This window comes from Pseudanabaena sp. BC1403 (assembly GCF_002914585.1).
In the GTDB taxonomy this organism is placed as follows: domain Bacteria; phylum Cyanobacteriota; class Cyanobacteriia; order Pseudanabaenales; family Pseudanabaenaceae; genus Pseudanabaena.
Genome location: NZ_PDDM01000010.1, coordinates 115,343 through 167,035 on the forward strand (window position 1 = coordinate 115,343; position 51,693 = coordinate 167,035).

At 41.2% G+C, this 51,693-nt stretch carries 44 protein-coding genes and 2 pseudogenes (1 of these 46 running past the window's edge); 20 read left to right on the plus strand and 26 right to left on the minus strand.

Going from position 1 to position 51,693, the window contains the following annotated elements:
- The 5 genes from gatB to CQ839_RS11150 all read right to left on the minus strand — a co-directional run.
- Positions 1-352 carry the 5' end (the start) of an Asp-tRNA(Asn)/Glu-tRNA(Gln) amidotransferase subunit GatB gene (gene gatB, locus CQ839_RS11130; protein ID WP_103668351.1) on the minus strand. The gene continues 1,121 nt to the left of window position 1, outside the view, so 352 of the gene's 1,473 nt are visible here — the first part of the coding sequence; its start codon is at positions 350-352; its stop codon lies beyond the left edge, outside the window.
- A 110-nt stretch (positions 353-462) separates the two neighbouring features.
- Entirely contained in the window at positions 463-1,113 is a 651-nt protein-coding gene (locus CQ839_RS11135) for a hypothetical protein (protein ID WP_103668352.1), read from the minus strand.
- A gap of 20 nt (positions 1,114-1,133) precedes the next feature.
- Positions 1,134-2,036, minus strand: coding sequence for a class II fructose-bisphosphate aldolase (locus tag CQ839_RS11140; protein WP_103668353.1), 903 nt, complete (start codon positions 2,034-2,036; stop codon positions 1,134-1,136).
- Positions 2,037-2,359: 323 nt separating this feature from the next.
- On the minus strand, positions 2,360-3,964 hold the full coding sequence (locus CQ839_RS11145) for an ATP-binding protein (RefSeq protein WP_103668354.1): 1,605 nt from the start codon (positions 3,962-3,964) through the stop codon (positions 2,360-2,362).
- A 235-nt stretch (positions 3,965-4,199) separates the two neighbouring features.
- Positions 4,200-4,523 carry a co-chaperone YbbN gene (locus CQ839_RS11150; RefSeq protein WP_103668355.1) on the minus strand — a complete coding sequence of 108 codons (324 nt, stop codon included), beginning with the start codon at positions 4,521-4,523 and terminating at the stop codon, positions 4,200-4,202.
- A gap of 207 nt (positions 4,524-4,730) precedes the next feature.
- Between CQ839_RS11150 and CQ839_RS11155 the strand changes: the two genes are divergently transcribed.
- Positions 4,731-4,949: a hypothetical protein gene (locus CQ839_RS11155; RefSeq protein ID WP_103668356.1), complete on the plus strand. Its 219-nt coding sequence runs from the start codon at positions 4,731-4,733 to the stop codon at positions 4,947-4,949.
- 19 nt (positions 4,950-4,968) lie between these two features.
- Here CQ839_RS11155 and CQ839_RS11160 read toward each other — a convergent pair whose 3' ends face one another.
- Together CQ839_RS11160 and CQ839_RS11165 are read right to left on the minus strand one after the other, a co-directional pair.
- Positions 4,969-6,801, minus strand: a complete 1,833-nt coding sequence (locus tag CQ839_RS11160) for an NFACT family protein (protein ID WP_103668397.1) — start codon at positions 6,799-6,801, stop codon at positions 4,969-4,971.
- Positions 6,802-6,899: 98 nt separating this feature from the next.
- A complete protein-coding gene (locus tag CQ839_RS11165) occupies positions 6,900-7,214 on the minus strand; it encodes a DUF6679 family protein (RefSeq protein ID WP_103668357.1) in 315 nt (104 codons plus the stop codon).
- Positions 7,215-7,429: 215 nt separating this feature from the next.
- On the opposite strand from CQ839_RS11165, the gene CQ839_RS11170 reads away from it, so the two are divergent.
- A complete protein-coding gene (locus tag CQ839_RS11170) occupies positions 7,430-7,978 on the plus strand; it encodes an RNA 2'-phosphotransferase (RefSeq protein ID WP_103668358.1) in 549 nt (182 codons plus the stop codon).
- Positions 7,979-8,016: 38 nt separating this feature from the next.
- Here CQ839_RS11170 and CQ839_RS11175 read toward each other — a convergent pair whose 3' ends face one another.
- From CQ839_RS11175 to CQ839_RS11210, 8 genes are all read right to left on the minus strand, one after another.
- The gene (locus CQ839_RS11175; RefSeq protein ID WP_103668359.1) at positions 8,017-10,440 is read right to left on the minus strand and encodes an OmpA family protein; all 2,424 of its coding nucleotides are present in this window, start codon (positions 10,438-10,440) and stop codon (positions 8,017-8,019) included.
- Positions 10,441-10,547: 107 nt separating this feature from the next.
- Positions 10,548-11,555, minus strand: coding sequence for a VWA domain-containing protein (locus tag CQ839_RS11180; RefSeq protein WP_103668360.1), 1,008 nt, complete (start codon positions 11,553-11,555; stop codon positions 10,548-10,550).
- A gap of 217 nt (positions 11,556-11,772) precedes the next feature.
- Complete coding sequence (locus tag CQ839_RS11185; protein ID WP_103668361.1) at positions 11,773-12,303, minus strand: GNAT family N-acetyltransferase; 531 nt, start codon at positions 12,301-12,303, stop codon at positions 11,773-11,775.
- A 3-nt stretch (positions 12,304-12,306) separates the two neighbouring features.
- Positions 12,307-12,696 carry a tautomerase family protein gene (locus tag CQ839_RS11190; protein ID WP_103668362.1) on the minus strand — a complete coding sequence of 130 codons (390 nt, stop codon included), beginning with the start codon at positions 12,694-12,696 and terminating at the stop codon, positions 12,307-12,309.
- 225 nt (positions 12,697-12,921) lie between these two features.
- Positions 12,922-14,211 carry an adenosylhomocysteinase gene (gene ahcY / locus CQ839_RS11195; protein WP_103668363.1) on the minus strand — a complete coding sequence of 430 codons (1,290 nt, stop codon included), beginning with the start codon at positions 14,209-14,211 and terminating at the stop codon, positions 12,922-12,924.
- Between the two features lie 440 nt (positions 14,212-14,651).
- Positions 14,652-15,860 carry a 4-hydroxy-3-methylbut-2-enyl diphosphate reductase gene (locus CQ839_RS11200; protein ID WP_103668364.1) on the minus strand — a complete coding sequence of 403 codons (1,209 nt, stop codon included), beginning with the start codon at positions 15,858-15,860 and terminating at the stop codon, positions 14,652-14,654.
- Between the two features lie 133 nt (positions 15,861-15,993).
- Complete coding sequence (locus tag CQ839_RS11205) at positions 15,994-16,410, minus strand: hypothetical protein (RefSeq protein ID WP_103668365.1); 417 nt, start codon at positions 16,408-16,410, stop codon at positions 15,994-15,996.
- A gap of 56 nt (positions 16,411-16,466) precedes the next feature.
- Entirely contained in the window at positions 16,467-17,261 is a 795-nt protein-coding gene (locus CQ839_RS11210; RefSeq protein ID WP_103668366.1) for a TetR/AcrR family transcriptional regulator, read from the minus strand.
- A gap of 65 nt (positions 17,262-17,326) precedes the next feature.
- On the opposite strand from CQ839_RS11210, the gene CQ839_RS11215 reads away from it, so the two are divergent.
- Together CQ839_RS11215 and CQ839_RS11220 are read left to right on the plus strand one after the other, a co-directional pair.
- On the plus strand, positions 17,327-18,319 hold the full coding sequence (locus CQ839_RS11215) for a Rieske 2Fe-2S domain-containing protein (RefSeq protein ID WP_103668367.1): 993 nt from the start codon (positions 17,327-17,329) through the stop codon (positions 18,317-18,319).
- A gap of 281 nt (positions 18,320-18,600) precedes the next feature.
- A complete protein-coding gene (locus CQ839_RS11220; RefSeq protein ID WP_103668368.1) occupies positions 18,601-18,960 on the plus strand; it encodes a nuclear transport factor 2 family protein in 360 nt (119 codons plus the stop codon).
- An 85-nt stretch (positions 18,961-19,045) separates the two neighbouring features.
- Here CQ839_RS11220 and CQ839_RS11225 read toward each other — a convergent pair whose 3' ends face one another.
- Both CQ839_RS11225 and CQ839_RS11230 read right to left on the minus strand, forming a co-directional pair.
- Complete coding sequence (locus tag CQ839_RS11225) at positions 19,046-19,996, minus strand: class I SAM-dependent methyltransferase (protein WP_103668369.1); 951 nt, start codon at positions 19,994-19,996, stop codon at positions 19,046-19,048.
- A gap of 53 nt (positions 19,997-20,049) precedes the next feature.
- Positions 20,050-20,595, minus strand: coding sequence for a WcaF family extracellular polysaccharide biosynthesis acetyltransferase (locus tag CQ839_RS11230; RefSeq protein ID WP_103668370.1), 546 nt, complete (start codon positions 20,593-20,595; stop codon positions 20,050-20,052).
- Between the two features lie 256 nt (positions 20,596-20,851).
- Between CQ839_RS11230 and CQ839_RS11235 the strand changes: the two genes are divergently transcribed.
- The 5 genes from CQ839_RS11235 (at position 20,852) to argJ (ending at position 25,678) form a co-directional block, all read left to right on the plus strand.
- Positions 20,852-21,604 carry a hypothetical protein gene (locus tag CQ839_RS11235; RefSeq protein ID WP_103668371.1) on the plus strand — a complete coding sequence of 251 codons (753 nt, stop codon included), beginning with the start codon at positions 20,852-20,854 and terminating at the stop codon, positions 21,602-21,604.
- Between the two features lie 41 nt (positions 21,605-21,645).
- Entirely contained in the window at positions 21,646-22,911 is a 1,266-nt protein-coding gene (locus tag CQ839_RS11240) for a hypothetical protein (RefSeq protein ID WP_181016176.1), read from the plus strand.
- A 568-nt stretch (positions 22,912-23,479) separates the two neighbouring features.
- On the plus strand, positions 23,480-23,857 hold the full coding sequence (locus CQ839_RS11245; RefSeq protein WP_103668373.1) for a DUF3110 domain-containing protein: 378 nt from the start codon (positions 23,480-23,482) through the stop codon (positions 23,855-23,857).
- A gap of 31 nt (positions 23,858-23,888) precedes the next feature.
- Positions 23,889-24,371, plus strand: coding sequence for a thioesterase family protein (locus CQ839_RS11250; RefSeq protein ID WP_103668374.1), 483 nt, complete (start codon positions 23,889-23,891; stop codon positions 24,369-24,371).
- Positions 24,372-24,466: 95 nt separating this feature from the next.
- Positions 24,467-25,678 (plus strand): bifunctional ornithine acetyltransferase/N-acetylglutamate synthase, encoded by a 1,212-nt coding sequence (gene argJ / locus CQ839_RS11255; RefSeq protein WP_103668398.1) that lies wholly within the window; start codon positions 24,467-24,469, stop codon positions 25,676-25,678.
- A 339-nt stretch (positions 25,679-26,017) separates the two neighbouring features.
- On the opposite strand, the gene CQ839_RS25690 is transcribed toward argJ, so the two are convergent.
- On the minus strand, positions 26,018-27,199 hold the full coding sequence (locus CQ839_RS25690) for a rhodanese-related sulfurtransferase (RefSeq protein WP_103668375.1): 1,182 nt from the start codon (positions 27,197-27,199) through the stop codon (positions 26,018-26,020).
- Positions 27,200-27,378: 179 nt separating this feature from the next.
- Positions 27,379-28,809, minus strand: coding sequence for a tRNA uridine-5-carboxymethylaminomethyl(34) synthesis GTPase MnmE (mnmE, locus tag CQ839_RS11265; RefSeq protein WP_103668376.1), 1,431 nt, complete (start codon positions 28,807-28,809; stop codon positions 27,379-27,381).
- Between the two features lie 318 nt (positions 28,810-29,127).
- Here mnmE and CQ839_RS11270 point away from each other — a divergent pair, with 318 nt between their 5' ends.
- The 3 genes from CQ839_RS11270 (at position 29,128) to CQ839_RS11280 (ending at position 34,270) form a co-directional block, all read left to right on the plus strand.
- Complete coding sequence (locus CQ839_RS11270; protein ID WP_103668377.1) at positions 29,128-32,301, plus strand: PAS domain S-box protein; 3,174 nt, start codon at positions 29,128-29,130, stop codon at positions 32,299-32,301.
- 53 nt (positions 32,302-32,354) lie between these two features.
- Positions 32,355-33,392 (plus strand): PleD family two-component system response regulator, encoded by a 1,038-nt coding sequence (locus tag CQ839_RS11275; protein ID WP_103668378.1) that lies wholly within the window; start codon positions 32,355-32,357, stop codon positions 33,390-33,392.
- Positions 33,393-33,655: 263 nt separating this feature from the next.
- A complete protein-coding gene (locus CQ839_RS11280; protein ID WP_103668379.1) occupies positions 33,656-34,270 on the plus strand; it encodes a precorrin-8X methylmutase in 615 nt (204 codons plus the stop codon).
- Between the two features lie 32 nt (positions 34,271-34,302).
- Here the strand turns inward: CQ839_RS11280 and CQ839_RS11285 are convergent, their stop codons facing one another.
- Positions 34,303-35,034, minus strand: coding sequence for a pentapeptide repeat-containing protein (locus CQ839_RS11285; RefSeq protein WP_103668380.1), 732 nt, complete (start codon positions 35,032-35,034; stop codon positions 34,303-34,305).
- Positions 35,035-35,286: 252 nt separating this feature from the next.
- Positions 35,287-35,514 carry a gas vesicle protein GvpG gene (locus CQ839_RS11290; protein WP_103668381.1) on the minus strand — a complete coding sequence of 76 codons (228 nt, stop codon included), beginning with the start codon at positions 35,512-35,514 and terminating at the stop codon, positions 35,287-35,289.
- A 176-nt stretch (positions 35,515-35,690) separates the two neighbouring features.
- Here CQ839_RS11290 and CQ839_RS11295 point away from each other — a divergent pair, with 176 nt between their 5' ends.
- Positions 35,691-36,803, plus strand: coding sequence for a quinone-dependent dihydroorotate dehydrogenase (locus tag CQ839_RS11295; RefSeq protein ID WP_103668382.1), 1,113 nt, complete (start codon positions 35,691-35,693; stop codon positions 36,801-36,803).
- Between the two features lie 45 nt (positions 36,804-36,848).
- Here the strand turns inward: CQ839_RS11295 and CQ839_RS11300 are convergent, their stop codons facing one another.
- On the minus strand, positions 36,849-37,796 hold the full coding sequence (locus CQ839_RS11300; RefSeq protein ID WP_103668383.1) for a F0F1 ATP synthase subunit gamma: 948 nt from the start codon (positions 37,794-37,796) through the stop codon (positions 36,849-36,851).
- A gap of 268 nt (positions 37,797-38,064) precedes the next feature.
- Between CQ839_RS11300 and CQ839_RS11305 the strand changes: the two are divergent.
- Positions 38,065-38,865, plus strand: a pseudogene (locus tag CQ839_RS11305) (thiazole synthase); the annotation flags it as partial.
- Between the two features lie 112 nt (positions 38,866-38,977).
- Here CQ839_RS11305 and CQ839_RS11310 read toward each other — a convergent pair.
- Positions 38,978-39,997, minus strand: coding sequence for a glycosyltransferase (locus tag CQ839_RS11310; RefSeq protein WP_103668384.1), 1,020 nt, complete (start codon positions 39,995-39,997; stop codon positions 38,978-38,980).
- Between the two features lie 93 nt (positions 39,998-40,090).
- On the opposite strand from CQ839_RS11310, the gene CQ839_RS11315 reads away from it, so the two are divergent.
- The 4 genes from CQ839_RS11315 (at position 40,091) to CQ839_RS11330 (ending at position 46,768) form a co-directional block, all read left to right on the plus strand.
- Complete coding sequence (locus CQ839_RS11315) at positions 40,091-40,606, plus strand: hypothetical protein (protein WP_146048728.1); 516 nt, start codon at positions 40,091-40,093, stop codon at positions 40,604-40,606.
- Positions 40,607-40,758: 152 nt separating this feature from the next.
- A complete protein-coding gene (locus CQ839_RS11320) occupies positions 40,759-42,705 on the plus strand; it encodes an ABC-F family ATP-binding cassette domain-containing protein (RefSeq protein WP_103668386.1) in 1,947 nt (648 codons plus the stop codon).
- A 704-nt stretch (positions 42,706-43,409) separates the two neighbouring features.
- Positions 43,410-45,905 carry an MASE1 domain-containing protein gene (locus CQ839_RS11325; RefSeq protein WP_258040700.1) on the plus strand — a complete coding sequence of 832 codons (2,496 nt, stop codon included), beginning with the start codon at positions 43,410-43,412 and terminating at the stop codon, positions 45,903-45,905.
- 32 nt (positions 45,906-45,937) lie between these two features.
- Entirely contained in the window at positions 45,938-46,768 is an 831-nt protein-coding gene (locus CQ839_RS11330; protein ID WP_103668388.1) for a response regulator, read from the plus strand.
- Between the two features lie 44 nt (positions 46,769-46,812).
- On the opposite strand, the pseudogene tnpA reads toward CQ839_RS11330, so the two are convergent.
- From tnpA to CQ839_RS11345, 3 genes and pseudogenes are all read right to left on the minus strand, one after another.
- Positions 46,813-47,247: pseudogene (gene tnpA, locus CQ839_RS11335) on the minus strand (IS200/IS605 family transposase).
- 85 nt (positions 47,248-47,332) lie between these two features.
- A complete protein-coding gene (locus CQ839_RS11340) occupies positions 47,333-48,388 on the minus strand; it encodes a thiamine phosphate synthase (RefSeq protein WP_103668389.1) in 1,056 nt (351 codons plus the stop codon).
- Positions 48,389-48,494: 106 nt separating this feature from the next.
- On the minus strand, positions 48,495-50,177 hold the full coding sequence (locus CQ839_RS11345; RefSeq protein WP_103668390.1) for a DUF6930 domain-containing protein: 1,683 nt from the start codon (positions 50,175-50,177) through the stop codon (positions 48,495-48,497).
- A 292-nt stretch (positions 50,178-50,469) separates the two neighbouring features.
- On the opposite strand from CQ839_RS11345, the gene CQ839_RS11350 reads away from it, so the two are divergent.
- Positions 50,470-50,676, plus strand: a complete 207-nt coding sequence (locus CQ839_RS11350) for a hypothetical protein (RefSeq protein WP_181016177.1) — start codon at positions 50,470-50,472, stop codon at positions 50,674-50,676.
- Between the two features lie 125 nt (positions 50,677-50,801).
- Positions 50,802-51,455 (plus strand): glycerol-3-phosphate 1-O-acyltransferase PlsY, encoded by a 654-nt coding sequence (plsY, locus tag CQ839_RS11355; RefSeq protein WP_181016178.1) that lies wholly within the window; start codon positions 50,802-50,804, stop codon positions 51,453-51,455.
- Positions 51,456-51,693: the final 238 nt, after the last annotated feature.

Below are 51,693 nucleotides of genomic sequence, written 5' to 3' on the forward strand. Positions count from 1 at the left end.
CTAGTTGGATTTCTAGCCAACCATGCTCTGCGATCGGCAGATCGTATTGTGAAACTTGATAGTTTTTGGGAAGGTCGGGATAAAAATATTGTTTGCGATCGAATTTACTGTGGGGAGCAATTTGGCAATTGAGGGCTAGCCCAGCTTTGACTGCATATTCCAACACTTTTTCGTTAAGAACAGGTAATACCCCTGGCATACCCAGACAGACAGGACAAACATTCGTATTTGGTGGCGCACCAAACTGGGTTGAACAGTTGCAAAAGATTTTTGAGTTTGTGGTCAACTGGCAGTGGGTTTCTAAACCAATTACGGCTTCGTATTGTGTCTTAGTAGGGGCGGTTGCAGTCATAACGTATGCGTTTAGGCGAAGTATTTGGAGAGATAAATAGCGACCTAGCTTGCTAAGTCACTATTTATCAAATCTATTATAAATCCTAGCATTACGATTTGGCATTTAATCTATCTTCCTGATAAAAACAGATAAAGAATTAGTGTAGCTAAAGCCAAAAAGAAGTAAATTAATGTTAGAACTACAGCAACTGTTACGAACAGAAGAAAAAGTGGATTCGTCAGAGACATGGCTTGAAATGTCAACGCTAAAAGTTCTTTAGAGTTATTCATTAGAGACTTTGCCTCTTGCAACTTCTTGGCTAGGACAAACCAATCTTTTAACCTCTTGCCGATCGCAAATATAAATCGTGTCTTCTGCCTAGGCAAAGATTTGCTTGAATCCTTTCCTGATCTGTCTTGAGAGTGGGCTAACACTTTATCATGAGCTTCGCCTAGTTCTGAGAAAGTGTTTTTACTTGTTTGGAAAAAATTATTGATTTTTTCAGGTAAGCCGATAACTTCCTTCAGAGTTAAGTACAGATTTCTAAGGACGTAAGAAGGTAAGCAAATAAATAGTGTAACGGTAATATTCCATGCGATATTGACATTAAATCTCTGCCAGAGAAAGAAAGCTAGCCAAGCAGCAGATCCAATATTAATCATCAATAAGACAACAATACTATTGATGGATTGAGCGGCAATTTTTACAGGAAGGTGAAGAGATTCGAGCAATATGTCTTTAAACTTGTTCAGTTGTAATTTCTTATCTGGTTGGTTCATTTATTTACTTATGAATTTACTTATTTAGTGTTGTAGGCTTGGCTAGACAGCATTTCGGCATAGGGCGTTTCATGTAAATGGGCCTTGCCGACGGAGCCAAAGAGATTGAGTTTCTCGATGATCACTTCTTGCATCGCTGCGATCGCCTCACCCGCAATCTCCAGTAAATCCTTAGGACTATCGCCACATATTTCTAACTTTAGTGCTTGCATATAAGCTTGACGCACTTCTGTATTTACATTAAATTTACAGACTCCCAATTGAATTGATTGCTGGATCATTTCTGCTGGTAAACCTGATGCACCATGTAAAACCAAAGGAATATCAACAAGGCTCCGAATTTTTTCGAGACGCGCAAAATCTAGGCGGGGTGGGCTTTTATATTCACCATGTACATTGCCGATCGTGACTGCGATCGCATCAACTTTGGTTAAATTCACAAACTCAAAGGCTTGAATCGGATCGGTCATTTTCGTTTCTTTCTCTGCGATCGTTAGACCATCTTCAGTTCCACTAATTCTACCAATTTCTGCTTCCACAACTGCATGGAACTTATGGGAGAGGGTCGTCATATCTCTTGTAAATTCCAAATTCTTGTCATAAGGCATGGGAGAGCCATCTGCCATGATCGATCGCACTCCTGCATCTAGGGCTAAGCGAATATCACTAGTGGAAGTACTGTGATCAAGATGAATAGAGATTGGGACATTCGCCGATTTTGCGGCTTCGATACACATTTTCACTAGAGGGAGTTTGCCATAGATGAGAGCGCTAGGATGTAATTGCAGCATCGCAGGACTACGACTGACTTCGGCAGCATTTACTACGGCTTTTACGCCTTCTAAGTTATAGATATTAAACGCGCCGATCGCATAGGCATTACGTCGTGCGGTTTCTAGAAGTTCCTTAGTCGAACTCAACATGGTGACATTTGATGAAAAATTTATGCAATACAATCATATACATTTTGGGTATATAGCAATGCAAATTTTGCTTACAGTCCTTTGCCCTGAAACCCGAACCAATAAAATTGTTAAAAGTGTTGCAAAGCAACACTTTTAACAATTTTATTGGTTCGGGTTTGTTTGATTGGAAATTGCTGTAGATTTCCAAATGATTCATGTCGATTAGATGGGGCTTTGACTTCACGCAGCTAGCACATATGGCTATAGCCAGATAAATTAGAACAAAAAAACAAAACCAAAAGAGAGTTGTGGCGCTCCGCGCCACAACTCTCTTTTGGTTTTCACCTGCCTACAGGCAACTCAACCGTAAAACAACTACCTAATCCGACCTTGCTATTGACGCTCACCTTCCCACCGTGAGATTCGACAATTTGTTTAACGATTGCTAGCCCCAATCCAGCTCCTTCATATTGGCGATTGAGATTACCGTCGAGTTGAACAAATGGCAGAAATAGTTTGTCAAGACTTTCTGGAGCAATGCCAATACCTGTATCCCACACTGAAATCCGAACCCAAGATTTATTGGGAGCATTTGCGGTCAAGGCAATTTGACCAGATTTAGGCGTAAATTTGATGGCGTTATTAAGTAGATGAATTAGTACTTGACGCATCCGCCTTTCGTCTAGAAATATTTCTGGCAAATTATCATTAATATTCAGCTTAAGTTGAATATTCTTATTCAAAGCTTGGTATTTAACAAAATCTAGACTAGCTTGACAAAGCTTTGCAATCGAAGTTGATGTCTGATGCAATTCTAAATTGCCAACTTCGATCTTAGAGAAATCAAGAATATTCTCAATCAACTCTAATAGATGTTCTCCACTACTCTCAATAATTTTTAAAGCTTGCATCTGTTCATCATTAAGAATCCCATATCCACATATAGGTTCTTGTAAAATTTCTGTCAATCCTAAGATGGCATTGAGAGGTGTGCGGAGCTCATGACTGATAGTAGAGAGAAATTCATCTTTGAGTCTGATCGCTTTAAGCAAATCTTGATTAACAACTGATAAGATGTCATTTGACTCATTGAGCTTTGATTCTGCTTGCTTGCGATGTCTAATTGCGTCGGCAAGAGCAATGCGATCGCTGATATCTCGTGAAATCCCCTGTACTGAGACTGCTTTTCCTAGGGAATTGCGTCGTGGAGTCATATTACAAGACATCCAGACATAGCTGCCATCTTTTTGGAGATGACGAAATTCAACAGGTAAATCCCCTTTTATATTTGATTTCAATGTCTGCTCAATACTATCTTTAAAACGCTGTAGATCAGCAGCATGAACAAGCTTGACCATACTTTCCCCCAGCCATTCAGTATGTTCCCAGCCAAATAGCTCTTTAAATTGAGGAGATAGATAGGTGAGTTTGCCTTCTAAGTCAATTGACCAAATTAAATCATCTGAGCATTCTACTAAAAGATGGAAATTTTCTTTGCTCTCTAATATTAATTGTTCAGAATAATTTTGTAGGTTAAGAGAATCAGAGGATGAGTTAATTAGCTGCTCTCGCTGCAATAGATGATCAAGCGATCGCATCAACCTTTTAGGAGTTAAGAATTCTTTAACAAGATAATCTTGGATACCACTTTTAGTTGCTTGATCTGCAATACTTTCTTCTGCTTGTTTAACTAGCAAAAGTATGGGCAACAATGTCATTTGTTCCTGTTGCTTTATCCAATTGAGAAATTCTAATCCACTGTCATCAGTGAGTGGTAAACCGAGCAAAATGATTTGTGGTTTTATCTCTTCACATAGCTCTTTTGCCTTTTCTATAGTGTTTGCTTCTATGCTTCTATAGCTATTAGAGATATCACTAGTTAGAAAATCAATATATCTAGTACGATGTATTTCCGAATCATCAATTATCAAAATTGTTGTGCTCATAAAATTTAGATAATGAGGCTTAGATAGAATTTATTGAACAGAATTTGAAGGTGGACACAGAAATACATCTCAAACTCTGGTGAAGTTTTTAAGGATTACTTAAAAACGACTTTATAAACTTATCTTACCCTAGAGCACTTAAATAGTTGTCCTAGGGTAAAATATCGGATTCAAGTCGTTTTTGCATAAGTTCAAAATGATTTGGGCTTAAAAAACCACAAAGTTATTCGTTCTATTACAAATATTTCTCTAGGCTATCTCTGTAATTTTCATAGGTTTTGACACCAACTAGAGTCTCTACTATTTCACCATCTTTAAAAAATAGAACAGCAGGAATGCTCTTCAACCCAAATTGTTTTGCTAAGGGTTTATGAGCATCAATATCTAGTTTCATGATCTTGGCGCGATCGCTATAATTTTCAGACAACTGATCAATGAATGGAGCGATTACTTTGCAAGGCCCACACCAAGTTGCAGTGCAGTCCACAACTAAAAAAGATGTGCTTGTGCGAAGATCTTCAAATTCAGCTTGATCTTGAATAAAAGCGGCAGTATTCATGTTTACTCTAATTAAAAGATAAATGTACTAGGGTGAATAGTTATTATCACAGAAACTGGTGTAAAGTCTGCACAATGAGAAGTTATATCAATTTTTACAACAATATCAGAATTGCTTGGTTTACAGTAAAATAAGCAAATGGGTTAATTGATAAGAAGGATAATCTAATGCTTCTATTCTGCCTATCCAATCGAGATTAATTTGACCATGCAATTCGATACTCCTCTCGATTTTGCCATAAAAACTAGTTCTCAATCAAAATCTTTGCCAACCAGAACTATTAGTCAATCTCACAGCCAATGCTCATTGCTATATCGCGCTTATACAACGGTTAAATATCTATTGGATGATCTAGGTTTATCTAAGGAAGAACAGCGATCGCATCTCAAATCAGTTCTTGAAGATCTTCAGGCTTTCTGGAATTGAACTTTGCGAAAATGCTTGTTCATCCCATTCTTAAATTAGTTGGTTGTCCCCAAAGAATTTTTTCATGGGTATAGACAACCATTCCTGGCTTTGCTCCTTTAGGCTTGAACACATATTTAGGAATCGTACAGACAACAGGAACCTGATCGCTTTGCCTAGCTCGACTGTAATAGGCGGCATAATTGGCGGCAACTTGAAGATCTTGTTCGTCTGCGATCGCACCCGCAGGTAGACGCAACAACACATGACTGCCAGAAATTTCTTGCGCGTGAAGCCAGAGATCATATTCTCCAGCGATACGAAAGGAAATCAGATCGTTTTGATAATTATTTCTACCAACCCAGACCTCAAACCCATTGGGAGTTGTGAAGCGATGACAGTCGGGGATTTCTTCTTGCTTGGTTCTATTGCTCTTGTTTTTGCCGCCTTTATTATTGGTCTTAGTCCTCGGTGCATATTCGGCGGTTACTTTGAGATAACTTTGCTGAGCTAGTTCTGCCCTAATTTCTCTTAAAGCAGGAAGTTCGCTTTGCTCTAATAAACTAACTGCGGTAGAAACCTGTTCGAGATAAGTGATTTCCTGCTGCACTGATTCAAGTAATGGGGCGATCGCAAGAGCTGCTCGTTTTTGTTTTTGATGTTTTTTATAAAAGGATTGTGCATTCTGGGCAGCATTGAGAGTGGGATCGAGAGGAATAATCACTGGTGCTTCTGAATGAAAATCAGTAAGTTTAATCTCTTTCATGCCGATTTCCCAGAGATGCAAATGCGCCATTAACAAATCTGCTTTATCTTTAAAATCATCGGCTTGAGTCGAGAGTTTGAGTCGATCAAGAAATTCATTCTCTTTAATAGTTAACTTGGTTAACTGATTTTGAATCGCTTGGCTAATCTGTTGGTGCAACTGCTGAAAGGCAACTTGTCCTGTTTGCTGGGAATAGTAGCGATCGCAGAATTCGTTAACTGATAGCAAGGGTTTTAGATCCCCCCCCCTTAACAAGGGGGGAGACTTATCTTCTTCCCCCTTGTTAAGGGGGATTGAGGGGGATCTGTCGTGACTTAGGCTAGGGGTGAGGGAATATCCCTTGCCTTCTAAGTGTGGATAGAACTGCTTTTGCTCAATAGAAGTCAGCCACATTAGCCAAGCTTGATATAGTGCCTCCCATTCAGAGCGAGTTAAATCAGCAACATTTTTATCGCCATCTAAATCTGCGATCGCTATTAGCGATCGCACTAACGAAGAACTAACACCACGATAATTGCTTAATAAATTGCGCTTAATTTCCTTTGGAATCAAGATTAAGCGATCGCGCCATGAGTCAAAAGATTCACTCAAACTGGGAATAGCTTCGAGTAATGCTGGTGGTAATTCATAGCGATCGCCTGTTTGGATCGGGCGAACTCGCGATTGTTTCTGACTAACTTGGTGCGCAGCAGTGACAATTTCACCATTGGCATTTACTAAAATTGCATTGCTGTACTTGCCCATTACCTCTAAATACAGATGCCATTGCACTTCGTCATCGGGACGTTTCGCAAATTGCAAATCAATTACACGCTCCCAAGGGCTAGTAAGTTTTACTGAGACAAGGGCAAATCCTGCAACTTGATGCAAAATTTGTTGGCTAAAAGTGAAAGTATCAGGCTGTTTTGATGGTGGCGCACTGAGATGCAATCTAGCTGCTTGCGGATGCCAAGATAACAAGAGCCATTGTTTTTTCTCTAAAGTTCGTAACTGTAAATGAATCGTGTGGCGATCGCTTTGATGTACCTGCTCTAACCTCGCAGGCACACAAGCTATGTTTAGCTCATGGGTCAAAGCTACAAGTGTTGTTAGATCGGCAGGTTGCATCGTTGTAATCTCATGTATGCATAAAAAAGAGTGGGCGCTTTGCGTCCACTCTTTGCTCATAACAAAGGGGGCGCTTTGCGTCCCTTTTGTTGATGTGATTATTTGTCAGGATCAATACGGGGGCGGATTTGTTCGGCTTCAGGGCAATCATCAGACACCAACAGATCGTGCGATGCTATTCCTGTTTTGGTGAACGAAGATAGTCTTTGCGTTACAGCACCAATGCTCTCTAATCTGACCATTTCTTCCCAAGAGCAAACCTCGTCTTCATCTTCAGTCTCGTAACGAATTGTTACCACGTCTCCTTCAATATCCAATATCTTGGCTCTTTCTAGCCAACGTCCCTGATCCCTCAGGTAAATCCAAACATCGCTCTTGGCTTCACAAAGTTGATATATTTTGCGATGTAGCATTCGCTTATGTCCTCAGGGTTACATAATTTTTAAGGTTAGAGCATACCTCAATAAGGTAAAAAACTAACCATTATCATTGTAAACGACTACATAAGCATTTGAATCTTTTTAAACTACAATTAATCGCTTCCAACTGAAAGAATAGGTATTGTAAAGTGAATAATTAGTGGTGTAAGACTTCGCGCACACCACTAATTATTCACTGGGAAGGAAATATGAATAAAAATTTAGTTAAACTCAGCAAATTTGTTAGCCTTGTCTTACGACATCAGCCTGAGGTAATTGGTCTAAAACTTGATGAAAATGGTTGGGCAGATGTCGATCGCTTCATTGAACTAGCAAAAAAAAATGGCACAGATATCTCTAAAAGTGTTTTAGAGGAAATAGTTGAAACAAATAATAAAAAACGATTTTCGTTTAATGCTGAAAAGTCTAAGATTCGAGCTAATCAAGGACATTCTATTGATATTGAGTTAGGTTTAACGCCAAAGCAACCTCCTGAAAAGCTATTTCACGGTACGGCAACAAGATTTATTGAGTCAATAAGGCAACAAGGGTTGGTCGCAGGAAACCGACAACATGTGCATATGTCAAGTGATGAAACTACTGCTTTTAATGTCGGTCAGAGACATGGAAAACCAGTAGTTTTAAAAATTGATACATCGACAATGCTGCAAGATGGATTTGTATTCTTTTGCTCAGAAAATTTAGTATGGCTAACGGATTTTGTCCCACCACAATATCTTGAATTTCCCATTGAATAATTGTAGTGAGTGGCTTTGCCGCTCACTACAATTATTGCTTAACGCTGCTCTTTGAATTGAATAACCACACGACGATTAAACGCATTATCCTTTGCCGTAATTTCTTTCCGTAGGGGTTGCAGCCACGATAAAGCTTCAAACGTAACTTTGTAATTACCATCCAAGCCGCGATCGCGCAGTAATCTCACTACCTCATTTGCTCTTGCTTGTGAGAGGTCAAGATTATAGTCATAGTCTCCCATCTTGTCTGTGTGACCAATGACTTGAATGATTCCTCTTTTCCCTTGGATTTTTGTCCAGAAATTCTCAATTTTGGTTTCTTCGCCAGATATAAGTTGCGATTCATCAGATGGGAAAAAAACTACTATTTCTGCGTCTGGATTCGTAATTGGCAAAATTGATTTATTAATACTGCGATCGCTAGTTTTATTCAGGGTCGAGGAATTTGGATCGTTTGTAAGTGCTATGTTGCGATCGGATTTCGCAGTATTTTGGGAATTATTTAAATCGTCAGCACCAGCATTTTTAGGAGGCTTATCTTTATTTGTTTTTGTCGAGGTGTTGATAGAACTATAGTCCTGAACGTCTGTCTGAGTAACAGATGAGGCTTGCGTATCCACTTTTGGTCTGGGAACAATACCGTACTTCACTAGAGTCGCAAGAGCCATATCTCCAGTTAGTTTTTGAGGATTAGCGATCGCAATTATGTTGGATTTATTTGCAGACGCATTGCTGGAAATATCTCCAGCTAATTTCTTAGGAGTATCGCCAGAGACTTTGCCAGCAATACTCCCATGCTTCTGAGGATTGTTACTAGATGACTTATCCAGTGATTTGTCGGAATTATTGACTGATGGCTTGTCAGCAATATCATTCAGCTTATTATTAGTTTCATCCTTGGCTGCTGGATTGTTTTTTAGATTGGTGGCTGGATTGCTCGCTGCGCGAGAATTCTGGGGATTAGATTGAGTCGAACTATCTAGTAAGTTATTGTTGGCTTTATTTGTTGAATCTGTCTTCGACTCAATTACGGATTCTTCAATCACCCTAGGTACTGCTTGATTTTGCAATTTCCTATTATCTGATCGCTGGATTAAAATGCCAAAGGCGATCGCTGTCCCAATAAAAGCCGCTCCGATCAACAAAGCCGCTAATATTTTCCAAAGGCTGCTTGGTTGGTTCATCTGATTGCTAGCGATTTCCTGATCTACCTGCTCCTCCACTATGGCAACAGCCTGATCGCTTTCCTGAGCCTGAGTCTCAAAATCGAATAGTTTTTTCTTGGCTAAAGGGGCGATCGCCATAGCAGTACCTAAAATCACAGCTTGACGAATGCGTTGATTGCCTACCTCTAACTCAAACCATTGCGAATCATCGCGCATTAAAAAATCAACTTTGGCAGGTAAACCATTGGTATAGGATTTGACGCAATTTCCTTGATCATCGTAAATAGCGCCGCTATCAGCAATAACTTGATGTTCATTAACCACTTCCGCAAAAATTTGCGAGAGACTAGTCATTTCATTCGCTATTTTGTAATCCCAAATATCAATATCTAAGCCAGTCTCAAAATCATCTAGCTCCTGCAACTGATAGCGATCGACATCATTACCAATCCCAATCAAAACCAATTTCAAATAGTTTCTTTTACCGACGGCAATCTCTAACGCTAGCTCTCTGGTATAGCTCTTGACCTGAGCTAAGTCATCAATTCTGCCATCGGTCAAAAATATATAAATTCCTTGTGGAGCTTGATTATATTGGTTTACGAAATGGGCGATCGCAGGTAATAGCTTGGTTGTTTTACCGAGTTGGAAAGTTGCGGGCCCTGCGATCGCTAGCTGCTGACAACTAACATGATCAAATTCACCCAATACTTGAATCTCATCGCCATTACCACAGCCCCAATAAATTAACGAGGTCTTGCCAGTCCCGTCTAAACTGCCAGCTAGATAAGCTGTAAAATCTTGAACTAATGGCTGCAAGATGTTTGCAGTATAGTTAATCTCATAGCCGCGCTCTTGGATTTCCGCAAACGCCGCCCGCTCAATCTTCCGAATCGGTTCTCCGTCCTCTAAATAAGAACGTAATCGACCTTCCTTAATATAATCAACCAACAGTTTGGGATCGACCCTTGCCTCTACTTTGCGCCCATAGGATCGTTTCATCGAGGCGCTAGCATCTAGGGCAATCCCAGTCCGCCAACCTTCAGCAAATTTTCCCTGTGGCTCCATTGCGATCGAGAATTCCACTCGACAATCGGCAATTCCAGAATTTATCCCTGACATATTCCGCCAAACATTCACCTCGCCAAACTCTGCTGCCACTAGATTAGCTGGCATTTGGTAGCTTTTTGATTCAATTTCTAATTCGTTCTTACCTTCATTTTTTATTTTATTTTTTATTTCACCATTGTCTGCACGTTCTAATTCAATAGGCTCGGAATTATTTTCATGTAGCATGGCATTCTATTTCTATTGCTGTTTAATTACCAATTCTCTCAACCCAAATAATAGTTGTCAAACCATACAAAGCAAGGTTTGACAACTATTATTTGGGATTCACTTATTTATACGAAGTCTACAACATCTTTCCATTGTTCAGATTCCGTAATCAGAGGTGCATCTAATGGGGTAGGCAAAGCTTCCGAAATGTCTTGCGTCACGTTGCCACCCGAAAACTCTAGGGTAAAAGCCGTTGAACCCGCAGGTAACTTAAAACGCATTAGTGCAGGGACACCGAAGTTATACTCTTCACAAACCGTTCCTGACTGATTGAGAATGCGTCCATAATGCGTAACAATTGTTTCTGCTGACACAAATTCCTTGAAAATCTGTTCCAAAATCTGAATATCATCAGCAACTTGATAATCCCATAGGTCAATCTCACGACCTGCGGCATCCTTCACAAAGCTGCCTTCAAACATATTGTCTAGTTCTTCTAATTGTTTTTCATCAATCTCTTTACCAACGCCGATTAACAAAAGTTTGATAAATGGTTTGGTTTGATCCGCAATCTCTAGAGCATATTTAAAGCAATATTCTTTCACATCTTCAAGATCTTCGATGGTGCCATCGGTGATGATCAGACAAATTGCCGCAGGTTGCTTGACCCCGATCGCAGGAGCATCTTGATATTTATTAATAAAATATTTTAGGGGTGGCAAGAGTTTTGTCCCAGTTCCCCAAGGAATTTTTGGACCTTTGATCGCAATTTGCTCGATCTCTTCACCGCTATAGCTGCCCAAATCTTCGATCAGTTCACCTGCTGCACCGCAAGCCCAATTGATCAAGTCAACTTTACCTGTAGCTGCAAAATTGGCAAGATACTTAACCATCACCCTTGTTACTGGTTCAACGACGTTGTGAGTAACGGCGGCACTGGCAAAAAAACTGCTGACGACACCACTGATGCCATACATCTTTTTCATCGAGGCAGAACCATCTAGGGCTAAGCCAACTCTTGCGCCTTCAATGTCTGGAACCATCAGAATAGTTGCAACGATGTCAATATCTCCATTGTTTTGGGGATAAACATTGACTTCACCAAAGGGCTGAACGACACTTTTTAACTGCATACTCGGACTCTCTGATATTTCACATCAAAATATTAACGTATATGGCTTTAACTAAGTAGGTAGACACAATTAAATATAAAATCTTAAAGCTTGCGATGCCCGCGCAGCGATTGGCAAGGGAGAGGAATCTGCATTTTAATTGAGCCGAGCCACTTAGTGATGATTTTTATACAGTAATCCTAAATAGTTTGCAAGTGAATGGTCACTCTCTTGCAAACTATTTAGGATTACTGTCAGGTGCAAAAGCTTCGATCCTCTGGTCAGTATCCGATGTCGGCACACGATGGATTTCGCTGTCAATATGTTTGACCATTAAGTGACGTTTTTCGCGGCGGAAACCTAGTTTAGTATAGAGAGCTTCGGCTGGCTCATTCCAGAAGTCTACAACTAGAGACAGCGATCGCATATTTTGAGTTTGTAGATATTCCTCGATTAGCTTAAATACTTTTTTGCCAATACCCCGACCCCGATAGTCTTCACGGATATATAACTCATCAACAAGCCCACAGCGTCCGTGATATTCCATACTAAAAAAGAATGTCAGCGCCACATATCCAATGGGGCGATCGCGATCGCAAATTAGCCAAATCACACCAAATTGTTCATCACTCAGCAAAGCAATAAATGCTTTGACTACACCTTCATCAAAAGCGATACTCTCAAATTGATAGAACTCCTGCACAAGTTCCATCAGTGGATCGATATCAATAAATTGTGCTAGGCGAAAATCAAGATTAAGTTCACTCATAGACTAGACGTTTACCTTATAGTTCAAGTTCAACTCATCCCCAGACATCCCTCGGATGCCCCAATTATAGCTTGGTGTCTCAATTAAAATGATTTCAATATCTAATGGAGCAATATCCAATTTTTCTTTTAGACGCTCAAATAATAAGCGATAGAGATTTTTCTTTGCTTCTACAGTACGTCCTGCAAACAGCAGGATCTCGATGATGATATATTTTTCAGTGCGATCGCTAGGATACTCAAAGTCTTCAGCTTGCAATGGGAAGAATCTCTGAAACTTTTTTTCTGGAGGATAGTTAAGCGCATCAACTACACAGGAATGAATGGTAGTTGATAGAGGTTCACGATTTTGCTGAATAAAATCAGCGTTTCCATAGATTTTTGTTTGGGGCATAACTTATAAAATGATATTAATTACTGATGTTACGTGGAAGTTTCTAAAACCTCACCCCTAGCCCCTCTCCTTGCAAAGGAGAGGGGAACAAGAAAAAGCTCTGGCTCCCCTTCTCCTTGCAAGGAGAAGGGGTTGGGGGATGTGGTGCATTTTTCTTTCCACGTAACATCACTTAATTACAAAAAAAGAGGGAGCGCATTGCGCTCCCTCTTTTTTTAAGAAAGCTTATGTTCCTTCTGTCCAAGAATTGAGGTAATGAACTTGCTCAGGAGTTAGAGTGTCAATGGTGATGCCCATTGCTTGTAACTTCAAGCGAGCGATTTCTTGATCGATATCCTTAGGAATTGGCACAACACCCGCAGGTAAATTGCCCTTGTTCTTAACTAAGAATTCGCAAGCAAGAGCTTGGTTAGCGAAACTCATATCCATAACGCTAGCAGGATGCCCTTCAGCAGCGGCAAGGTTCACTAGACGACCTTCCCCGATGACGATGATCGATTTGCCAGTTTTGAGTTGGTACTCTTGAGTGAAGTTGCGAACGAAGCTTGCAGATTCGCTGAGATCGTTAAGGGAAACAAGGTCAATTTCCAAATCAAAGTGACCAGAGTTAGCGACGATCGCACCATCTTTCATGGTTTCAAAATGTTCGCGACGGATGACGTGCTTATTGCCAGTAACGGTGATAAAGATATCGCCGATTTTAGCTGCTTCGTCCATGGTCATGACTCTGAATCCATCCATTGCAGCTTCGATCGCAGCTACAGGATTGATTTCAGTGACGACAACATTTGCGCCCATACCGCGTGCGCGAAGGGCAACACCCTTGCCACACCAGCCATAGCCTGCAACAACGATCACTTTGCCAGCCAACAAGATATTGGTAGCGCGGATGATACCGTCGAGGGTAGATTGGCCAGTACCGTAGCGGTTATCAAAGAAATGCTTGGTTTCTGCATCATTAACTGCGATCGCAGGGAAAGTCAGTTTGCCATCACGGAACATGGCATTGAGGCGAACTAGTCCTGTGGTGGTTTCTTCAGTAGTACCAATGATTTCAGGGATTTGATCAGCGTGATGCAATACCAAAGTGGTGGTTACGTCGCTACCGTCATCAACAATGATGTGGGGCCGGTGAGCTAGAGCCATTTCAACGTGGCGATGGTATGTAGCGTTATCTTCGCCCTTGATTGCAAATACCGAAATCCCGTGATCATAAACCAAGGATGCGGCAACATCGTCTTGCGTTGAGAGTGGGTTACTGGCGATCAAAACTGCATCTGCTCCAGCAGCTTTGAGGGCGATCGCGAGGTTAGCAGTTTCAGTGGTGACGTGGCAGCAAGCAGCGATGCGGATACCAGCAAGTGGTTTCTCAGCAGCAAAGCGATCGCGGATTTGACGCAATACGGGCATTTCGCGGCTAGCCCATTCAATGCGTTGTTTGCCTAGTGGTGCAAGGGTGATGTCCTTAATCTCGTGCTTAACGGTCACGGTTTCGGGCGCAATAGTAGTGGACATGTATGGTTGAAATTTTTACAAAATTTAACCTCATTATATGCCAAGTAAACTAAATTGTTCGTCCCATCTCGTAACTTCCAGCAATTCTCATTTTAAAAATCGGTTGTTTGAAAGCCCGCCGTTGGCGGGCTTTCAAACAACCGATTTTGGTGTTTCCAGCGCCGAAGGCGCTGGAAACGCCAAAATCGGTTTCATAATGAGAATTGTTGCGTAACTTCCAGTTATTCTCACTTTAAAAATCGGTTTTGATGAAAGTCCGCCTTTGGCGGACTTTCATCAAAACCGATTTTAGATTTTTCAGCGCCTACGGCGCTGAAAAATCTAAAATCGGTTCCATAATGAAAATTGCTAGTAACTTCAATTTATTCTCATGCCACTTCGCAAATAGATAAATCTTGATAGACAAGGTACTTATGCACCTTATCTATCAAAATTTGGCATTAACTTTTTAAGGCAAAAATTCTGTTGATGACATCTTCGACAACGCGATCTGGGGTTGATGCACCTGAAGTTACACCGACCTTAATTTTGCCTTTAGGTAACCAATTTGTGGCTTGCTCGATCGCCTTACCTAGAGGCTTATGCTCGATCGCCTCGGCAGAGAGAATTCGATGCACATCATCAATGTGATATGACTGAAGATTGCGCTCGATCGCAATTTCTTGTAAATGGGTTGTATTCGATGAATTGTAACCACCAATGACAATCATCAAATCGAGATCCTCTTCGACAATCTCAAACATTGCATCTTGCCGTTCTTGAGTCGCGTCGCAAATTGTATTAAAAGCAAGAAAATGCTCATTAAGATTTTCCACGCCATATTTTTGCATCATTGTCTTTTCAAACAATTTGCCAATCGCTTCGGTTTCTCCTTTGAGCATGGTGGTTTGATTGGCAACACCAATTCTTACCAAATCGAGGTCGGGATCGAATCCTTCTGACATTGCCTTACTGAACTTGGTTAGGAAATCTTGGCGATTGCCACCATTGAGCATGTAATTAGCAACATACTCAGCTTCTTTCATGTTCAATACGACTAGATATCGCTTGGCATAGGAACTGGTAGCGATCGTCTCTTCATGGTTGTACTTACCGTGAACAATGGAAGTAAAGTCTGCTTTTTTATGCTTCTCAACCCGATTCCATACTTTTGATACCCAAGGACAAGTCGTATCGACAATCTTGCTACCAAGGCGATCAAACAACTGAGTTTCCTGAACACTCGCTCCAAAGGCTGGCAAAATTACGACATCACCCTGACCAATGCCTGAAAAATCTTTAGTCCCATCTTCCGAAACAGGCACAAATTGAACTTCCATCTCCTTCAGCTTAGTATTAACAGAAGGATTATGAATGATTTCGTTAGTGATCCAAATTCTCTCATTAGGAAACTGCGTGCGCGTTTCGTATGCCATCGCTACGGCTCTTTCTACACCCCAACAAAAACCAAAGGATTTGGCTAAATAGATCGTAACATCGCCTTGCGTATAAACATAATCATGCTCGCGAATAGTTTGAATCAAATCACTATGATATTGCGATCGCATTGTAGATTCGGCTTCTTCACCATGTCCAAAGCTTTGACGAAAATAATTAGGGGACTTGTGCAAAGCCCTCCGCATAGCTTGAGTATCGAGGGTATTGTCCATGCGCGTAGAAAACCTAGGTAATTGTGCTGAAAGTATTATATAGCAATCTTCATAATGCTCCTACAGCAATTTTTGGGCAAAAGTACCAGAAAAAATTTTTGTCCAAAAAATCTAATTTGATTCTGACCTAGTGTTAGTTCTTAACCTTATTCCTACGCCATTCTTGAGCGATCGCAGATGACCACAACAGGAACACAATCAAAGATAATCCCGACAATGCATCAAGCCAAATTAACCCATGCATTTTTAATGACATTGGCATAATCATGGGATAGAGATAATGCCCTGGGCTAGAAACACTAGTAATGGAGTAAGCACCTAGGAATAAATATGAGATCAAGAATGAGCCTTTTGAATATAACCAATAACCGCATAGTCCAATTGGGGTCATCACGATTACAGTAGCCCAAACTCCTATAGAGGTGAACCATTCGGGACCAGGGTATTGATTCAAAAATATGGCATTATCGCTGTAGTGCAGCCAAGTGGAAACAAGATTGAATATGACGATCGCAAGAAGAGTCTGTTGATGCTGGAATGATCGATTCATGGATGACTCCTATTGATTTATGCGATTGATCCTGACATAGGTGAATTAAACTCAATTCACCCGATAGTTTCAACAAATTGCTTTCCACAATTTTTGCATAGATAACATTGTTTACCTCTACGCTGTCCATTTTTTGACAACTGCTTAGAGTAACAATGAGGACATATCATTACTTTCATTACATTATGCTGTTTATCTACAGCAGCACCGACATAAGGCTCTAAATAAGCCACTAGCAGATCTTCAATTTCCTGAGCTAGCATTTGTCGGCGTAGTAAATCTGGGTTGCGAAGTGCTGACAAAATTACAGCATTGCTGCTATGCACGCAAACCTCAGATAGCAGACTTAGCTGCAAGTCATTTAACAATGGATTTCTATGTCGCAAAATATCCGCCAGAAAGTTGATAGCCTCCTGAGTCATGCTTTCATCTATAGACTGAAAGACCTGACGGTTTGTATAAAACTGGATAAACATTACTCGTGATACAGGATGTTCAAATAGTTGCGAAATAGCTTTTACAAGCAAATTGATCATCTGCCGTAGTGGTAATGAGACTATTGCTAAAACATCTGTCTGCGACCAGAGCGCTTTGACCCTCTCCGTATGGCGTAATTCCATTGTGTTAAAAATACTTGCCTTATCGGGAAAGAATTGGTACAGAGAACCAACGGCTGTACCTGCTTTGGCGGCGATCTGATGTGTAGTTGCGGCTTCGTAACCCACCTCATCAAATACAGCAGCAGCAGCTTCTAGGATTTTTTCAACGCGATCTTTACCGCGTTTTTGGCTAGGTTGGCGGCGCAAACCGTCAGTAGATTTATTTGTTGACAAATACGAATCATCCGTCATATATTCAAAGGCGACAAATTATTCATGATTTTATAAATATTTAACTATATCAAGAGGAGATAGTCATGGCTTCTATGCTAGAAGGTGCACCTTGGTTGATTGCCCATACCTCTATGTTATCAACTAATCAGCCGCGCAAAATCTCTGTATATGGTAATGATTATGTAATGTGGAAGGATACTAAGGGCAGTATTCATGCTTTGCCGAATGCTTGTCCTCATATGGGAGCGATGTTGTCTGAGGGATGGTGTGAAGTAGAGAGTAATGGTGAAACTGCGATCGCTTGTCCGTTCCATGCCTTGCGTTTTGATGCATCGGGTTGCACAGTACTGCCTGATACTCATAAAAAAACTTTGCCACTTTTGAAACCATTAGAGCTAATAGTTCAGGGTGATTTCATCTGGACTTATGGAGGATGTGAACCAAAGGTAGAGATTCCCACCGTCTTGAATGAAATTGCCGAAACCTATAAGTTTATTGGTCATACTGGCGATCGCAGTGTCGAGACAGATTTACTGACGATGCTGCTGAACATGCATGACTATAATCACCAAAACGGAACGCATCGAGAATTGTTTCGGATTACAGAAGTTCAATTCCATCAATTTATCGATCAAGGACACTTATCTCATGCCTTTTATGATATGCCCACGGCTCCCTATAGCTTGATCGAAAAAATCAGAAAGCCAGATTTATTTCTTTTGCCAACCACGTTAAAGGCTCATTTAGAGAATCATTTTCCATCGCTAGTAATTTTTCATGGTGAAACAGATTTAGGCAAGTTGATTCAATGTCATATTTTTGTGCCAGAGGCTGAAAATCGCACGCGCACATATGTTTTGCTGTTTGGTATACCCAAGCATCCATTGTTCAAGATTTTTGGCAGTACTTTTTTGAATTTTGTTAAAGTTGTGGTTGATCAAGATGCCGATATTCTCGGCAAGATTTATCCCAATTCGCCGCAGAAGGTGAAGCTGAATAATGAGGTGGGTATGGATTGGGTAAAAAGGAATTTTGCAAGTTTTCCCAATGTAGTTGAGCCTAGTCTGTCGAAATAAGCGATCGCTTCGCAGCAGTTTCTAGTCGTTTATAATTTGGGATAAAGTGCGATCTCGGAGAAACCATAGTCAATTATAATTGTCAATCTTACGAGACAACAAAGACTTGTTAATTAGGAGGTGATGTTACGTGGAAAGAAAAATGCACCACATCCCCCAACCCCTTCTCCTTTCAAGGAGAAGGGGAGCCAGAGCTTTTTCTTGTTCCCCTCTCCTTTGCAAGGAGAGGGGCTAGGGGTGAGGTTTTAGAAACTTCCACGTAACATCAGTTAGGAGCAAACATGCTGACTAAAGAAAAGGTTTACGAACTAGCCGAACATTGGATTCAATCATGGAACTCGCATGATCTAGATGAAATCATGTCTCACTATGCTGAGGAAGTGGTTTTAGTATCGCCTATCGCCGCCCAGCTTCTTAATGATCCGTCGGGAACTGTCAATGGCAAAGCGGCACTAAGGGCTTATTTCAAAAAGGGACTTGAAGTTTATCCTGACCTCAAGTTTGAGATGATTGATATAATGTGGGGACTGTACAGTGTTGTCTTTTATTACATCAATCAAAAAGGCTCAAAGTCAGGAGAATTCATGGAAGTAGACTCAACAGAGAAAATTACAAAAGTAATCGCTAATTACAATGGATAAAGAAAGGCATAGCAATAGATATAAAAGCAATGCGAAGCAAAACTTTTAAAAAGCTTATTCTGTTCAGGTTTGAGCGCAAGGCGCTTTAAATTGCTTTAGCGATCGCAGTTCGGTGACGAGGAGTATTAGCAATGATAGTAGGAGCCTCAAAACCTGCGGCGACTAATTCGGAAGCAAGATCAAAAGAGAAGTACTGATCGAGATAGGGTTCCGTACTTTTGAGTAGAGTCAAAATATAGGGCGGCATTTTGACATAAATATCTGAATAGGGATTCATATCCATAAGTGCAAAATGACCATTGGGCCGCAAAACACGGCGAATCTCCCTTAGGATTTGGCGAGTCGCATCTTGAGGTAGTTCATGGAATAGCAGGAAACAAGATACAAAATCGAAGGAACTATCAGGTAGTCCTGTTTGTTCAGCAGTAGCATGAATCCATTTCACCTGATTGTTTTCGGCTAATTTAGAATGTTTGGTGCGCGTATTGTAATTTGCGATCGCCAAAAAATGTGGTGACAAATCCAGTCCAGTAAGCTTGGCGAGTGGATAAGCCTTGTGTAGAGCAAAAGTACTCATGCCCACGCTGCAACCGACATCAAGAATATCTTGAGGCTGAGTTGGTATCTGTTCTTTGACAATGTCTAGATAGCTCTGACGCAAACGTGTATCACCTTCAACAGGTGGTTTGTCATCGTTCCAAATACGTGAGTGGACTGCATAGGCGGCAACTTCCACTTCAGTTGCAGGCATCCAGCCCAGATTACCTTCTTCATAAGCATGAAAAGGCTTGAGATAATATTCGGGATACTTTAAGTTTGGATTTTGAACTTGGGTTAGTTCAGCTTCAAGATCTTGTTTTTGGAGATCGGCGGCAATTTGGAGCCAGTTTACGCCCATTGACTCAGCACGCTCGATCATCATTTTCCGAGCGCGTTGCTTAGCTATGTTAAATAAAGGCGTAATCGCTAAAATGCCATTTACTAATCGAGATGCTAATCCAATTTTTTGGGTAGTGGCTGAAGTAGTGACGGTCATAAGTAATTTAAAAAATGTAATTTCTAAAATCGTAGAGTAACAATCTCAGATTGTTACTCTACGATTTTACGTGACTTAATGGCGATCGCAGGATTGCCACTGTAGATTGTCATCGGTTCTAGCGATCGCGTCGCGACACTGCCTAAGCCCAAAACCGCACCCTGTCCAACTCGCACCCCTGCGGCAATAGTTGCTCGTGCTGCGATCCAACTGCCTGATTCAATATAAATTGGTGCAGTAATAAGAGCAAAATCGCGATCGCGCCAGTCGTGATTACCAGTACAGAGGTAAACCCCTTGCGAAATACAGCAATGGCTTTCGATTGTAATCAAATCAAGATTATCTAGCCAAACATCTTCCCCGATCCAAACAAAATCTTTGATCACCAAGCGCCAAGGAAATTTGACCCGCACTCCTGTTTTGATCCTCACGCCAAGTCCAATTTCTGCACCAAACCAACGCAAAACATTAACTTTTAAACATGAAAAAGGGATTAAGTAACTCCGTACCAAAACCGATCCGACAAAGTACCAAAGCAACTGTCTCGAAATAGTCGCGCCCGTTGTGTATTTACCTGTTGTGTAGCGATCAAGACGCAAAGTTACTACTCCTTATAGGTTCGTGTCTTTACTTAACTTATTCGCACTCTAGATTTTGGCTTTTTGAAACCTTTACGCAGAGCCACTCAATTTTTAGGCTTTGGTCGAGCGCGAATAATTCATGACACTAACTAAATTTTTATAATGAGAATTATTACCATGAAATAGGGCTTTTAGCACCTATTCCTCATGTATGTTAGAGTGCTGACAAAGTATTGATGATTAGTTTTCGGGCAAATTAACAATGAGAACATTAATGGTAATTGCTCATCCTGGTCATGAAATTGCAGCATATCATTTTGCATACTTATATCAACCATTAATTTATTGCTTAACAGATGGAAGCTCAGGTAATGGTAATCCTCGCCACCAGCAATGTCATTGTCAATTACTCGATGATGGTCTGCAAGGATATATAAATATTGATTCCGTCATTAAAGAGTCAGATATATACGATAGTATTCTTAATAAAGATTTCAAATTTTGGGAACACATAATTTTTTCTTTGGCAAAAGTTATAAACAATGCACAGCCTGAAATCATTGCTTTTGATGCCTACGAGGGATATAGCCCTATTCATGATCTACTTCATGCTTGTATTTTTTGTGCTAGTCAATTTTTTTGTACAGAGCATAAGCACACTCAACTTTTGGAAATCAAGCTAACTGATAACCATTATTCTTCTTCTCGGAATAGTTACATAAAGAATGGGATAAAAACTATATATGGATCTGAGCAATCAATATTAAAAAAAAATAAATATGCAGTTTTTCTTAGTAAATATATTGCAGAAATTCCTTATGACAAAGAATTATTAAAAGAACTCTCACAACTATCAGAAGAATATATTATGTCAAGCCATACGCATAATCTGAACGAATTTATGTTTTCTTCGACACCTTTTTATGAATCCCATGCTAAGGCAAAAGCTAAACAAGGAAAGTATCAAGAAGCTATTGAATTTGAGAAACATATTATGCCTTTATTAAAGCAAATAATAGCAGGTTAATTTGATAAAAAAATATGAAAATCTTGCTCACCAATATTATCATGTCTTCTCGCAGTGGGACTGAAATAGTCACTGCTGAATTGGCGGATGAGTTAAGAATTAGAGGTCACGAAATCGTCATCTATAGCCTTTCATGTGGGAAGCTTGCTGAAAGTCTTAGATTTCGTGGAATTGTAGTTGTAGATAAAATCCATGACGTTCCATTTATACCAGATGTAATTCATGGTCACCATAATGTGACCCTCGCAATCGCATTGACGCATTTTCCAAATACGCCATCAATATTTGTCTGCCATGATTTTGATGTTTGGCATGACAAAGCCTTTTTACATCCTATGATTAAAAAATATGTGGCTGTCGATAAACTATGTTTAAAAAGATTAATAATAGACAATATACCTAATGATCAATGTCTCATAATTAATAATGCAGTTAATACGAATAAATTTGTTAAGAAAGAAAAGATTAGCCCTATTCCCAAAAAGGCATTACTACTCTCAAAAAGTTCAATACAACATAATGTAATTAGCAAGGTATGTCAAATTAATGGGCTGGAGTTAGATGTTATAGGTTCTGGATTTGGCAATGAAATTGATAATCTTAATGAAGTACTAAAGGATTATGACATCGTGTTTGCTACTGCACGTATGGCTATTGAGGCAGCGTCTTGTGGTTGCTGTGTAATCGTATGCGATCATAGGGGCTTCGCTGGCATTCTAACAACATCTAATTGGACAGACTGGTATGCAGGTAATTTAGGTCGAAGTATTTTGATAGAAGATATTTCGGAAACCAATTTAACAAATGCGATTGCACAATATTCACCGAATGATGTTGCTAAATTAACTACTCAAGTCCGTTTAGATTCGGACATTAAAGAAAAAGTTGATCAATATGAGCAAATATATAAAGAAATCATCTCCTACCAAAATAGTAAAAGTAATGATAAACAAATAAATCTTAATGTTTATCAATATAATTTATCCGCTTTTTTGGAAGATTTTTTGCCGAGCTATAATCACAATAAAATATGGTTTGATGTATCAAAGAAATTTCTTAACTTAGATTCTCCTGAACTGACTATTTTAAAAAGTATGAATACTAAGTTAGATTATCTTGAACAGAGAGAAATAGAACTTGGAAAAGATACTAATTTTATTCGGAAAGAGGTAAAACATATTAAAGAAGATATTGACTTAATTCGACAAGATACTGACTTAATTCGACAAGATATTGGTTTTCTTCGACTATTGACCAATATTCTTAGAAAACCATATTCTTGGCTAAAAAAAATTTTTAATCGATAATACAATTCAATTAAGGGCTATGCGATTTTATATTCGGTACTTTATTAAATCGCATAGCCCTTATTACTAAAATTTGGTAAGAGCCAAAATGCGAGTCAAAACTGAGAATGAAGTTCTATTTATCTTCATATAGAGAGGATGTGCCGAAGTATAATAAGCAAGGCTCAATTGCGTTAGTGTGATGAATTATTCGCGCCCGACCAAAGCCTAAAAATTGAGTGGCTTTGCGTAAAGGTTGCAAAAAGCCACAATCTAGAGCGCGAATAAATAAAGACACTAACCCTACTCCTGTTAAGGTGACTAACGAGCTTGCGTGATTCCAGTGATATAGATTCGTAAAACATCATGTCAAAAGTCCAAGAAAATGGATTTTTTAAGGCTGAAACGACCAATCTACGTTCGACATTTTTTACCTTAAACAGGGATAGACATTCACCCTTATAGTGTTCTGCACTGAAATAAAATCCAATTTTTTGTTGAGACTGTTGCTTTGCAACGCTCTCAACAAAAATCTTAGAGTAGGGATGTTATACAATATTAGAGCTTTTTTAATGGTCGAGTTTTTTCTATGCAAGTTTGGGTATTGCTGTTTAACGCTAACACCGATAACGAAGGTATATACACTCTAGAAATTGAGGGCAACAACATTATTGTTGCTTTTGAGCAAGAGGATGATGCGATTCGTTATGCAGGTCTATTGGAGGCTCAAGATTTTTTATCTCCGACAGTTGAACGCATCGACAAGCAAGATTTAGAAGAATTTTGTGAAGAGGCACATTATGACTTAAACATCGTGCCAACCGATGCTCTGTTAGTTCCTCCCGAAAAAAATGTTGATAAAACCGATTGGTCTAGCGATCGCAATTTACCAGAGCCTGAGGATGAAATTGAGGTAGAAGATCCCGTAATTGCCATGATGCGCCGTCGTCTAGAGAATTTACTATAGTGATTTTCAATTTTTTATAGGTATTATCACGATGTCAGATTTGCCTTCCAATACTTTAACCAACGTCATTACTAAATTTGAACCACCTACTGAAGGTAATGAAAGCGATGGTTGGTTTAACTACCCCGTGCGTGTTTATCCTCATCACACTGATTATGCAGGCGTAGTGTGGCACGGTACTTACCTAACTTGGATGGAAGAGGCGAGGGTAGAATGCCTGCGAACTGTAGGTATGAGCTTCGAGGAGCTAGTCTCAGCGGGTGTAGACTTACCAGTTGCTGAGATGAATCTGCGCTATCATCGCTCGGCACGGATGGGTGATGATGTGTTAGTAATGACTAGGCTTGTACCAGATAAAGTCCGTCTGAACTGGGAATATCAAATTCGTACCGAAACAGATCTATGTGTAACAGCAGTGGTTACCCTCGTACCTGTAGATTTTGAAAAACGTAAGTTGTTGCGATCGCTACCAAGTTCATTAGAGGGTGCGATCGCTAAACTTACAGGGATTTAAGCGTTACATCATAAAAGTAGGGGCAATTCATGAATTGCCCCTACTTTGTAACTAATTCGCCAACAAAATATCAACTGAAGGAACTCAAGCAAATCATGGCAAATTGGCAAGTAATTGCAGGCGGTGTGACCGCAGCAAAGGGCTATAAAGCAGCAGGGATTACGGCAGGACTAAAACCATCGGGCGCACCTGACCTAACTTTGATCGCCTCCGATGTTCCTGCGATCGCCGCAGGTGTGTTTACCAAATCCTGTGTCAGAGCTGCCTGTGTGGACTTTAACCGCGAAGTATTAGCAAATGGCGGCTACGTTAGCACGATCCTTTGCAATGCGGGTCAAGCCAATGCCAGTACGGGTGCAGAGGGATGGCGCAATGCCGTTGAATGTGCCGAACTTGTAAAAAAAGCTTTGAATACAGCAGACGGTGTTTTGGTGGCTTCTACTGGTGTCATTGGTAAACAGTTGCTGATGGACAAGATGCGGGCAGGCATTGCCAAAATTGCGCCATTAATTTCGCCCGATGGTGGTGAAGATGCTTCGCGATCAATTATGACCACTGACACTGTGCCCAAAAGTATTGCCTTAGAAACCGAGATCAATGGTAAGCCCGTCAGAATTGGCGGCATCTGCAAAGGGTCAGGGATGATTCACCCCAATATGGCGACGATGCTCGGCTTTATTACCTGCGACGCGGGTGTAGGGCCAAAGCTTTGGCAAAAGATGTTGTCTAGCTCTATCGATGCCAGTTTCAACCAAGTTACTGTCGATGGTGATACCAGCACCAATGATATGGTGTTGGCACTCTGCAATGGTCAGTCTGGCGTAACTGTTGATGATGAAAATTCTGATGCAGCACAGCAACTACAGGCAATGCTCAAAGAAGTCTGTATGAGCTTAGCTAAGGCGATCGCTCGTGATGGTGAAGGCGCAACCTGCATGATCGAGGTCAATGTCACTGGCGCATCTAACATCGAGGCTGCACGTCAAATCGCCAAAACCATTGTCGGCTCATCGCTTGTAAAATCCGCAATTTTTGGCAACGATCCCAACTGGGGCAGAATTGCTGCCGCCGCAGGGCGATCGGGCGTTGAGTTCAATCAAGATCTGTTAAATATTGAACTGGGTGATTTTGTGATGATGAAAGATGGATCACCGCAGGAATATGATCGCAAGGCAGCTAGTGACTACCTCAAAAATGACACCGTTATCATCAATGTTGGTGTCGGTGATGGTAGTGGCGATGGCACTGCATGGGGCTGTGACCTCAGCTACGATTACGTCAAGATCAATGCTGAATATACAACATAAAGAAAGGTTACAGAGCGAAGCCCCGCAATGGGTTTTATATTCTTGTTTGTTCGTTTGATGTATAGCTACAGTCATACCAAAACACAAAATGGCGTAGCCATTTTGTGTTTTTAAAACCCTTACAGGGTTTGGTTTTTAATTCACAAAAGTGTCGTCACACTTTTGTGAATTGGTATCACTTGTCTTTTGACAAATCAAAACCCAAGAATCGACTGGCGGCGCTCTGCGCCGCCAGTCGATTCTTGGGTTTTATGTCCTAGTACATCGCCAGCTATGAGTTATACCAAAAGACAAAATGGCTACGCCACTTTGTCTTTTGGTATTAATTTTGTGAGGCGATTAACCTTTAGTGGCTATACGATCGTCAAATACAAAACATTCACCTTGCCAGAGACTTTCTTCGGGAGGAACTTCTGCTAAATATTTGAGAATGCCACCTTTTAAATGGTAAACCTCATTAAATCCCTGAGCCAACATATAAGCGCTAGCCTTTTCGCAACGGATGCCGCCTGTGCAGAACATCGCAATTTTTTGTTGCTTATTACTACTGAGATTATTTTCTACATATTTAGGGAACTCATAGAAGAAGTCTAAATTAGGATTGATCGCACCTTCAAAAGTTCCAAACTCGACTTCATAAATATTGCGAGTATCAATGACTAACACATTAGGATCGCTAATTAACTGATTCCAATCTTGAGGATCTACATAGGTTCCCACTTCTTTACTAGGATCAATATCAGAAACTCCAAACTTTACAAGTTCTTTTTTTATCCTTACCCTCAGCTTGTTGTAAGGCATGACATCAGAAGTAGTTTCCTTATGTTCCAAATTTTGTAAGCGGAGATCAGATTGTAAGTAACTTAAGAGAGCGTCAATACCTTCGCGACTACCTGCGATCGTTGAGTTAATACCTTCCTGTGCTAACAGAATTACCCCTTTGAGGTCGTGACTATTACAAAAATCCGTAATTGTAGGACGCATGGATTTGTAATCAGCTAGATCGGCAAAATGATAGAATGTAGCTACAACAAAAGGCTCAGATTTCTCTAAATACTTTACAAGAGACTTTTCCATTACAAAATTAGTGAGTTTTTCGCCACGACAAGTTACTTGCTGCTCTTTGACCACAGTAAATCCGCGACTTTTAAAAAATGCCCTTGCAGTAATACTTACTTCCACAAATAAACGTTCTATTTTTAATTCTAGAGCCTTAGCCTCGATCGCACGATATAGCCTTGTGCCAACGCCGCAGCGCTGATAGTCCTTATGACAGTAGAAACAGTCAATATGACCATCTGTTTCTAATTGAGCAAAACCAATGATTTTGTCTTCTTCTTCAGCAATGTAAGTAAAGTTGCTAGTACAATCTTCTGTCCAGTCGATGAAATATAAATCATCAGGTGCCCAAGCTTGAACCTGTGCAGATGAATAGTCTCGAATATTTACCTCGCGAATCGTGTCGTGGAATAACTGCGCGATCTGATCGCTGTCCTGTTTTTGGAATAATCGAATTAGCATAGTTTAATCTCAAATGAAGGATAGGCGGTGCATAGCGCCGCCCATCTTAATACAATAATACCAATTCACATAAAGTGTCGGCACACTTTTGTGAATTAAAAACCAAACCCAGTAAGGGTTTGAAAAGCACAAAATGTCGTAGCCATTTTGTGCTTTGGGATAATGCGATCGCAGGCTGTTTATTTGCCAATACAAAATCTACTAAAAATTTGATCTAAAACTGATTCTGTAACTTCTTCACCTGTGATCTCACCGATCGCACTAATGGCATCTCGTAAATCAATTGTCCAGAAATCAAGTGGTAACTGATCGGCGATCGCAATTTGGACATTAGCTAAAGATTGGACGACACGCAATAAACAAGCTTTTTGACGCTGATTAATGGCAACTTCGAGATTAGCTGCTGCGATCGCATCTTGGTGAATACATTGCAAAATTGCTGCTTCTAGATCTTCGATTCCCTGTTGCTGAGAAGCAGCAGTTTTGACAATAAGGATGCCCTCACTCCCCATCCCTCTCTCCCGCAGGAGAGGGGGCGTAAGAATTTGGTCTTGCTCCTCTCTCCCCTTGGGAGAGGAGATGGGGGTGAGGGCAAGATCAATCTTATTAACCACAAAAATGACAGGGCGATCACATACAGTTGCATATATTTCCGCATCCTTCTCAATCCAGCCCACACTAGCATCAATTACCATCAACACTAAATCCGCAGACTGAGCAGCTTGGCGCGATCGCTCCACCCCGATCTTCTCCACCACATCCTCAGTTTCTCTAATCCCTGCGGTATCGAGAACTTGAATAGGAATCCCGCCAACTACCAATTGTGAATCGACAACATCACGAGTTGTCCCTGGTAAGTCGGTAACAATCGCCCGATCACTACGGCTCCACGCATTCAGTAAACTGGATTTGCCAACATTTGGACGGCCGACAATCGCCACTTTCAGACCCGTTCGCAATAGTTCACCGCGATCGGCGGTTGCTAGTATCTGTTGTGATTCTGTAGAAACTGTCATAACTTCTGTTTTGACCCATTCCACATCAAGGGGCGGTAAATCATCTTCAAAATCAATTCTTGCTTCAATTTCAGTTAAGACATTCAAGCATTTACCGCGCAAATATTTTAAAGACTGAGCAAGTTTGCCACGGAGAGAGGCGATCGCTGATTGAGCAGCTTGGGGAGATTTAGCGCCAACCAAATCATTAATACTCTCAGCTTGGGTAAGATCGATGCGACCATTAAGAAAAGCTCTCAGACTGAATTCTCCAGCTTCTGCTAGTCTTGCACCCAGCTCTAAGCAAAGATTTAACACCTGCTGCACCGCCATAATTCCACCGTGGCAATGGAATTCCACGACATCCTCCCGAGTAAAAGAACGTGGCGCTTTCATTAATAACAAAAGGCTTTCATCAACAATGGTTCTCGTCGATGGATGCTTCACAAAGCCGTAGAGAATGCGATGACTTTCCCAAACTTGTTTCCCCCCCGCACAAAAAATTTGCTGCGCGATCGCCACAGCTCGATCACCCGATAATCTTACAATACCCACACTACCCTTTTGTGGCGAAATAGCGGTGGCAATTGCCGCGATCGTATCCGATAAACTCATGGGGGACTCTCAAAAACTGATAAATGATTTACGATTATTTCGTAGGCAGTACTGCAAGGTAATTTTTGGGGACATTGTGTTGCGTCCGCAATACAATGTCATTGCATGACTACCATTTTGTGATTGATATAGAAAAAGATAAAATTGCTGATGATAATTAAAGACGATAATTACAAATTACTAACAATTAATTTTGTGTATTTGCGGATATGTTCGCCAAATAGGAATTTCCAAGAGGTTCAAGCCTATTATTAACATGTTAACTTTATTATCTATATGTATGTGGGATTAATTACGCATCTGAAGTCTTCTTAAATTATGCCTACATTTACTAATGGCGATTTGCCAGACCACTCCAAAAAACTCGGAAATCCTGCAAATAAAGGGAAAGAGAAAAAAACAAAAGATGTTGGCAATGATTCTCTCAGCCTGCACCAAGCGATTTTAGACAGTGCTAATTACTCAATTATCGCGACAAATGTTGATGGAGTGATTTGTGCTTTTAATGCAACGGCTGAGCGTTGGCTTGGTTATTCAGCATCTGAGATGATTGGGAATTGTACTCCTGAACGCTTGCATGATTCTTTAGAAGTTCAACAACGGGCGATTGCCTTATCTGAAGAGTTAGGACAGATAATTTCCGTGGGATTTGAGGTGCTTATCGCCAAGGTGAAATTGGGAGGTACAGAAGAAAGCGCGTGGACATATATTCGTAAAGATGGATCAAGATTTCCTGTAATGCTATCCATTTCAGCATTGCGGAATGAAAAAAATCAGGTTTCAGGATTTTTAGCGATTGCCAATGATATTTCAAAAATCAAAAAATTTGAAGAAACTCTACGACTACAAGAACGGGCGATCGCCTCTAGCCAAAGTGGAATCGTGATCACAGATTGCCTCCGCCCCAACAATACAGTTGTCTATGTAAATTCTGCGTTTGAAAAAATCACAGGCTATAAAGCTAGTGAAGTAATCGGCAAAAATTGTCGCTTCTTGCAAGGAACTGACGTATTCCAACCTGAGAAAAACATTCTTAGGAATGCAATTAATAAAGGAGAATCTTGCAGTGTTGTGATCAGGAACTATCGCAAAGATGGCTCTTTATTTTGGAATGAATTAAATATTTCTCCTATATTTGACGAAATGGGTAAGTTGACTAATTTTATCGGTATCCAAACTGATATCACGTCACGGAAAGAAGCAGAGAAAGAATTAAAAAGGCAAATGCGGCTCACAGTATTACTTAATCGAATTACTGATGAAATTCGTCAAAGTCTTGATGTTAATAGCATTTTTCAAAAAGCCGCTCATCAAATCCAGCTAGCTTTTCGCGCCAGCCGTTGCCTCATTTATAAAATAGACTATGAAGATCAAAGCTCAGTTTTACAATCTCAAATTTCTCTAATGTCAGAGCACTTAGCTGACAAAATTTTTTCTGTAAAAGATATTGAATTACCGTTCTTAAATAGTGCTTTTGGGCAAAGAGTATCTAATCAAGATCAGTCGATCGCAATCACCAATGTTTATGCAGAGCAAGACTTGGGTGAGTTTGGGGAATTGTTCTATCGGATGCAACTGCGATCTCTATTAGTCATCCGCACTTCATCTCATGGATTGACCAATGGCATTATTTTATTGCACCATTGTAATAGCTTTCACGAATGGACAATTGAAGAAAAAGAGTTGATAGAAGCTGTGGCAAATCAAGTCAGTATAGCTCTATCGCAGGCAAATTTACTCATTCAAGAAACCCGTCAACGGGAACAACTACTCAAACAAAATGCGGAATTAGAAGAAGCCCGAATTATTGCAGAAACTGCCAATCGCTCAAAAAGTGATTTCTTAGCAACAATGAGTCATGAAATTCGTACTCCCATGAATGCAGTGATTGGGATGACGGGGGTCTTACTCGACACAAATTTAACTAAAGAACAACGTGAATTTGTGGAGATTGCTCGCAATGCGGGTAGTACATTACTAACGATCATCAATGATATTTTAGATTTTTCTAAAATTGAATCAGGGCATCTGGAATTAGAAGAGCAAACCTTTGATTTGCGAACTTGTTTGGAAGATACCATTGAGTTGCTATCATCTCAGGCATTTGACAAGAATATTGAACTTGATTATTTAATTCATCCTGATGTGGATTTGATTGTAATCGGTGATATGGCTCGTTTAAGACAGATTTTGGCAAATTTGATTGGTAATGCGATCAAATTTACTAGTCGTGGTTCTGTGAATATTTCGATTACACAAATACTCATTTCACATTATTTACGCTGCAAACTCAGTGATCATCATGAAGAAACGCAGTTATTAAGAACTTTACAATTTGCTGTTAAGGATACGGGGATTGGTATTCCTAGCGATCGCTTGCATAGATTGTTTCACCCTTTTAGCCAAGTTGATGCCTCAACTACAAGGCAATATGGTGGTACTGGACTAGGACTGGCGATCAGTAAGCGTCTATGTGAAATCATGGGCGGCACAATGTGGGTAGACAGCAATGTTCAGGAAGGTTCTACCTTTTACTTTACGATTACGGCTCCCGTAAATGTTTGCGGACAGCCTTCGACCATCAGTACTTCACCGACCTCGCCGCGATCGCCACAATCAATCAGTCAAAATATCTCTCAGGGTTTAACAAATAAGGGATTAGCAAATAAGTCAAATACGTCTCGAATTTATACAGGTTTACAAAAGCCAAGTTTTGTATTTGATCCCCACATGGCAAAGAATCATCCACTGCGGATTTTGCTAGCTGAGGACAATGTTATTAATCAAAAAGTTGCTATACATATTTTGCAACGTATGGGCTATCAGGCGGATGTGGCGACTAATGGGTTAGAGGTAATATCTGCGCTTTCACAGCAATCTTATGACTTGGTGTTTATGGATATGCAAATGCCAGAGATGGATGGGCTTGAAACTACTCGAGCGATCGAACAAAATTGTCAAAATGGTAAAATCATATCTAAACCAAGGATTGTGGCAATGACCGCCAATGCCATGCAAGGCGATCGCGAGATCTGTCTAGCGGCAGGTATGGATGACTATCTTAGCAAACCAATCAATAACTCGGAACTTGTGCGGGTGTTAGCAGAATGCCCATCAGTTAAGTCAAGTGACCCTATGACCATAGCTTCAATAAACATGTCTACGCTTCTTGAAGCGGCCGTAGACATCGGTGGCGAAGATCCAGAATTTTTGATAGAACTAATCGACAGTTATTTAGATAATTCACAATCCCTCCTCCAAGAGTTATATACTAGTTTTGCGCAGAAAAATTTTGAGGTGATGTTGCTGGCTGTTCATACCTTAAAATCTAGCAGTAGTGTAATTGGTGCTAAAGATCTAGCAACTCTATGCCGTGAATTGGAAACAAATCTGCGCAATCACAAATATGAGGAATTAGATATCAAAATCAATAAAATTACTGATGAATATACAAATGTTAAATCTGAATTAGAACATGAAAAATATCACTAAGAGATTCAGGTAGACGCATATCTGTTAATGTCAATTTCACCGTCAACCATGTAATGACAATCGATGATAGTAGCGATCGCAATAAGCATCCAAGTCTAACAATAAGCCAAAACATAAATATTAGTGAGTCATCATCTAAACCTCCATTAGTTTTAATTGTAGATGATGACTCGTTTATGCGAAAAATTTTGGTGCGTTATTTGGAACGCGAAAATTATCGTGTGGTTGAGGCGAATGATGGCATGGAGGCTTTAAAAATTTATCAAGAATGTCAACCAGATATAATTTTACTGGATGCAATGATGCCAGTTTTGGATGGATTTGAATGTTGTTCTCAGATTCAAAAATTGCCTAATGGTGATCATACTCCAATATTAATTATTACCGCCCTTGAAGATCGGGAGTCCGTAGATCGCGCCTACGAGGTGGGGGCTTCGGACTATGTAACTAAGCCAATTCACTGGGCTGTCTTGCGCCAAAGGGTTCGCCGTTTGCTCGAACAAGCTAATCTGCATCAGCAGCTTGAATCTGCCAATCAACAATTAGCAGTTGTTGTCCAAGAATTAAGAAGATTGGTCTCCATTGATGGCTTGACTCAAGTAGCTAATCGTCGCTGCCTAGATGAATATCTGGAACAAGAATGTAAGCGATCGCAAAGAGAACAAATCCCGCTTTCATTGGTGTTATGCGATATCGACTTTTTTAAAAACTATAACGATAATTACGGACATCAGGAGGGCGATCGCTGCTTACAGGAAATCGCCCAAGCAATTAGTAAATCCACCAATCGTCCTGCAGATTTGGTAGCTCGCTACGGTGGGGAAGAATTTGCAATTATTTTGCCGAATACCGATGCCGAAGGAGCGCTGAATGTGGCGATTAGGGCTACAGAAATTGTGCGATCGCTACAATTGCCACATGCTTTCTCTAAAGTTGCCAATCATGTGACGATTAGTTGTGGGGTTGCAACACTTTTGCCAACTCATGGGTTTGAAATGATTCATTTAATCAAATCAGCTGATCGTGCTCTATATCTCGCCAAAGCCGAAGGTCGAAATTGTGTTAGGCAAAATGCATATGTCCCAGAGTAATAGTGTGGGGCGGCGCGAAGCGCCACCTCACACCATTGGGGCAGCAATTCTCATTATAAAAATCAGTTGTTTGAAAGCCCGCCGCTGGCGGGCTTTCAAACAACTGATTTTGGTGTGTCCAGCGCCTTCGGTGCTGGACACACCAAAATCAGTTTCATAATGAGAATTGCTGCTATTGGGGGCAAAAATCGCGACGTTCTCGAAAATATGGTACGGTCATAGCTGAATGCTATATGACTAAACTACGGTAATCGCATAATTTTATGGAATGGCATATTACGGACGCACAAAGCCTAGCAATAATCGACAACGAGATTGGTGAACACTCACTTTCACCAGCCGAATATGAAATTGTGCGCCAAGTAATTTATGCAACCGCAGATTTTGAGTATAAAAACCTTGTCAGGTTCTCTGAACACTCATTACAAGCAGGAGCAACTGCCCTCGCTACGCGCACCACAATTATCGTCGATGTGCCAACTGTACAAGCGGCAATCTTTCCGAAAATCTGCGACACTTTTGCGAATCCCATTTATTGCGGTGTAGAAGCAATCACTCGTCCCCAGAAAGGTAAAACGCAAGCGGCTTGGGGGATTGAGACCCTAGCAAAACGTTATCCTGAAGCAATTTTTGTGATCGGCGAGTCTCAAACAGCATTGGCAACTTTGGTGGATTTGATCGAGATGGAAGATGTCAAGCCTGCGCTGGTGATTGGTACTCCTGCTGGGTTTATTGATACTGATGTTATCAAGTCTCGCTTAAATGATTCGTTAATTCCCCATATTCGCGTCGATGGGCGTAAAGGCAATGCGATCGCGGCGGCAGCCATATTCAATTCTCTGGTCAGTTTGGCATGGCAAGCCTACGGCAATAAATAATCTAGACAAACATGAATGTGTTTGTCTAGATCTTATGACCAGATAATGCCTGACAAATTTGCCTCTTGCGTCATCATTCCATCAGTAACAGTGTCAGACATTTTTGATTTACTTAAGTTCGCTTTATAGAAATTCACGCGACTAAGATCAGAGCCTTGGAGATTAGCACTCGTTAGGTCAGCTTCACTCAAATCAGCATCACAGAGACTTGCTCCATACAAACTTGCAAATGTCAGATCAACCTCAGAGAGCATCGCTTTGTTCAGATTTGCACCATTGAGACTCGCCCGACTGAGATCAGCCCGTTGCAACATGGCTTCATTGAGACTCGCACCAAATAATCTTGCATCCCTGAGAATCGCCTCACTCAGATCGGCACGATTTAACTTTGTTTTGCCCATATTTGCACCTGTAAGTTTGGCTCGGGGCAATTTTGCTTTGTTAAGAATTGCTCCATATAAATTCACCCCATAAAGTCTGGCATCACTAAGATTAGCTTCGCTAAGATCAGCTTCTCCTAAATCAGCACCACTAAAATTGGCGTTGACGAGATTGGCTCGATAGAGCTTAGCACCATTAAAGTCTGCCCCATTTAGCTTGGCGTTGCTTAAATTTGCACCATAGAGACTGGATTCACTTAGATTTGCACCACTTAGGTCGGCATGACTGAGGTCAATACCATTCATATCAGTTCTGCTGAGATTTACTCCCGCAAAGTTGCGACGACCCACATAGTAGCTATTGATTAGCTCACTGACTTCCATTAAGTTTTCACCATTTTTTAATAAATAAACCTTTCCCGCCCGAAGAATAGGTGTTATACCAAAACACAAAGTGGCGCAGCCACTTTTGTTTTTAAAACCCTTACAGGGTTTGGTTTTTAATTCACAGAAGTGTTGTCACACTTTTGTGAATTGGTATTATAGAATGAATAATTATTGGCTTGTGGCAAAGCTGCACGCCAATAATTATTATTCACTGGGAAGGGAATAAGATATAGCTCACAGCACTATATCTTATTCATTGTTTTCATCCATTTCTGCTTCCATTGCTTCTAAAATCTCTTGTTCTTGCGCTGTAAAATCTTCCTCGCTAATATCACCAAGATCAAACTTTAGTTGCAAAGTAGTGAGCCTTTTTTGAAGATTTTCAGTTTTTTCTAACTCAGTAGTTGCCCTTTCTTCGATTTGTTCAGCGATCCAGACTAATCCGTCAAGGGGTGCTGTCAGTAGTTGCCATATCATTGGGAAATGTACTCCTTAAATTCCTGATTTCGGGCTGTCGTACTTTAAGTAGCGCAGCGTAATTAAAAGCCCAAAATCAAGATCTGTACTGCCCGATTAGCAGGCGGTACAGATCTTGAGGTTTTGTATTTAATTACGCTGCGTTACTTAGTAAGAGAGCCTAATAAACTAAACCTATGTTAAGTGTTGCCTACCAATATGGGGTGCGCCCCCTGTTATTTTCACTCGATCCTGAAGCTGCTCATCATTTCGCGATCGCTACTTGTCGTCGCATTAGTGAGTCACCAACACTACAAGCGATCGCTAAGTCCACCTTTTACTATAGCGATTCGCGTCTATCACAAACCCTTTGGAACCTCAAGTTTGAGAATCCCGTCGGCTTAGCAGCAGGTTTTGATAAAAATGCGGAAGCGATTGGCGCATGGGAACATCTGGGATTTGGATTTGCAGAAGTGGGGACAATTACCGCCCATGCTCAGTCTGGCAATCCACAGCCACGTTTGTTTCGACTGCCCAGCGATCGCGCAGTTTTAAATCGGATGGGGTTCAATAATCGCGGTGCAGCAGCAACGGCGACTGATCTCAAAAATTATTTGCAAACCCATAAACTGAGTATTCCCCTTGGCATTAATCTTGGCAAATCCAAAATCACGGAGATAGCCGACGCAAAACTAGACTATGCCGAGAGTTTGCGATCACTGTACGATTTTGGTGATTATTTCGTAGTCAATGTCAGTTCCCCGAATACGCCCAATTTGCGCGATCTGCAAGCTACTGATCAGCTATGCGCGATCCTCGCTGAATTAAATCCGATTAATACAGCTAACAAACCGATTTTAGTAAAAATTGCCCCAGACTTAAATGATGCTGACATTGTGGAAGTCGTCAAAGCGAGTCAAGCCTATGGCGTAGCAGGAATTATCGCGACAAACACGACGATTTCACGGCAAAACTTAACGACTACGCATTTGTCTATTACTGGTAAACCTGTCACCGAGGAAGCAGGTGGAATTAGTGGTCAACCTGTACGCGATCGCTCTTTACAAGTAATCAATCTAATCTGGCAAACCACGCAAGGAAGTTTACCAATCATCGGTGTGGGCGGCATTTTCACGGCAGAAGATGCGTGGCAAAAGATTACGGCGGGTGCAGCGATCGTGCAGGTTTATACGGGCTTAATTTATGAGGGGCCAATGATCGTCAAGAAGATCTTGCAAGGTTTGGTTGCCAAGCTAGAAGCGCATGGCTTAGATAATATTCAACAAGCGATCGGGCTGTCTCACAAATAAACTTAAACATAAAGAGGGCGGCGCATAGCGCCGCCCTCTTTATGTTTAAGTTAGAGCGGCTGCGCCACCAACTACTTCTAGAATTTCTTGAGTAATCGCGGCTTGACGGGCTTTGTTGTACTGCAAAGTCAGGGACTTAATTAGGTCGCCTGCATTTTCAGTCGCATTGTTCATTGCGGTCATCCGTGCGGCAAGTTCGCTCGCTACGGATTCTTGCAAAGCACGCAGGATTTGATTGCTCAGATACAGAGGTAACAAAGCATCAAGGATTTGTTCAGGATTTTGTTCAAAGAGCAATTCCTTCGGCAATTCCTTGACGGTAATTTCCCTTTTTTCGCGCTCGACTTGGAATTTGCCACCACGAGTAATTAGGCGGAAAATTTCATCGTCTTGAGGCTCTAGTCCTTGAGGCTCAAGGGGCAATAGAGTTTGGAGAACAGGACGAGAGCTAATCAGGGATACAAAACGGGTATAGATCAACTCTACGCGATCAATCACACCGCCCAAAAATGCTGAGGTAATTTCATCACCGATCGCATTAGCTTCGGCCGCATTAGGAATTTGGTTTAAGCTAACGAACTTAGCGGCGATCGGTTCCTCACGACGGGCAAAGTATTGCGCCGCCTTACGACCGACCAAAATAAAGGTGTAATTAAGACCTTGTGCTTTTAGCTCTTTAGCACGGGCTTCAGCGCGGCGAATAATGGTTGAGTTATAGCCACCACAAAGGCCGCGATCGCCTGAAATCACCAGAAGACCAACGGTTTTAACAGGACGTTTTTCGAGTAAAGGCAGACTGACATCCTCAAAGGAGATGCGTTGCTGGAGACGATATAGGACTTGAGCGAGGCGATCGGCAAAAGGACGAGTTGACAAAACTTGCTGCTGAGCGCGTCTGACCTTTGCGGCTGCGACGAGACGCATTGCTTCAGTTATCTTGCGAGTATTCTTAACAGTGCCGATGCGATCGCGGATGGATTTGAGGTTAGCCATGAAACTAAATTGCTACTTGCTATTGAATACTATGGAAAATTTGGAATATCACAGAAGACACTTAAGTATCCTAAGTATCTTAATAAAAAATTGCGCCTTCAAACCGCAAACTAATGTATATCCTTGAAATTGATTAGCATGGTAATAAATCTGCGTCAGCAGATTTATTACCAAAAATTTGCCAATAACCTTTTAATCCCTTGATATGATCGCCTCTTCACCTTCTTTTAACCCAATTTTCACGATAAATAGCTTAAACCCTGATATTACTGAACCATCAGATGATCTGCTCGAAATTGCAGGGCGTAAGTTCCGATCTCGCTTAATGACTGGCTCAGGAAAATATGCCAACTTCGAGGTAATGCGTCAGGCGATCATTGCCAGTGGCTGCGAGATTGTGACTGTGGCGGTGCGCCGTGTGCAAACTAATGCGGCAGGCCACGAAGGACTTGCTGAAGCTATCGATTGGAGCAAATATTGGCTTTTGCCGAATACTGCTGGCTGTCAGACTGCGGAGGAGGCTGTGCGTGTGGCACGACTGGGGCGCGAGATGGCAAAGATTTTGGGTCAGGAAGATAATAATTTTGTCAAGCTTGAAGTAATCCCTGATCTCAAATATTTACTCCCCGATCCCCTTGGTACTTGTAAAGCTGCGGAACAGTTAGTTAAAGAAGGTTTTGCAGTTTTACCCTATATCAACGCCGATCCCCGCTTGGCAAAAACTCTCGAAGAAATTGGTTGTGTAACCGTAATGCCTCTCGGATCGCCAATTGGTTCAGGGCAAGGTATTAACAATGCCGCAAATATCGCGATCATCATCGAAGAATCCCAGATTCCCGTCGTGGTCGATGCTGGTATCGGAGTTCCGAGCGAAGCATCAGCGGCGATGGAAATGGGCGCATCAGCCTTATTGGTCAATACTGCGATCGCTTGTGCGAATAACCCAGTAGCAATGGGACGAGCGATGGGCATGGCAACTGAAGCAGGTCGCGCCGCCTATCTATCAGGAAGGATTCCTGTAAAAGCATATGCGAGTGCCAGTTCACCGATGACAGGACTAGTTTCATAAAAAATAGGGTTGCATAGCAACCCTATTTTTTATGAAAAACATAAAGCCCAAAAGATAAGTGGCGGTGCGAAGCACCGCCACTTATCTTTTGGGCTTTGCAAAACTTACATTGTTATGGCTGCAAACGTTTAAGTATCTTTGTCCATATTCTTAGCGATCGCAGTTTCAGCACTTGCCAATAATCTAATTCGGGAATATTGCTTTGATATAACTGCTTGTGATCAAAAAATTCGTTTAGCTCTTCAAGAATTACCTGTAGCCGCATCAGGATATTTTCAGCACGATATTCATCTAATACAGTTGGCGATAAAGACAATTTTTGATTGGTTTGAATTACCCTAAGAATGCGATGCATATCAAACTCTAGTGAGTATCCTGCAATCTTGTAACAGTTGAAAGCAGGATCTAAATAATCAGATAAGCCATGATTGACACTAGAAAAAACTTGACAGCCACAAGCCAGAGCTTCCATTGGCTGCAAGCCGAATCCTTCGGTTACATTCTGCACAGCCCAATATTCTGCTGAGTCGTAGAGATAAACCTTCGCACGATTAAATAATCCTTCCAGATCTTCAACATAATGATCAATTACTTCTACTCGACATTGCTTTTGCAAAGCAGGAATTAATTGGTTCATCAAATAACTTGAGGATTTTCGTGCCTGCACCAGCACATCAATATCGCGATCGCTCCAATGACTATTTTCTTGATTTTGAAACTTACTGGAGATCTCGTTTGGCAAATAATAAATTAACGAATGTGGCGATCGCTGTCCCCAATAGCCGAGAGTATTTCGACTAACCGTAATAATCGGCACGCTCGCTGGTAAATTAAAGTCATAACCTGCGCTATGGGCGTGATAAATCGCATTCAAACGCTTTAACTTTGGCGCAAGTTTAACAACATCAAATCCCCAGCTCATCACAAAAATTGCATCATCTAAAGCTCGAAACGTATCATCTGAATCCAATAAATCATCCAGCCAAAGATGCTCTTTTTCGCGCTGGCGATAGGTGACGACTTCCGCAGCACAAACTTTTTTGACTAATTCCAAGGTTTTTAGCTCTGCCCACAACCCGCCGCAAGCAAATTTATTTGTAGTTCCTGGCAGCAAAAAGTATAGTCTTCTCATTTAGCAAGCTCAAATATCAGGCTCAAATCCTTGTTAAACAAGTTTAGGTTAAAAGAGATAACCATCAAAAAACTTCACTGGAGCTTTCTGCCCTTGTGGATTATAGCCACATCACTGAGTTACGCGGGGGGTGGCAAAATTAGCGCCTCTGTCACAGACTTCATAACTGGTGATTTTGGGGTGTTTTTAAGTTTTGCAGTGATGAGCCTCGCGATCGCAGTATCCCAGTGGTTAGTGATCAGGCAATATATTCGGGGTGTTGGATGGTTGTGGACAACTTTAGTGGGTGGTGCTGTGGGCGGCTCGCTAAGTTCTTGGGCAAGCTTTCAGTTGGCTGTCACCTATGGCGATGCAGTTGATTTATTGATGATATATGCTTGTTTACGGGGATTTTCAACTGGATTTGTGCAATGGATGCTAATTAAACAGTATTTTAAACAATCAGGCTGGTGGATTGTGGGGACTACGGCGAGCTGGTATGTGGGTGTAATGGTGGGTAGTTTGTTGATCACCAAACTGGGATATTTTTTAACACTTGTTGTTGGCGCGATTTACGGATTGCTGACAGGGTGTGTTTTATTGATGCTTTTCTGGGGTCGCAGAAAATAAAGCTAAACTAAACTATAAGTAACTCAACAAAATTAAAAACTCAAAACCAAAATCTTTACCGCCCACTACACGGGCGGTAAAGATTTTGGGGTTTTATATTTAATTTTGCCTAGCGACTTAAGTTCAATTCTCAGCTCATAAATAGATCAGGCATGGCACTTTTTACACTGCGATCGCTCCGCAAAGATTTTGGCATCAAGGAAATCCTCAAGGATGCTAGCTTTAGCCTTGATGAAGGCGACAAAGTGGGTTTAATCGGCACAAATGGGTCAGGAAAATCCACATTACTCAAAATGATTGCAGGGTTAGAGCATAGCGATGGCGGCGAGCTTTGGGTAAATTCCAGCGCCAAAATTATCTATTTACCGCAGCAACCTGATTTAAACGAAGAAAATACGGTCTTAGAACAAGTATTTGCCGATAGTGGCGAACAGATGGCTCTAGTCAAGGAATACGAAGAAATTTCCGATAAGCTAACTCATGGACATGGGGATCAAGATCGCTTGCTAGAGCAGTTATCACGAGTATCAGAACGAATGGATCAGACTGGTGCTTGGGATTTGGAGACCAATGCCAAAATTGTCTTGACTAAATTAGGAATTGACGATCTCGAAGCGAAAATTGGCAGTCTTTCGGGTGGATATCGCAAACGGATTGCGATCGCCTCAGCATTACTCTCTGCTCCTGACGTTCTTCTGATGGATGAGCCGACTAACCATCTTGACGCGCTCTCGGTGGAATGGTTACAGAGCTATCTCAATCGCTATCGTGGCGCATTATTGCTGATTACTCACGATCGCTATTTTCTAGATCGTGTTACCAATCGCATTATTGAAATTGATCGCGGCGATCTGTATTCCTATTCAGGCAACTATTCCTATTATTTAGAGAAAAAAGCTGAAGCGGAAGACTCGGCACAGAGTACACAACGCAAACATGCGGGACTATTGCGGCGGGAATTGGAATGGCTAAAAAAAGGGCCAAAGGCTCGTAGTACCAAACAAAAAGCTCGTATCGATCGCGCTCATGATTTGCAAGCAATGGAATTTAAACAAGCCAATGCTAAGGTCGATATCACTACCGCAGGGCGGCGCATTGGCAAAAAGGTTGTGGAACTGGATCGCATTTGCAAATCCTATGGCGATCGCACCCTGATCAAAGATTTTTCCTATAACTTCACGCCTGAAGATCGCATCGGCATTATTGGCAGCAATGGCGCAGGCAAATCCACGCTGATGAACATGATCATCGGCAAGTTGCAGCCCGATGCAGGCACTGTAGAAATTGGTACGACGATCCATTTCGGCTATTTCGATCAACATTCTGACGATCTGGCTGAACATGGTAATCAGCGCGTGATTGACTATCTCAAAGATGTCTCTGAACTAGTCAAGACATCGGATGGGAGCATCATTACTGCTTCGCAAATGTTAGAGCGGTTCCTCTTCCCTGGTAATACGCAATATGCTCCGATCAATAAACTTTCTGGCGGCGAAAAGCGGCGCTTATTTCTCCTTAAGGTCTTGATGGCGGCTCCGAATGTCTTGATCCTCGATGAACCGACTAATGACCTCGATGTGCAGACTCTCGCTGTATTAGAAGAATATCTTGAAGACTTTAATGGCTGTGTAATTGTCGTATCCCACGATCGCTATTTTCTTGATCGCACGGTCGAAATGGTATTTTCTTTTGAGCCAGAAGGTGAAGTTCGCTTATATCCTGGGAATTATTCTATTTATTTAGAATATAAAAAAGACGAAGCTGAGAAAGAATCTAATAGCGCAAAATTGCAAGCAAATAAAGTTGGTAAAGACCAGAAATCAAGTAACGTTACACAATCTGTGACTGCAACTTCTAAACCCCAAACTGAACCAAAAAAACTTTCACAACTCTCTTACAAAGAAAAACGCGAGTATGAGGAACTAGAAGCAAAAATCCCCAAACTGGAAGCAGAAAAGACCCAGACCGAGAAGAAGCTCTATCACAATGCGCCTACTGGTCATACGGAATTACAGAAACTTTCCGATCGTTTAGCAGAATTAACTGTGGCGATCGATAAATCTACTGAGCGTTGGCTAGAACTTGCCGAGCGTTTATAGATTGTCTATCACTAATGTTATGCCAATTCACAAAAGTGTGACAACACTTCTGTGAATTAAAAACACAACCCCGTAAGGGTTTTAAAAGCGCAAAATGGCGTAGCCATTTTGTGTTTTGGTATTACGTGGAATCTTTTGCTGTTAACTGTGCAGGGCAACTATGGGGGATTGCGCTTACCTGAAAATATAGATGTAGGGACAGTGGGTATTGCCTGCCAGCGACAAACTCATTTAAAAAACTCTGTAGTTTATAGTTGCAGTCACTTGTCTTAGGACAAATTAAAACCCAAGAATTGATTTGCGGCGCTTCGCGCCGCAAATCAATTCTTGGGTTTTATGTTCTAGTACACTTGGCGATAGCTATAGCAATTCACAAAAGTATCGACACACTTTTGTGAATCGAAATTCAAACCAATCATGGGTTTTAAAAACACAAAATAGCGTAGCTATTTTGTGTTTTGGTATTATTATGTAATTCATGCATCACTCATATCCGAAATCGCAATATCTTACTTAATATTCAGTATTTGTTTCGATTTTATGTGTTTATAAAACTTGCCACTAAGTGTCTATCCGCTATATTTGTTATAGCTTTCGCAAAATGTATTTGAGCATAAAAATAATCCTTAAAATAGCAACGCCATTTTAAGGATTCCCCAAGCTTTACGAGCGAACAAACAAATAGCTTCACCCAAAAAATAGCCTTGACTAATAACCCCCCATCAACCCAAACAGCACCTAATAGCTCAAGGTGGAAGCTGCCTCTTTTGGGGATAGAACTTAATAATCCTCGCTATTGGATTGAGGTGATCGGCATCGCGATCGCCTATTTTGGATCCTCTTGGATAATTGCTAATACTATCCCTAGACTCTATGGTCCTTCTCCTGTCTGGCCAGGAGCAGGGTTTAATGTGGGGTTACTTTTGGCGTTTGGACGCTCACGATGGTTAGGTGTTTTTTTAGGCATCCTATTTTTTAACCTTCATAAAAACTGGTTAACAGTTTTAATTCCAGCATTAGGAGCAAGTATTGGCTCCACCATTGGCACATTGATCACCGTTTCACTGATTTTAAGATTTACGCGCACAACTTACCCCTTCCATCAAGTTCGTCATGTAGTTGTGTTTTCTCTTTGTTCCCTATTTAGTGGAACCATCTTCCAAACCATTACTGGTACTGGCATATATATTCTCACTAAACGATATGAGGGGGATTTCCTAAAAGATTATTTCTTGCCATGGTGGATTGGCGATTCGATCGGGGTATTGATTTTTGCGTCTATAGTCCTAACATGGCTGCGATCGCATCGAGACAATAAGATCAAATCTTGGCTGAATTGGGAAGTAGTTATTGCTATAAGTAGTTTAATCTTAGTTGCCTATTTCTCTTTTTATGAAAGCCAACCTATAGAATATTTGCTATTACCGCCATTGCTCTGGTCAGCTTTTCGTTTTGGGGCAAAGATAACTACCTTGCTGATCATGATTGTTAGCATGACAGCCTCTATAGCAACAGCATCTAAGTTTGGAGTTTTTTATAAAGCTATAGGCAAGGGAGATTCGCTGTCATTACTGCAAATCTTTATGGGCGTGATCGCGTTGACGACAATGATCACTATTGCCATTGTGGAAGAAAACCGTATAGCAAACTTGAATTTACAAAGAGCTAATGCCGATCTAGAGCAAAGGGTGCTTGAGCGCACTAGTGCTCTGCGTCAAAGTGAAGCCAATGCGCTAGAACTAGCCTCTAAAGCGGAATCCGCCAATCAAGCTAAAAGTGCTTTCATTGCTAACATGAGTCATGAACTGCGATCGCCACTAAATGCAGTGCTTGGATTTTCGCAGATGATGATGAGAGCGAAGAATTTAGCAACTGAGCATTATGAAAGTGCCAGTATTATTAATCGAAGTGGGGATTACTTATTAACTCTTATCAATAATATTCTTGACTTGTCAAAAATCGAAGCAGGCAAGACTACTTTAAATCTACAAACTTTCGATCTCAAGCATTTGTTGGATGATATTGAAGATATGTTTCATCTTCGCGCAATAAATGCGGGGCTAAATCTTTTCTTCGAGTGCGATTCCAATGTACCGCATTGTATTTACACTGATGAAATTAAATTGCGTCAAGTTCTAATCAACTTGATTGGCAATGCGCTTAAATTCACTAAACATGGATCGGTTTTGATTCATGTAACGAATGTCAATACGCCAATTAACGAATCCAAAGATATTCAAGATCCATCAAATCCAAAACTCATTCTCAATTTCAGTGTTAGTGATACAGGAGTTGGTATTGCAGCTGAAGAATTATCTGAATTATTCGTATCTTTTTCTCAGGCTCAGGCTGGACGCGAAAAGCAAGAAGGTACAGGTTTAGGCTTAGCAATTAGCCGTAGGTTTGTGCAGTTGATGGGTGGTGAGATCTCAGTCACTAGCGAACTTGGCAAAGGCTCAACTTTCCAATTTCAGATTCACGCCCAACAAGGTAAAGAATTAGTGAGCGACCCTACTGAAAAAAGACGAGCCTTAGCCATTGCTCCCGATCAACCCAATTACAAAATCCTTGTCGTTGATGATAAACCTGTGAATTGCCAATTATTAGTCAAGTTACTAACTCCTATGGGTTTTGAAGTCCAAGAAGCTAGCAATGGACAAGAGGCGATCGTAATCTGGGATCAGTGGGAACCACACTTAATCTGGATGGATATGCGAATGCCAGTCATGGATGGCTATGAAGCGACAAAATACATTAAGTCCACGGTTAAAGGCAACGCTACAGCCGTGATTGCCCTAACCGCCAGTGTATTAGAAGAAGAAAAAGCGATCGTGCTTTCAGTAGGGTGTGACGACTTCATCCGTAAGCCATTTAGAGAACAAATAATTTTTGATACTCTTGCCAAACATCTTGGCGTAAAGTATATTTACGAAAATATTCAGCATCATAAGCATGAAGCCGATTTTCCTTCAGAAATATTGCTAAATTCCGAAAACTTAAAAGTTATGCCAGATAGCTGGATTATGCAATTATATAGATCATCCCTTGAAGCTGATAAAAATATTGTTATAAACTTAATTGGGCAAATTCCAGAAAACGAAACTTTCTTAGTGCGATCGCTAACTAAATTGGCGCGTAATTACCAATTTGAGAAATTAATTGATCTCACCGAACCGTTACTCTCAAAGCATATTGAATAGCGCTTTGCGCTCTGATTACATTGGCAACATTAATGAGCTATAACCATTCATTAGAACTAACGGGGAATATTCTCTTAGTAGATGATCTCCCAGAAAATTTACAACTATTAAGTGACTTACTAGTTACGCTTGGATATAGTGTCCGAAGTGTAACTAGTGGACGGATGGCTCTTAAAACTGCGAAGGTAAAACGGCCAGATCTGATTCTTTTAGATATCAAGATGCCAGAGATGGATGGATATCAAGTCTGCCAAGCTCTCAAAGAGGATATTGATTTACGAGATATTCCTGTAATTTTTATCAGCTCTTTAGATGATGTCTTTGATAAAGTAAAAGCTTTTTGGTCTGGAGGCGTTGATTATATTTGCAAACCTTTTCAGAGCGAGGAGGTATTGGTCCGTCTCGAAAACCAATTGACAATTCAGCGCCAGAAACGGTTATTGCAGGACGAAATCGCTAGGCACAAAGAAACTGAAGAAATGTTGTATCAATCGAGGGCTTTAGTCACTAGCGTTTTAAATAGTGTATCCGATGGTATTGCGGCGATGCAGGCAGTTCGCGATCCGATTACAGGCAACATTATAGATTTTCGTTGCTTAGTCTTGAATCCGATGATATCGAGAATGTTCGATCGCTGCCGTGAAGATTTAATTGGGAAATTAGTGCTGCGGCGATTTCTAGAAAAGTTTAACCGCCAACTATTTGATCGGATAGTTAATGTTGTTGAGACTGGGGAGAATCTAGATGAAGAAGTATACTACTCTTTAGAGCCTAAGGGCTGGTATCAGGTCATAGTCGTCAAGTTAGGCGATGGATTTACAATTATGATCAGAGATATTTCTGATATAAAGAAGCTCGAATGAACTACCCCGCCGCGAGCGGACGGGGTATCAGACTCAAAAAAGACTCAGTTGCTCATCCCTCTGTGCAACTTGAGATATTCCTTTCCTTGATTCTTTACGTAACTAGCTATCATATCTTCATCTCCCTGCCTTCCTACCGTACTTGCAAAATATCCATCACTCCAAAACTCTCCTCCCCATAACTTTTGTTTTACTTGAGGACATCTCTTAAAAACTTCCCTTGCTGTCAGACTCTTTATCATCGTTACTAGTTTGGTCACACTATACGTTGGTACTGACTGCACTAAAAAATGTACATGATCTTTATCCACACCTATTTCTACAAATTTAATCTCATATCGTTTCTCTATGTCTAAACACACTTCCCGCTAAATTTCATCGACTTGCTCATCGAATACGGCTTTTCTATACTTTGCTGGAAATACTAGGTGGTATAGCAATATCGTTACGTTATGACTTTTGTGTATGTACTCACTCATTCTTTTATCTTACGCCGCAGAGCGGCGGGGTATTTACCCTCGTTGTTAAAATAAAAAAGTTGCAGCGCTTCGCGCTGCAACTTTTTTATTTGCGAAACAAATGCGATCGCATTTGTTTCGCTACAAGATCAGGATGTTCAGCTTGCATTAAGGCGCGAACTACGGCTACACGCTTAGCACCTGCTGCGATCGCCTCTTCTAAATTATGTTCATCAAGTCCACCGATCGCAAACCAAGGGATTTTGATATTCTCAGCAGCATAATTGACATATTCATGACCAGAAGCAGCTTTGTTCGGCTTTGTGGGTGTCGCATGGACTGGACCAACACCCACATAATCCACTTGATTATTCAGCGCAATTTCTAGTTCATGAGGATTAGTGGTTGACTGTCCAATGATGTATTGCGATGCATCGCCACCATTTGCATTTAAGATCTGGCGCACTGCGGAAACTGGCAAATCTGTTTGCCCTACATGGATACCATCGGCTCCCACTGCGATCGCAATATCAACGCGATCGTTGACTAGAAATAAAGCATCGTATTTATGGCAAATTTCGCAAAGTTGTTGGGCGATCGCATAGCGAGTTCCATCTTCACCATCTTTTTGTCGATACTGCACGATCTGCACACCGCCTTGCAAAGCTGACTCCACAACTGACGCTATATTATCGACAGGCATGGTTACCAAATATAAACTTGCCGCTTGCAACTTTTGGCGGCGAATTTCACCAATATTATTCTCCTCATGTTTGAGTAATTGACTTTCGAGGGTATAGACCCGATAGCGCATTTGTTTCATCGCCTCTCCAAAATTGGGATCGACGACTTTGCCATATTCTTCTAAAACCCTTAGCGCCTCTTGCAAGCGCCCCATATTTGCTCTGATGACTGCTTGGACATCCGCACGACTAACTTCATTAGCATGACTTAAACCCGTTGCAGGATCGTCAGGAGTATTACGGGCACGGCGAAACTCTATCCTGTGCCATTGCGCGAGTTCTTGACGCATTTGCTTGCAGCGATCGCACAAGTTCACCTCTTCCAAACCAAAACGACACCATTCTTCGATGGTTCGTAAAGCTTCACGGGCGCGATCGAGGTTGGCATCAAGGATGCGATAGATGATTTGTTGAGACATAAAAAACCATATTAAAAGGTGCGTGCTTCACACGCACCTTTTAATATGGTTTTTTATTAGAAGGGGCGAGCGAAGCACGCTCCTTCTAATATATTCATTTTAGGGATCAAAATTCAAAGTCAAAGGCAGGTTCGGCGCGTAACTTGCCTAAGCCAAGTTCTTTATCGTCGATGAGCTTGATTTCGTAGTAGCCCAAAATATGATGCGGTGCTGGATTGCCACGCGATGCACCAGTAATCCCCATCGCAATAATTACACAGATATTGCCCTTGGTATTTTTGGCTCGTTGTTTCCAGCGCTTGTGGTGTTCAGCATTGAGAGTGGATTTATCAAATTCACCAAATAGATGTAAATCATCATTTCCCATCACCATTAAGCCAAGCTGACAAGCATTACCAAAGATATCTTCGGCGGGATTGAAACATAAAGACTGGATACCATCAAAACTATTGATTTGATCGATTAATTCCAGTGCTTTGGGGCGTGAAGTCTGGATCATCAGCCCTGGGAGACCTTCCCCTTTTTTGGTAGGTGCGATCGCTGAAATTGCCTCAGAAAACTGATGGTGAATATCAACATTGCGTAAAAAATCCACCTGCTCCCAAGGGATCGTCATCATATGGATCAGGGCATTATCTGGCCAAAGATCTTCATTGATTAGTGGTGAATCGTCATCATCGTCATCCTCTTCGACTAACTGATGTAACTCATTAGCTAGATCGGGCATGGTTTTAACGACAACCTTAATCGCCTCTTCAACGTCGCTATCGAGACTGGGCGCATAAATCGTGTAAGTGCCTGAGAGTTTACCAAAATTGGAGTTCAAGCGCTTATGGTATTGTTCCCAAAAGTTATTTAGGGCTTCTAGGGCAACTGTTAATGCGATCGCCTCTTCCTCATAGAGATACGGTCTACCACCTTCAAGGGGATGCAAAGCGCCATAGATTGGCTTCATCGGTGTAGTTGCTGTAGGTAATGCCCTAACCTTGCCCCGAAATGGAAATGGGGGAAAGTCATCTTCCATTTCCAACTCAGGCGTTTCAAAAAGATTGAACAGACAGTCTTGATGTAAAAAAGTCTCTTCGATCTCATCTTCAGAGCTGCCTGAGACAATACGTTGTCGAAATTTTACCAACGACTCTTCAGAGCGATAAAAAATTACACCCTGCTCTAACCCCATTTTGCCCATGACGATCGCATAAAGAGTGTCGAGATCCCAACGATCAAGTTTGATTGAAATTACCTGATGATCCCAAAGTATATTCCAAGGTGTATTTCGCCATAGCTGCTCGGATTGTTTATGTAAAGCCGCCGCAAACCTTTCTGGGACAACGGGCGGATTTGCTGTAAAACTTTCCAAAATATGCGAGAAGATCTCGTCAATTAATGGCAGGCGTTCAACATATTCAACAGATATTCCTAAATCCTGTAAAACACCGCGCAAATAAAACTGGAGTTCGCGATCGCACACCAAAATTTTATGAGGCAAGGTTGGCTGGGCAGGACTTTGGGGATGTTCGATCGCTTGCAACAAAGCGCGGACAAAGGCTTCTTGTCCTACAGCTGATTCAACTACGTCCATAGAACGCACCATCCCCATCGAACCATCTACCCACAAAATGCAATGGGGCTTAGACTCTTCATCATGACCATGAAGAGGAATAATGTTGGAAGATTCTTGCGGTTGGCGGATCTTAGCTGGTAAAGCTCGACGATCACCTTCCCAAACCGCAGATGAATGCTTGAGTTTTTTAAGGCGACGAAGAGTAGATCGGTTTAGCGTAGTCATCGAAAATTTTCTCTAGATTTGCCACTCCTCAAGAAATTTATCAGAGTGCATTGATCGATTTAACTACGATATGGTTAGAAATTGCTAGATTTGATTAGAAATTGTATCAATCGTTAGTTAGAAATTAGGCTGAAGAGATATAGCAATCTGGATTTTCTAGGTTTTAGCGATACAATAAATAACAAGGAAGTTTTTAAAAGTGTTGCTTTGCAACACTTTTAAAAACTTCCTTGAATATCTTTTGCTTGCAAAAGGCTGTAAAAAATAACTCTAATTATATTTCTGCATTTTTATGGACGAGCTAAAACCGATTCTCAATGAGTTCTTAGGGCAACCCGTTGCATTTTTTGGTGGACTCGTTTCGGGCTTTCTTAAGCTCGATCTCCAACAAGATCCTTTAAAGGGTTGGCTAGAAAAGCAAGGAGCGACACCGAGCACGGTCGCGTCTAATAGCAGTAACAGCAAAAATGACGGGCCGCAATCTATTTCGATTGACTAAACAAAATCTTAATAATCAAGAAAATAGAGGAAGTGCAAAGCACTTCCTCTATTTTCTTGATTGCCACAATATTAGACAATAGGAATAGCGCGAGCGCTACCCCTATTGTTTATGAAATATGGCTTATGTGGTTTCCCTATCTCTTGCTTGCGATCGCCTATCTTTTAGGATCTTTCCCTACGGGTTATTTGGTAGGGCGGATGGCGGGTATTGACATTCGTGAACTTGGCTCAGGCTCGACAGGAGCAACGAATGTATGGCGCAATGTCGGCAAGTTTGCAGGAATCAGTGTATTTGTGACCGATTTTGCTAAGGGCGCGATCGCAATTTACATGATGCAATCAGCAAATTACCTGCAAACACTCTTGGCTTCAACTTTTGGGTATACTCAATCGCCAATTACCGATAATTTATCGCTGTTCGTGATCGGAGCTGGGATGCTTGCCCTAATTGGTCACAGTCGCCCTGTTTGGTTAGGGTTTAAGGGTGGTAAGTCAGTAGCGACGGGTGTGGGGGTTTTGTTTATGTTGAATTGGATTGTCGCGATCGCGGCTTTTAGCGTTTGGCTTGCAACTATGGCAATTTGGCGCACAGTTTCGATTAGCTCTATTGCTGCTGCCGCTGCTGCCCCAGTCTTGATGTGGATATTGCAAGGGAATATTTTTTATTCAAGTTTTGTAACCGTGGGATGCATCTTTGTAATTTGGTTACATCGTTCAAATATCGAGCGCATTCTCAATGGCACGGAGTTCAGCTTTAAGTCTGACTCAAAAGCTTAAAAGAAGAAGCTAATGGCGGAGCAAAGTACTTTAACTAGCTACTTCTTTGTATTAGCAATCTAGTACAAAAACTCAAATAAGCAAACAGTGTATAAGTTTAACTGAACAAATCTTCTCATTTCAGCAATTCTCATTTTATATAGCAATGTAACCCACATTCCGCTCCCAAAAAGAAGCGCAAAATAATTAGAATAGGAAAAAAGCAAGGATAGAAACAGGAGGGAGATATCAGAAACGA

Excerpts from the sequence above, each read along its gene's own strand:
- CQ839_RS11160 (WP_103668397.1), bottom strand. The coding sequence starts at position 6,801 with ATGCAACCTGCCGATCTAACAACACTTGTAGCTTTGACCCATGAGCTA.
- CQ839_RS11215 (WP_103668367.1), top strand. The coding sequence starts at position 17,327 with ATGGCTTCTATGCTAGAAGGTGCACCTTGGTTGATTGCCCATACCTCT.
- CQ839_RS11310 (WP_103668384.1), bottom strand. The coding sequence starts at position 39,997 with ATGAGAAGACTATACTTTTTGCTGCCAGGAACTACAAATAAATTTGCT.
- CQ839_RS11185 (WP_103668361.1), bottom strand. The coding sequence starts at position 12,303 with ATGAGTGAACTTAATCTTGATTTTCGCCTAGCACAATTTATTGATATC.
- CQ839_RS11235 (WP_103668371.1), top strand. The coding sequence starts at position 20,852 with ATGGTAATTGCTCATCCTGGTCATGAAATTGCAGCATATCATTTTGCA.
- CQ839_RS11220 (WP_103668368.1), top strand. The coding sequence starts at position 18,601 with ATGCTGACTAAAGAAAAGGTTTACGAACTAGCCGAACATTGGATTCAA.
- CQ839_RS11340 (WP_103668389.1), bottom strand. The coding sequence starts at position 48,388 with ATGTCTCAACAAATCATCTATCGCATCCTTGATGCCAACCTCGATCGC.
- CQ839_RS11290 (WP_103668381.1), bottom strand. The coding sequence starts at position 35,514 with ATGATATGGCAACTACTGACAGCACCCCTTGACGGATTAGTCTGGATC.
- CQ839_RS11345 (WP_103668390.1), bottom strand. The coding sequence starts at position 50,177 with ATGACTACGCTAAACCGATCTACTCTTCGTCGCCTTAAAAAACTCAAG.
- CQ839_RS11295 (WP_103668382.1), top strand. The coding sequence starts at position 35,691 with ATGTTAAGTGTTGCCTACCAATATGGGGTGCGCCCCCTGTTATTTTCA.
- CQ839_RS11205 (WP_103668365.1), bottom strand. The coding sequence starts at position 16,410 with ATGAATCGATCATTCCAGCATCAACAGACTCTTCTTGCGATCGTCATA.
- CQ839_RS11180 (WP_103668360.1), bottom strand. The coding sequence starts at position 11,555 with ATGCAGTTAAAAAGTGTCGTTCAGCCCTTTGGTGAAGTCAATGTTTAT.
- CQ839_RS11240 (WP_181016176.1), top strand. The coding sequence starts at position 21,646 with ATGTCTTCTCGCAGTGGGACTGAAATAGTCACTGCTGAATTGGCGGAT.
- CQ839_RS11270 (WP_103668377.1), top strand. The coding sequence starts at position 29,128 with ATGCCTACATTTACTAATGGCGATTTGCCAGACCACTCCAAAAAACTC.
- CQ839_RS11175 (WP_103668359.1), bottom strand. The coding sequence starts at position 10,440 with ATGCTACATGAAAATAATTCCGAGCCTATTGAATTAGAACGTGCAGAC.
- CQ839_RS11135 (WP_103668352.1), bottom strand. The coding sequence starts at position 1,113 with ATGAACCAACCAGATAAGAAATTACAACTGAACAAGTTTAAAGACATA.
- CQ839_RS11245 (WP_103668373.1), top strand. The coding sequence starts at position 23,480 with ATGCAAGTTTGGGTATTGCTGTTTAACGCTAACACCGATAACGAAGGT.
- CQ839_RS11250 (WP_103668374.1), top strand. The coding sequence starts at position 23,889 with ATGTCAGATTTGCCTTCCAATACTTTAACCAACGTCATTACTAAATTT.
- CQ839_RS11280 (WP_103668379.1), top strand. The coding sequence starts at position 33,656 with ATGGAATGGCATATTACGGACGCACAAAGCCTAGCAATAATCGACAAC.
- CQ839_RS11225 (WP_103668369.1), bottom strand. The coding sequence starts at position 19,996 with ATGACCGTCACTACTTCAGCCACTACCCAAAAAATTGGATTAGCATCT.
- CQ839_RS11170 (WP_103668358.1), top strand. The coding sequence starts at position 7,430 with ATGAATAAAAATTTAGTTAAACTCAGCAAATTTGTTAGCCTTGTCTTA.
- CQ839_RS11190 (WP_103668362.1), bottom strand. The coding sequence starts at position 12,696 with ATGCCCCAAACAAAAATCTATGGAAACGCTGATTTTATTCAGCAAAAT.
- CQ839_RS11210 (WP_103668366.1), bottom strand. The coding sequence starts at position 17,261 with ATGACGGATGATTCGTATTTGTCAACAAATAAATCTACTGACGGTTTG.
- CQ839_RS11200 (WP_103668364.1), bottom strand. The coding sequence starts at position 15,860 with ATGGACAATACCCTCGATACTCAAGCTATGCGGAGGGCTTTGCACAAG.
- plsY (WP_181016178.1), top strand. The coding sequence starts at position 50,802 with ATGTGGTTTCCCTATCTCTTGCTTGCGATCGCCTATCTTTTAGGATCT.
- ahcY (WP_103668363.1), bottom strand. The coding sequence starts at position 14,211 with ATGTCCACTACTATTGCGCCCGAAACCGTGACCGTTAAGCACGAGATT.
- CQ839_RS11275 (WP_103668378.1), top strand. The coding sequence starts at position 32,355 with ATGACAATCGATGATAGTAGCGATCGCAATAAGCATCCAAGTCTAACA.
- mnmE (WP_103668376.1), bottom strand. The coding sequence starts at position 28,809 with ATGAGTTTATCGGATACGATCGCGGCAATTGCCACCGCTATTTCGCCA.
- CQ839_RS11165 (WP_103668357.1), bottom strand. The coding sequence starts at position 7,214 with ATGCTACATCGCAAAATATATCAACTTTGTGAAGCCAAGAGCGATGTT.
- CQ839_RS11320 (WP_103668386.1), top strand. The coding sequence starts at position 40,759 with ATGGCACTTTTTACACTGCGATCGCTCCGCAAAGATTTTGGCATCAAG.
- CQ839_RS11350 (WP_181016177.1), top strand. The coding sequence starts at position 50,470 with ATGGACGAGCTAAAACCGATTCTCAATGAGTTCTTAGGGCAACCCGTT.
- CQ839_RS25690 (WP_103668375.1), bottom strand. The coding sequence starts at position 27,199 with ATGCTAATTCGATTATTCCAAAAACAGGACAGCGATCAGATCGCGCAG.
- CQ839_RS11155 (WP_103668356.1), top strand. The coding sequence starts at position 4,731 with ATGCAATTCGATACTCCTCTCGATTTTGCCATAAAAACTAGTTCTCAA.
- CQ839_RS11330 (WP_103668388.1), top strand. The coding sequence starts at position 45,938 with ATGAGCTATAACCATTCATTAGAACTAACGGGGAATATTCTCTTAGTA.
- CQ839_RS11300 (WP_103668383.1), bottom strand. The coding sequence starts at position 37,796 with ATGGCTAACCTCAAATCCATCCGCGATCGCATCGGCACTGTTAAGAAT.
- argJ (WP_103668398.1), top strand. The coding sequence starts at position 24,467 with ATGGCAAATTGGCAAGTAATTGCAGGCGGTGTGACCGCAGCAAAGGGC.
- CQ839_RS11140 (WP_103668353.1), bottom strand. The coding sequence starts at position 2,036 with ATGTTGAGTTCGACTAAGGAACTTCTAGAAACCGCACGACGTAATGCC.
- CQ839_RS11145 (WP_103668354.1), bottom strand. The coding sequence starts at position 3,964 with ATGAGCACAACAATTTTGATAATTGATGATTCGGAAATACATCGTACT.
- CQ839_RS11150 (WP_103668355.1), bottom strand. The coding sequence starts at position 4,523 with ATGAATACTGCCGCTTTTATTCAAGATCAAGCTGAATTTGAAGATCTT.
- CQ839_RS11285 (WP_103668380.1), bottom strand. The coding sequence starts at position 35,034 with ATGGAAGTCAGTGAGCTAATCAATAGCTACTATGTGGGTCGTCGCAAC.